Below are 56,039 nucleotides of genomic sequence, written 5' to 3'. Positions count from 1 at the left end.
CTGGATCGGGCGATCAAGAACCACCCCAACCTGAAGGAGACTTCCAATGTCTGACGACACAAAAAAACACGGCATCAGCCGCCGGGGCCTTTTGGGCGCCACGGGCGGCGCCGCCCTCTTGGGCGGTTCGGGCGCAGCGCGCATGGCGATGCTTGGCGGCGCGGCCGGTGTGGCCACTGCCGCCTCGACTGGCAAAGCCTCGGCTGCGGTCCCCGGTATCAACCTGGAGCCGGGAGAGCTCGATGAATATTATGGCTTCTGGTCCTCGGGCCAGACCGGCGAGTTGCGCATCCTGGGCTTTCCGTCCATGCGCGAGTTGATGCGCGTCCCGGTCTTCAACCGCTGCTCGGCCACCGGCTGGGGGCAGACGAACGAGAGCCTTGCGATCTTTGAAGAGGGCATGCTGCCCGAAACCAAGGCGTTTCTGGCCGCTAATGGCAAGCGCGTGCATGACAATGGCGATTTGCACCACCCGCACATGTCCTTCACCGACGGCACCTATGACGGGCGCTACCTTTTCATGAACGACAAGGCCAACACGCGCGTCGCGCGGGTACGCTGCGACGTGATGAAGACCGACAAGATCACCGAGATCCCCAACGCCAAGGCGATCCACGGCCTGCGGCCGCAGAAATTCCCGCGCACGGGCTATGTCTTTGCCAATGGCGAGGACGAGACGCCGATGGTCAATGACGGCACCAACATGGACGACATCTCGAACTACGTGAACTTCTTCACCGCGCTTGACGGTGACACGATGGATATCGCGTGGCAGGTGATGGTGTCGGGCAACCTCGACAATACCGATTGCGACTATCAGGGCAAATACGCCTTCTCGACCTCCTATAACTCGGAAATGGGTATGACCCTGGCCGAGATGACCGAGGCCGAACGTGACCATGTCGTGATCTTCAACCTCAAGGAAATCGAGAAGGGCATCGAGAACGGCGACTATCAGGAGATGAACGGCGTCAAGGTGATCGACGGGCGCAAGGGCCAGAACAAGAAATACACCCGCTACGTGCCGATCCCCAGCAGCCCGCACGGCATCAACACCGCACCGGACATGAAGTATGTCGTGGTGAACGGCAAGCTGTCGCCAACCTGCTCGGTGCTGGACGTGCGCAAGATGGACGCCCTTTTCGATGAGGACGTCGATCCGCGCTCTTGCGTCGTGGCGGAGCCGGAGTTGGGTCTTGGGCCGCTTCACACTGCGTTCGACGGAAAGGGCTATGCCTACACCACGCTCTTCCTCGACAGCCAGATGGTCAAATGGCACATCGAAGAGGCCATCAAGCTCTATAACGGCGAGGATATCGATCCGATCGTCTCGAAGGTGGACGTACATTACCAGCCGGGCCACAACCACACCACCATGGGCGAGACGAAAGAGGCGGATGGCCGCTGGCTTTTGTCGCTCAACAAGTTCTCCAAGGACCGCTTCCTCAATGTCGGCCCGCTCAAGCCCGAGAACGAGCAGATCATCGACATCTCGACCGATGAGATGAAAGTGGTGCATGACGGCCCGACCTTCGCCGAGCCTCACGACGTGGTTCTGGTGCGGCGCGATATCGTCAACCCCGTCGACATCTGGGACCGCAACGACAAGATGTGGGCGAAGACGCGCGAGCAGGCCGAGGCCGATGGCGTCGATATCGACGACTACATGGACACGGTCATTCGCGACGGCAACAAGGTGCGCGTCTACATGTCGAGCCAGGCGCCGATGTTCTCGCTCGACAAGTTCGAGGTGGAAGAGGGCAACGAGGTGACGGTCATCATCACCAACCTCGATGATATCGACGATCTTAGCCACGGCTTCACGCTGAACAACCACGGCGTGGCGATGGAAATCTCTCCACAGCAGACATCGTCGGTCACGTTCACGGCGGCCAAGCCGGGCGTCTACTGGTACTATTGCCAGTGGTTCTGCCACGCGCTCCACATGGAGATGCGCGGCCGGATGATGGTCAAGCCGAAGGGCGCCTGAACCATGGCAACGCTCCGCCTTCTGCTGGCCGCCTGCCTTATGGCGATGCCGGTTCAGGCCGAAACCATCACGGTTCCGGCAGGCGGCGGGGCGTTGCAAACAGCCATCGCCGGGGCTGCCCCCGGCGATGTGCTGATCCTCGCGCCGGGCCGTCACGACGGCCCGGTAACCCTGGACGACACAATCACCCTCGACGGACAGGGCGAAGCCGAACTTGTGGGAAATGAAACCGGATCCGTCGTGACAGTGACCGGCAATGACATCACCGTGCGCGGGCTGACGATCACCGGATCGGGCAGCAGCCACACGACCATCGACAGCGGCGTGCAGCTGACCAAAACGGCGCGGCGCGGGCTGATCGAAAACAACACCATTGTCGGCAATCTCTTTGGCGTCGACGTCCACGGCGCAAACAATAGTATCGTGCGGGGCAACACCATCGTCGGCCGCTTGGACCGGCGCATGAATGATCGCGGCAACGGCGTCTATGTCTGGAATGCCACCGGCGCCGAGGTCATCGGCAACGACATTCGCTATGGCCGGGACGGCATCTTCGTCAACACCTCGCGGCGCAACGTCTTTCGTGGCAATCTTTTCCGCGATCTGCGGTTCGCGGTGCATTACATGTATGCCAATGACAGCGAAGTGTCGGACAACGTATCCATCGGCAACCATCTGGGCTATGCGCTGATGTTTTCCGACCGGGTGCAGGTGCTGGATAATCTGTCGCTGAATGACCGCGATCACGGCATCATGCTGAACTACGCCAACCAGTCCGACATTCAGGGCAATCTGGTGCAGGGCGGCGCCGAGAAATGCACGTTCATCTACAACGCCCACCGCAACCTGATCGCCGACAACCGCTTTGAGGGCTGCGATATCGGCATCCATTTTACAGCGGGCTCCGAACGTAACGCGCTGACCGGGAACGCCTTTGTTGGCAACCGCACGCAGGTGAAATATGTCGGCACCACTGATGTGGAATGGAGTTTCGAGGGCCGCGGCAATTACTGGTCCGATCATCCGGCCTTCGATCTGGATGGAGACGGGCGCGCCGACAGCGCGTTTCGCCCCAATGACCTGATGGATCATATCCTCTGGTCGCAGCCTTCGGCGGCCCTTCTGATGGGCGCGCCGGCGGTACAGCTGATACGCTGGTCGCAAAGCAGCTTTCCCGCCACCCTGCCCGGCGGTGTGCTGGACAGTCACCCGATGATGGCACCGGTCAAGATCGCCGTGCCCGATGACATGGCCGAACTGGCAAAGGAAAGCGCCGGACGCTGGCGCGATGGAAAGACGAATGACGAAGAGTTTGATCCTCTCGCAACTCACTAAGACCTACGCAGGCACTCCTGCGCTGCGCGATGTCGCGCTCGAGGTCGCCCCGGGCGAGCGTGTTGCACTGCTGGGCCATAATGGTGCCGGCAAATCCACGATGATGAAGATCATCCTGGGCCTGATCCCCTATGACAGCGGCCGGGTCGAGGTTCTGGGCGCCGCGCCCGGATCGACGGGCGCGCGCGCGCAGGTCGCCTATCTGCCCGAAAACGTGGCCTTCCACCCTGCGCTGAGCGGGCTGGAGCAGATCCGCCATTTCCTGCGCCTGCGCGGCCTGCCTGCGAGTGGCGCGATCGACCTTCTTGCCCGTGTCGGGCTGGCGGATGCGGCCAAGCGGCGCATCGGCACCTATTCCAAGGGGATGCGACAGCGGATCGGCCTCGCGCAGGCGCTGATCGGTCAGCCCCGCCTTCTGGTGCTGGACGAGCCGACTAGCGGCCTCGATCCCGTTTCGCGCCGCGATTTCTACACGCTGCTGGATGGGCTGGCCGCAGAAGGCGCCGCGATCCTTTTGTCCAGCCACGCGCTGACCGAGGTCGAGGCGCGCACCGATCGCCTCATCATCCTGTCGCAAGGCCGCGTCGTCACCCAAGGCACCCTGCCCGACCTGCGCCGCGCCGCGAACCTCTCCGTGACGCTGCACGTCATTCCGCAGGCCGGCGCCGAGGGCAAGCTGGCGGCGGCCCTGCCGCAAGGGCGCATGAACGGCACGGGCCTGCATCTGGATGTGGCGCAGAATGACAAGCTGCCAGTTCTGTCGCAGATCACCGCCCTCAAGGATCTGGTGGCCGATATCGAGATCACCCCGCCCAGCCTTGAGGATATCTACAGCCATTACAGCCGGAGGGACGGGCAATGACACGTATCCTTTCCACCGCCGCAACCGAATTCCGCATCGCGCTGCGCAACCGCTGGGTGGCAATCGCGGTGCTGATGATGGTGGTCTTCTCGCTCGTCCTCTCGGCTGCCGGATCGGCGCCCACGGGCGCGCTGGGGACCGACCGCCTCTCGGTGACAGTGGCCAGTCTCACCTCGCTCAGCGTCTATCTCGTGCCGCTGGTCGCGCTGCTCATGTCCTTCGACGCCATTGCCGGCGAGGTCGAGCGCGGCACGCTGCCCCTTTTGCTGACCTATCCCGGCAACCGCGCCGAGCTGCTCGTAGGCAAACTGGCCGCGCATCTGGCGGTGCTCACGCTAGCCATCATCGCGGGCTATGGCAGCGCCGCAATCGCCGCCTGGCTGGTCGATCCGGAGGCGGTGCAGGGCCTGCCTGCACTCCTGCGACTGGTCTGGAGTTCCACCCTTCTGGGCGCCACGTTCCTCTGCCTTGGCTATGCGCTGTCGGCCCTCTCGCGGCGCCCCTCGGGTGCGGCGGGTCTGGCGATCGGGCTGTGGCTGGGCATGATCGTGCTCTATGATCTTGGCCTTCTTGCCGCCATCGTCGCCGATAGCGGCGGATGGTTCACCACCGACCTCTTCCCGTGGCTTCTGGTCGCCAACCCGGCCGATGCATTCCGCCTCTTCAATCTTGCGGCTTCGGATGCCACGGCAGCGGCAGCAGGCATCGGTGGCGCGGCCAATGCGATCCCACCGCTCTATGCGCTGCTCTCGATCCTTTTCTGGCCCCTGCTGGCACTTGCCGCCTCGGTGCTGGCCTTTCGCAAGGTGACACCATGAGGGTTCTGTTTGCAATTCTGTGCGTCCTTGCGCTGACCGCCTGCCGCGAAGAGGCCAAAGCGCCCGATCCGGTCCGCATGACGCAAGATGCCGTCGGCCATTTCTGCCAGATGAACCTGCTGGAACATCCCGGCCCGAAGGCGCAGGTCCATCTGGAGGGGCTGCCCGGTATGCCGCTCTTTTTCAGCCAGGTGCGCGATGCCATCGCGTATCAGCGCATGCCCGAGCAGAGCCACGCGATCACCGCGATATACGTGCAGGACGTGGGTAGCGTGCCCAGCTGGGACGCGCCGGGGCAAGATCACTGGATCGCAGCCGAGAACGCCTATTACGTGCTCGGCTCGGATCGCGTGGGCGGCATGGGCGCGCCCGAGACGGTGTCATTTGCCGATGAAGAGGCCGCCAAGGCGTTCGTGACCGCGCATGGTGGCCAGATTCTGCGCCTCGCCCAGATCCCCGATGAAGCCGTCTTGGCGCCCGTTGCTGACGGGCCCCAGAGCACTGCGCATGACGATGCCGATTTTTCGAACAGGCTTCGCAAACTTTCAAATGAGAGGAAGAACTGAGATGTCCCGATTGACCCGCCGCCGCTTCCTGACCATCAGCGCGGGTGCCGCCGCGACCTCTGCTGGCGTCTTTGCCGGATCACGCCGGGCCGCGGCTCAGCCTGATATCACCCAATGGCGCGGCACGGCACTGGGTGCGCGCACCACGCTGACGCTGGCTCATGCCGATGCTGGCCGTATTGCGGATGATGTGACACGTGAATTGGCGCGACTGGAGGATATCTTCAGCCTTTACAAGCCGGACTCAGCCCTGTCGCGCCTCAACGCGGATGGTCACCTTGCCGCGCCGCCCTTCGAATTGCTGGAATGCCTGTCGCTTTGCGACCGAGTCCACACCCTGACCGGCGGGCTGTTCGATCCGACGATCCAGCCGCTCTGGTCTGCCTGGGCGCGGCATTATACCAACGATACAAGCGGGCCGGACGTGGCGCAGGCGCAGGCGTTGACCGGCTGGCAAAATGTCAGCTTTGGCAGCGACACCGTGCGGCTGGATCGCACCGGTATGGCACTGACGCTGAACGGAATCGCGCAGGGTTATATCGCGGATCGCATCGCGGCGATGCTGCGTGCCGAAGGACTGACGAACGTCATGGTCGACACTGGCGAATTGGCCGCCATCGGCGGCCATCCCGCAGGCGGCGATTGGCCCGTGACGCTGAAGTCGAGCGGGCAGGCCCATCTGCGCGACATGGCGTTGGCCACATCCGCGCCGCGCGGCACCTGCTTCGACGCCGCGGGGACAGCAGGCCATATCCTCAGCCCGGTCACCGGGCAGCCAGCGGATACTCCATGGCGGCAGATCTCAATCTCTGGCCCCAGTGCGGCGATGGCTGATGGTCTGACCACTGCTGCCTGCCTGATGGATCGCGCTGCGATCCGGAGCGCCGTGAACGCATTGAAACTGCGGCTGGTGCATCTGTCCTGAGATATCCGGCAGGCCCTCGGGGCCTCGCGCTCTGCTCCAGCATGCCATCGGGCAAATGCGCCTGACAATCGAAGCGGTAATATTTTCTTTCGCCCAGCGTGATGGCAACGTTGCTGGTGTCCTGCTCGCCCACCGGCTTATGCATGAGGACCATGGCGATGCCGGGTCGCTTGCTGTCCCGCGCCGCCGTCGGCTCGTCCGCCAGAATGATGCGGGGGCGGTTGGCTAGTGTGCAGACGGGTGCCGCAGCCGCGGTTTTTCAGGCCAGGCGCAGCACCAGCGCTCGGTTGCCCTTGGCCGTGAGAAAAGGCATCAGGGTGGCGAAATGAAGAGTGAAACCGATTTTGTGCAGTCGCAGCTTGCAAAAATCTCGGTCAGCCAACGAACGGCCAAAAAAAGGTTCGCATCAAGGGTTCTCTTGGCGACAGACAGTCCGAGATGCCATGTGAAATCCGCACGGAAACTCACTGATTTCTATTCTATCGAATTCGCCAAATCCTGTGACACCTATGTCTAAACTTTATTGAAATTATGGGCGCTTGGGGCAGGCTCCTGTGGGCTGCCCCTCCCCGCATCACCATCCGCACTCTTCTGCCCACCCCATCATCGGCGGGTCATTCGCACGCTCAGCCCTGCAAACCTTGTGCGACACGGGGCCGCAACTGTGCTTAGCCAGCTGCGTATCGGGCGGTTTTACCGTGTGGATTGCGGCGATTCCGCAGGGAAGCCCTGTCGGTTTTGCTTGAGAATACGGGAAAATTTCACCACACATGGTCGGAGCCTCAAAGGCAAGCAAGTCAGGAGTGTCCGTGTCCCTCTTTCTCGTCGTCGCTTTGCCGTTTATCGGGGCGCTGCTGCCCGGATTGATGAACTCCGCCGGACGACAAGCCTGCGCAGGCGTGACACTGATGGTGACGCTGACAGCTATTATCGGCCTCTTGACGAACGCTCCGGCGGTCTTCGGCGGCGAAGTGGTAACGGCAGGGTTCGACTGGTTACCGGCGATCGGGCTGAACCTGACGCTGATGCTGGATCCACTTGGCTTTTTCTTTGCCTGTCTCATCCTCGGGATCGGCCTGCTGATCATTGCCTATGCACGCTTCTACCTGTCGCGCGACGACAATATGGGCGAATTCTTTACTTATTTGCTGCTATTTCAAGGTGCCATGGTTGGCATTGTCCTGAGCGACAACATCCTGCTTTTGCTGATTTTCTGGGAGCTTACATCGCTGTCCTCCTTCCTGCTGATCGGCTATTGGAAGCATTTGCCCGAAGGCCGGCAAGGCGCGCGCATGGCGCTGGCGGTGACCGGGATGGGCGGCCTTGCGATGATCGCGGGCATGCTGATCCTTGGGCAGATCGTCGGCAGCTATGATCTGAGCGTGATCCTTCAGCAGCGCGATCTGATCCAGGCATCACCGCTTTATGTGCCGGCGCTGATCCTGATCCTGCTAGGGTGCTTCACCAAGTCGGCGCAGTTCCCGTTCCACTTCTGGCTGCCGCACGCGATGGCCGCGCCGACGCCGGTCAGCGCTTATCTGCACTCGGCCACTATGGTTAAGGCGGGCATCTTCCTTATGGCGCGCATGTGGCCGGTCCTGTCGGGAACGCCGGAATGGTTCATGATCGTGACCACGGCGGGCCTGATAACGATGGTGCTGGGCGCCGTCATCGCCCTTTTCAAGCACGACCTAAAGGCGCTTCTGGCCTTTTCGACCGTCAGCCATCTGGGCCTCATCACCATGCTGCTGGGGACAGGCACCGCGTTTGGCGCCATGGCGGCGGTGTTTCACATCCTCAATCACGCGACGTTCAAGGCCGCGCTTTTCATGTCGGCGGGCATCATCGACCACGAGGCGCATACCCGCGATATCCGCCGCCTTGGCGGGTTGCGGCACCTCATGCCCATCACCTTCGTGATCGCAACGCTTGCGGCGCTGTCGATGGCGGGGATCCCGCTGTTGAACGGGTTCCTCAGCAAAGAGATGATGCTGGAGGAGGCCTATCACACCACCCTCTTCGGCGTGCCGTGGCTGGTGCCAGCGCTGGCCGTGGTCGGCTCGCTCTTCTCGGCGGCCTATTGCTTTCGCCTGATCGGGCACACGTTCCTTGGCCCCAAGCGCGACGATTACCCGGCCAAGCCGCATGACCCCGGCGCGGGAATGTGGCTGCCCCCGGCGCTCTTGATGATCCCCGTGGTCGCTATCGGTGTCGCGCCCTTCCTGGCCGAGCCTTTCGTCAAGCTGGTGACCTCCGCCGTGCTGGGCGAGGCTGCCGAAGTGCCGAAAGCTTATTTCAAGATCTGGCACGGGCTTGTTCCGGCTCTTTACATGTCCATCGCCGCGGTTGTCGGCGGCCTGATCATGCTGGCGATCTTCACCCCCGCACTGCGTCTGTGGGACGCGGCCCCCCGCCCCGAGGCCAAGGCGATCTTTGACGGGTTGATCCGATGGGCCGTCCTTGGCGCGCGGACCATCATCCATCCGCTGCATGACGGCGCGTTCTCGCGCTATGCAGCCATCATGGCGACCACGATCATCGCCGCCGGGGTGCATGCCTGGGCGACCGGCACCATCGGGCCAGCCGCCTACCAGATGAGCCCGCTCGACACGATCACCGTTGCCGGGTGGATGATGCTGGTCGCCGCGACGCTGGGCCTGGTGTTCCTGCACCGCAATCGCCTGCTGTCGCTGATCCTGATCGGCATCGTCGGGCTGATGGTTTCCATCGCTTTCGTGCATTTCAGCGCGCCGGACCTTGCGCTCACGCAATTCACCGTCGAGGTGGTGACGATCATCCTCTTGCTGCTGGCGCTCAACTTCCTGCCCAACCGCACACCCGTCGAATCGACCGTGCTACGCCGCACCCGCGACGCAGCGATCGCCATTGCGGGCGGCCTCGCCGCGACGGCGCTGTCCTGGCACTACCTGCTGCGTGATCCGGTTGCGGCATCGATCTCGGAGTTTCACCTGGCCAATTCCTACAAGGGCGGCGGCGGCACGAACGTGGTCAACGTGATCCTTGTCGATTTCCGTGGCTTTGACACGTTCGGCGAGATCATCGTTTTGGGCATCGCCGCGTTGGTGATCTACGCGCTGACCGAGGCGCTGCTGTCCGGCCCGGCCCGCGCCAAGCTGCTGAATCGCAAGCCGGACCAGCCGCGCGCAGGCGATATTCACCCGCTGATGATGGTGATTCTGACGCGCGTGACCATGCCCGTGGTGCTGATGGTCGGCTTCTACATCTTCCTGCGCGGCCATAACGAACCGGGCGGCGGTTTCATCGCCGGCCTGATCGTGTCTATCGCGGTGGTGATGCAGTATATGGCCAGCGGCTTTGGCTGGGCCTCGGCGCGGTTGCGATATCCCTATCACGGCGTCATCGGCACCGGCGTGCTGGTCGCAGGCCTCACGGGTATCGGCAGCTGGTTCTTCGGCAAGCCATTCCTGACCTCGGATTTCACCTATGTGCGCATCCCGCCCTTCGAGAAATTCGAGCTGGCCACCGCCGCGCTCTTTGACCTAGGCGTGTTCCTTGCCGTGGTCGGCGCCGTGATGCTGTCGCTCGAAAGTTTCTCGCGACTCGCCCGCCGGGCGCATACCGAAGATAGCGAACACGCTATGGATATCGACCCGTCGCGCGACGCAGACGCAACAGCGAAGGAGGTGTAGGATGGAACTGCTCGTCGCCTCCGCCATCGGTATGCTGACTGGCGCCGGTCTTTACCTGGTGCTGCGCCTGCGCACCTTTCCGGTGATCATGGGCATCTCCCTGCTGACTTATGCGGTCAACGTGTTTCTCTTCGCGTCGGGCCGCCTGACGGTGGGCGCGCCGCCCATCCTGACGGATGCGACGCGCTATACCGATCCGCTTCCGCAGGCGTTGGTGCTGACGGCGATCGTGATCTCCTTCGGGATGACGGCGGTCGTCGTGGTCATGGCGCTAGGGTCCTATCTGGGGGCGAATGACGATCAGGTGAACGATCCCGAGCCGGAACCCCAGCCCGAATCGAAGGAGGGCGCGGCATGAGCCACTGGATCGTCCTGCCCATCATCCTGCCTGCGCTGCTCGCGCCCTTCATCGTGCTGGCGGCGCGCTATCACATCGGCATCCAGAGGGTGCTCTCGACCGCCGGGGCGCTGGCGCTGATTGGCCTCGCGGCGGGGCAAGCGTGGGTCGCCTCGGACGGCACCGTCACGCTCTACCAACTGGGTGATTGGGCCGCTCCTTTCGGGATCGTGCTGGTCGCGGACCGGCTGTCGACCTTCATGGTGCTGCTGACGACACTTCTGGGCTTTTTCGTCCTGCTCTACGCCATCGGCTCGAAATGGGACGAGCGGGGGCGACATTTCCATGCACTTTTCCAGTTCCAGATGATGGGTATCGTCGGGGCCTTCCTGACGGGCGACCTCTTTAACCTCTTCGTCTTTTTCGAGGTTCTGCTGATCGCCTCCTATGGCCTGATGATTCACTCGGGCGGCGCCGTGCGGCTGCGCGCGGGCGTGCAGTACGTGCTCTACAACCTACTTGGCTCGACCCTCTTTCTCTTTGCCCTCGGCGCAATTTATGCCGAGACGGGTACACTCAACATGGCCGATCTCGCCGGACGCGTGCAGATGATCGATCTGGGCAACAGCGTGGGGATCCGCGTGGCCGCGGTGCTCCTGATCCTCGTCTTTGCGGTCAAGGCGGCGGTCGTGCCGCTGCATTTCTGGCTGCCCTCCAGCTATGCCGAAGCGCCCGGCCCGGTGGCCGCGCTTTTTGCCATTATGACCAAAGTCGGCGCCTACGCCATCATCCGCGTTTATACGCTGATCTTTCCGCCCGACCTTGAGGTGACGGCGGGCCTGCAGGGCCTCTGGCTGCTGCCTGCCGCGCTGATCTCTATCGCCATCGGCATGATCGGCATCCTGGCCGCGCGGCATCTGGATCGCCTGGTGACCTATTCCGTCATCGGCTCGATGGGGATGGTCATGGTGTCCATTGCGCTCTTCACCCCCGAAGGTATCGCCGCCGCGCTCTATTACATCGTGCACTCGACGCTGGCCGCCGCGGCGCTCTTCCTGATCACCGACATGGTGCGCAGCGGTCGCGCGGATCTCGCGCTCAAGGCCGCGCCGCCGGTGCCCGGCGCGCCGCTGATCGCCGGGATGTTCTTTGTCGCGGCCATCGCGATGGTCGGCCTGCCGCCGCTTTCGGGATTTATCGGCAAGCTTCTGGTGCTGGACGCGGCAAGCGTGTCGCCCCTGATGGTCTGGATTTGGGCGATCATCCTCGGCACCAGCCTGATCGGCCTCGTCGGCTTTTCCCGCGCGGGCAGCACCGTCTTTTGGAAGGCCAGCGCCTCGACCCTGCCCGAGGATGCCGAAGTGCCGCCCGCGCCCAGTATTTTGGCCTATGTTTCGGTCGGCGGGCTGCTGACTCTGCTGATCGCGCTGACCGTTTTTGCCGGACCCGCCTATGACTACACCGCGTCCATCGCCGCGCAGCTTTTCGAGGCGAACGATTACATCACCGAGGTCATGGAGACCCCCGGCAAACTGAGCGGCGGAGCGGAGGGACATTGACATGAACCGCGCATTTTACTGGCTTTTTCCTCACCCCCTTCTGACCGTTCTGCTGACGATCGTCTGGTTGCTGCTGCAAAAGACCGTCTCGCCCGGCATGATCGTCTTCGGCGTGATCCTGGGCGTACTGATCCCTTGGATCACTTCGGCCTGGTGGCCAGAAACCCCACAAAGCTTCCGGCCAGGCCGTATGGCGATCTATGTCATCATCGTGCTCTGGGACATCATGGTCGCCAACGTCCAGGTCGCCTGGATCGTTCTGACCAAGCCCAACTCCAAGTTGCGCCCCGCATGGGTCGTCGTGCCCTTGGAACTGCGCCAGCCCGAGGCGATCACGATCCTTGCAGGGACCATTACACTGACCCCCGGCACCGTGTCGGCGGACCTGTCGGACGAAGGCCACAGCCTGCTGGTCCATGCGCTTCATACCGACGATCCGGATGCGGTGCGGGACGACATCAAGCATCGGTACGAGCGCCGCCTGAAGGAGATTTTCACATGACACAGGCGACCGACATCATGAACCTGGCGGTGTGGATCGCCTTTGGCGCCGTCGCCTCGGCGCAAATCATGGCGATGATACGGCTGATGATCGGGCCGGGTGTCGGCGACCGGATCCTTGCGCTGGATACGATGGTGGTCAACTCCATCGGCCTCATGGTGCTGCTTGGCATCGCGCAGGGCACAGCCATCTATTTCGAAGTGACGCTGATCATCGCGATGCTGGGATTTGTCAGCACCGTTGCCTACGCGCGTTTTGTCCTGCGGGGGGATATCATCGAATGACCTGGGATATCGTGGCCACCTACGCTGTTGCGGCCTGCCTCATTGTCGGGGCCGCCTTTTCCCTGATCGGCTCGATTGGACTGCTCAAGTTCAACGACGCAATGACGCGACTGCACGCTCCGACCAAGGTCGGCACGGTCGGCATCGGCGCGTTGCTGCTGGCAGCGATGATCCATTCCTACCTGATCGGCGAGGGCGTGCTGCACGAAATCCTGATCATGGCGTTCCTGTTTGTTACGGCGCCGATCTCGGCCAACTTCATGGCCAAGGTCAATCTGCACCGCCGCGAGTGCGACACGCCGCCCGCGCCACACACGGATGAAACTTGGTCTACCCTGAATGTGCCCGAGGCTGACCGCGAACTTGCCGAGCAGGCCGAGGACTGAGCGCACAAAGCGCGCCCATCGTTTTTGCAGGCAGAGCTTTATCGGTGCGCTTAGCCGGTCTCGCCGCCAAAGGCCACGTGACGGCCGCGCCCGCGATGCTTGGCCTGATAGAGCGCGCTATCCGCTTGCTTCATCATCAGGGAGATATTGGCGCGACCATAGTGGCAAGACAGGACCGATCCTGCGCTGGCCGAAATATGGTAGGTCTGCCCGGCATAGGCAATCGGCTGCTGCAGACGCGCGATCACACGGGTCGCGATGTCGTGCACCTTGGCCGGGTCGGTCAGCCGCTTAAGCGCCAGCACGAACTCATCGCCGCCCACCCGCGCGACGGTATCATCACTGCGCGTTTCCTCGACCATGATACGCGCGACCTCGCACAGGACGTGGTCCCCGGCGGGATGACCGCCGGTGTCGTTCACCGCTTTGAAGAAATCCAGATCCATGTGGATCAGCGCGAAATCCTGTTCAAGGTCGACCAGCCGACCCAGGACATAGTCCAGCGCCCGGCGGTTGCGCAGGCCGGTAAGCGTATCGGTATAGGCCTGCTCCTCTGCGGCTATCATCGCGCCCTGTAGCCGAAGGTTCAGCGTACGCGACGCCTCCATCGCGGCATTCTTGGCCTCGACGAGGTAGAGCATCTCGACCGCGAGGTCCGTCGGAGCGAAATCACTGCCCGTCAGGCCGAAATCGCGCACCGCCGCCACGACGGAAATCCCAAAGGACAGATTGACCATGGCGCCCCCCTCGGGTCCGACGCTCGCCGGTAGGGGGACAAGGACGCCTTTGAGATCCGTGCGCGGTCCGCCCCGGACCCTCAGATGCATCTTGCTACCTGCGGCCCCAAGCAGCGCCGCCATTGAGCCGTCACCGCGCGGGCGCTTGATCTCGAAAAGCTCTGCAAATCGCACGCCGATCAGGGGCCGCGTCTCGAACAGTTTGAACAGGGTCGGTCCGGCATGGACGACATGGCCCGTCGCGTCCAGCATCACATGCATGGGGCATAGCACATCCATCATGGCCGCGTGCGAGGTCGCCGCGGTGACTGCTGCGGCAGCGACCTGCCCGGCGGCGCATTCGCCTGCCTGTCCTTCGGTTATCGTCACGCTATCCTCGCCCCCAGATCAAAGCTTCGGCCGCGGGCATGCTCTGCCGCCAGAAGCCGAACTTCGATGACTTCGCAGCCGTCGCGCAGTCCCTTGTGCTCGAGCAGGGCAAGAGCGCCGTAATCATCGGCCAGAGCGCGCAACAATCCGACGATAACATAGCCAAAGCCCGGCCGACCACTGTGGCAGTCGATGGCGTAGACATCCTGCCCGTATTCGCGCAGCTCCAGTTCGGGCAGATCCAGATCCGGCACCGCCAGCTTCGCCCGCGCCGGCAGATCGTCCAGTGAGTGCAGAAATTCGGTGAAGGTCGGGCCGCCAAAGCGCAGAAGGCGGCGCAAAGCCTCAAGCTTGGGATGCGAGACGAGATAGGTCCCCACATCCTCCAGGATCTCGGGCAAGGGCCTGTCCAGCTGCGCGGCCAGCGCGACCAGAACGCGCTGCGTCACGTCCGCCTCATAGCTCAGCATCGATTCGAATTCGGTGAATTCCAACCCGGCCGAACGCATCACGGCACCCCAGACATCCCGTCCGTAGGTGTCGCGCACGAATCGTTCGATGGCCCGATTGATAAGCCCGTGCATGTCAGTCTCCGCTGCATCCACCCTCGGTTATGCATCCGGTGTGTTAACAAAATGCCAACGCGGACCGGATTTCAGGGCGAGAGGCGCATTCCATCCACCTCAAGCACGTTGCGCGCCGCTGGCGCCATGGCAAAGCGGCCTTCAAGAATGTCCGTTATGATGCGGGGCGATGCCGTGGCAAAGGTCCCGGATTTCAGATCACGCGGAAAGCCGCCCCGCTCGAGCGCGTCGCCGCGCAGGGTGTAGGACGTGATGTGAACATGCGTGTCCGACGTCATGAAGAAACCGATCACGTGATCCACGCCGTCAACCGGCTCGAACGTGCCCCGCACCACCACGCAGCCGGGATGATCGCCCGGCGCGCGCCGGTTGCAGGCAGTCTCGATCATACGCCGCTCTTCGGGCGGCAGTGTATCGAGCGCGCCCTGCGGCAGGCGGACCCCTTCAGGGCGCAAAGGCACGCGGCCCGAGATGGAAATTTCGGCGTCGCCCGCCTCGGCATAGGCCCATTTCGTCTCGCTCCTGCGGGCCTTCTCGATCAGGTCGAGCGTCGCAGGCGCGTCTTGCGAGCGTGTCTCCAACATGGCCAGCCCACGCTGCCCTGCCCGCCCCCAGTCATGGGCCAGTTCCCACAGGGGCAAGGTGTCAGGCGGCGTGCCTTCTGCGGCGCGGGCCAGTTGGCTGGCAGTCGCCAGACGCTCGGCATTCAAGAGGGGCGTCATCCAGACGGCGGCGACGACCAGCGTAAAAACAGCCATGCTGCGATTGACGTGCCGCTGCCGGGTGCGCCAGCCGCGGCGGCGCAGGACGGCGCCCGCATAGGCCAGCGCATATATCGAGGCGACACCGGCAGCCACGAGGGCGGCGATGCGGTTGGGCGTCAGCCCGTATTGATCGACCCGCAGCCAGACCGCCCAGAGCGCCAGAAGCGCCGGAACCACCAGCAAAACGCTCAGCGCCTGCGCCGCGCCGCGCATCAGCGGCCCCTGCACCGACAGCGGGTCGTCGCGGTGAATCGCCGTGGTGATCAGGGTTACCCCCGCCCCTGTCACGCCCAGCAGGATCGCTGCCGCCGAGAGCTGCCCAAAAAGGCTGCTCAGCCCGCGTACTGGCAGAGCGAGGATAAAGACCGCCAGCACGACCAGCAGCGCGGGCAGCAAAACCCGCAGCAGCTGGATTATCAGGAAGGGCGAGACATAGTCTCGCAGCTCAAAGACGATGGCGAGGCTCAGGCCCAGCGCAACACCGCTGATTAGGTAAGGCACCGGATCAAGCTCGATCAGCCACTCGATCACGGTCAGCCCGACCAGTCCCAATAGCTGGTCCGAGAGCATCAGCACCGTCCATGTCACTCCGACGAACAAGAGGGCCGAGGCGATCCGCACCACGAGCTCCCACGCCGCATCGAAAAGCAGGCCGTAATGCCGCCACCCGCCATGCTGCTGCAGTTGCGCGATGGCGAAGGGCACGGAGATGAACAAAAGGTAGATATAAGCGGAAATCTCGTAACCGCCCTCCAGGAAATCGGCCGCGTTATCGTGCCGAAAGCTGGCCCAGAGCAAGAGCAACGATGCCGGCAGGGCCATGCCCAGCGCCGTTGCGGCGGCAATCCGCAGGCGCAGCGGCCCCATCAGCCCCAGCAGAACCCCCAGAAACCCCAGCCCAAAAGCGATCAGGAACAGCACGACCCGAGCGTTTTCAACCACGTCCGGCACGAGTTCGATCAGCCCATAGGTCGCAAGGCCGGCCGCCCCCCCGATGAAGGAGTAGATGATACGCGTCGTTGCGGTTTGGCTGGCGGTGATCATGCGTGGTGCGCTCCGGCTGTTCGCGCGCAGCGTAACGGCTTTGACCGGCAAGCTGAACGGGTGATTTGACCATGCCGATCCGATCGGCGCCATGGCGCAGACAGGCCCGCCTTCTCCGCTTGCAACGTGCCTCCACCACCGCTAGGCTACGCGCATCCGTTGGGGTGCTCCGCAATGCCGGGGCTGAGAGGCGATGATGCCGACCCATCGAACCTGATCCGGTCAATACCGGCGGAGGGAACGGAGCGAGCCACGCGCGGTAGACGTGCATCGGCTACTCATCTGCCCGCACTCCGCCGGTCCGGCCATGAATTGCACCGCTGTCTTGCGGGGGATCCGGCCTTGTGCAGCGCGCAGCCGTCCCTCGCAGAGAGCACAAGACCCGGAGCCACGATGAAGCCCCTCGCCCTCGCCGCCGCCCTTCTCGCCAGCACGCCCGCCCTCGCGCAGGACCAGATGACCCTGGTGCTGGACTGGTTCGTGAACCCCAATCACGGCCCTATCATCATTGCGCAGGAGCGGGGGTATTTCGCCGATGCCGGCCTCACGGTCGAGGTGGTGGCGCCTGCCGATGCCTCCTCCCCGCCCAAGATGGTAGCGGCTGGCCAGGCCGATCTGGGCCTGTCGTATCAGCCGCAACTGCATTTGCAGGTGGCCGAGGGCCTGCCATTGATCCGCGTCGGCACACTGATCGCCAGCCCGCTCAATTGCCTGCTGGTGCTGGAGGATGGCCCGATCAAGGAGATCGCCGACCTCAAGGGCGCCAAGATCGGCTATTCCGTCGCCGGTGTCGAAGAGGCGCTGCTGGAGGCCATCCTTGGCGCGAATGACATCGCCCTCAGTGATGTCGAGATGATCAACGTCAACTGGTCGCTCGGCCCCTCGGTCATGTCGGGCCAAGTCGATGCCGTCATCGGGGCGTACCGCAATTTCGAGCTGAACCAGATGGCGATCGAGGGCGTGCCCGGCAAATGCTTCTTCATCGAGGAGGAAGGCGTGCCGCCCTATGACGAACTGATCTATGTCGCCAACCCCGAGACGATGGACGCAGACATGATCTCGCGCTTCATGCGCGCGACCGAACTGGCGACGCAATACATCGTCAACCATCCCGACGAGAGCTGGGAAATCTTCAAATCCACCAGCGCCGAGCTGGATGACGAGCTGAACGCGCGGGCCTGGGCCGACACGCTGCCGCGCTTTGCCCTGCGCCCCGCTGCCGTCGATACCGCACGGTATACTGAATTCGAGCGGTTTCTCAGCGAGGCTGGCCTCATTCAGGGCACACGTCCCGTCTCTGAACTGGCAATCGACCCCGGCGCGCGCTGATGTACGGAGCGACCTTCACTGCATGGCGCGATGCGGCAGCCGAGCCGTGGCACGCCTATACGCGCCATGCCTTTGTCGAGGGGCTGGGCGACGGCAGCCTGTCGCGCGCGGCCTATCTGCGCTATCTAGTGCAGGACTATCTCTTCCTGATCCATTTCTCCCGTGCCTGGGCGCTGGCGGTCCATAAGGCCGGCACGGTGGAGGAAATGCGCTTTGCCGCGCGCACGCTCCATGCCCTGCTGAACGAAGAGATCGCGCTGCATGTCGCGACCTGCGCCGCCGAAGGGCTGGACGAGGCTACGCTTTTCGCCGCCGAGGAACTGCCGCAGAACATCGCCTATACACGCTACGTCCTCGATGCGGGCCATTCAGGCGATTTTCTTGACTTGCTGGCGGCGCTCGCCCCCTGCGTTCTGGGCTATGGCGAGATTGGCCTCCGCCTTGCTGACCTGCGCGGCGATACGCCCTATGGCGACTGGATCGAAACTTATGCCGGGCCGGGCAACCAACAGGTCTGCCACGAGGTCGGCGCGCTTCTGGACGCGGCAGTGACCCACCGCCTCGGCAACAGCGCCGAGCACAGCCCGCGTTGGCAACAGCTATCGCAGCGCTTCGCCACGGCCACCCGGCTGGAAATCGGCTTTTGGGACATGGCGTATTCAGAATGACCTATCCGGGCGTCTCTCTGGAAGGTTCCGTCTCGGTCGCGGGCGCGCCCCTTGTCCCGCGCATTTCGCTGCGGGTGGCGCCCGGCGGATGGACCTGCCTGCTTGGCCCCTCGGGCATCGGCAAATCGACTCTCCTGCGCGTGATCGCGGGCATCGCGGACGAGGCCGAGCTGTCAGGCACGCTGACCACCAGCGATGGCACCCCGCTCACGAGTCGCGTCGCGCTGATGTCGCAAAGCGATCTGCTTTTGCCCTGGCTCAGCGTCACCGAGAACATCATGCTGGGCGCACGCCTGCGCGGTGAGGCGTCACAGCCGGAGCGCGCCGCCGCACTGATCGAGCAGGTGGGCCTGAGCCAGCATGCGCAGAAACGGCCCGCGCAGCTTTCGGGCGGGCAACGCCAGCGCGCCGCCCTCGCCAGGACCTTGATGGAGGACCGCCCGGTGATCCTGCTGGACGAGCCGTTCTCGGCTCTCGACGCGCGCACCCGCGCCCAGATGCAGGATCTGACCGCGCAGTTGCTAGGCGATCACACGGTGCTGATGGTCACCCATGACCCGGCCGAGGCCGCACGGCTGGGCACCACGATCCTCGTGCTGGGCGATGATGGCCTCAGCTCCTGGCCCGCACCGCCGGGCACCCCGCCGCGGCCTGTCGACGACGCGAAAACCCTCGAAACCCAAGGCGCGCTTCTGGCTGCATTGCGAGGCGCGCCATGAGCCGCCTCATCAGCGTCACCGCCTCTGCGTTGGTCGCCATTGCCGTCTGGCAGGGACTGATCATCGCCACGGGTGTGCCCCGCTTCATCCTGCCCGGCCCTGCGCTGGTCGCGGAAACGCTATGGGACAGCCGTGCGCTGATCGCGCATCACACGGTGATCACGGCCATCGAAGTGCTGGCGGGTCTCGCGCTCGGCGCGCTCTTCGGCGGGCTGACGGCCATCGGCCTTGCCGCCTCGCCCATCGCGCGCAGCCTCGTGCGCCCCATGCTGATCTTCAGCCAGGCGGTGCCTGTCTTTGCGCTCGCGCCCATTCTCACCCTTTGGTTCGGCTATGGTATCGGCTCCAAGGTGGTGATGACGCTGTTGGTCATCTACTTCCCGGTCACCTCCGCCTTCTTCGATGCACTGATGCGCACGCCGCAGGACTGGATCGATATGGCCCGCCTCATGGGCGCCAACCCCGCCCGGATCATGCGCCATATCCGCATCCCGGCGGCCCTTCCGGGCTTCGCCTCGGGCCTGCGCCTTGCGGCGGTCTACGCGCCCATCGGCGCGATCATCGGCGAATGGGTCGGCGCGTCAAAGGGTCTTGGCTACCTGATGCTATTGGCCAGCGGCCGCGCGAAGACGGACCTGATGTTCGCGGCGCTCATCGTGCTCGCCGTCTTCACGGTGCTCCTTCACGCCGCCGTCGACCGCGCCTGCCGCGCCACGCTGGACAAGAACGCCTGACCGCACAGCGTTGCGATCGCTGGTCAGCGGCAGGCACTGTCCTAAAGCGTTTCGTGAAAAACCTGAATCACTGATTTTCGCGAAACGCCTTCCACGCTTCAATGTGGCGCGCGTTTCGCCTTTATCTGATGTCTCAGGTTAAAGGCGAAACGCTTTAGAAATCCGTGGGCGCGCCACCCTCGGATTTGCGGCGGGCAACGAAATCCGCCAACTCGTCGCGGATCGCCGCGTCCATGGGCGGCGGCTCGAAGCTGGCCAGGATGTCGTGCACGATCTGATGCGCCCGCTGGGGTGTCCAGATGCCGCCCGCCGCCTCCCATGCCTCGAAATTGCGCCAATCGCTGAGGAAGGGTTGATAAAAGGCCGCCTCATAGCGGTCCTGCGTGTGCTGGGTGCCGAAGAAATGCCCTTGATTGCCCACCTCGGCAATGGCCTCGACCGCGATCTCGTCGGGGCCGGTCGCCGTCAGCATGGGATCCATGTAGCGCTGGATTTGCTGTAGGATCTCACAATCCATCACGAATTTCTCGGGGCTGGCGATCAGACCGCCCTCCAGCCAGCCAGCCGCGTGGTAGACCATGTGTGCGCCCGACTGGACCGCCGACCAGAGGCTGTTCGACGTCTCCCATGTCGCCTGCGCGTCGGGCACATTGGCGGCGCAGACACCGCTGGCGCGCATGGGCAGCTTGTAGAGGCGGCACATCTGCCCGGTCATTTGCGTCGCACGCATGTATTCCGGCGTGCCGAAGGCGGGCGCGCCGGATTTCATGTCGACATTGGAGGTGAATGTGCCGATGGCGCAGGGCGCGCCGGGACGTACCAACTGCGCCAGCACCACCGCCACCAGCGCCTCGGCCAGGGATTGCGCGACTGCGCCCGACATGGTCACCGGCGCCATCGCGCCCGCGAGAGTGAAGGGCGTCACCACGAGGCCCTGCCCCCGCCGCGCGAGGCGCATCCAGCCGTCCAGCATCGGCTCGTCATGCTTGAGCGGCGAGGTGGAGTTGATATTGGTATACATGCGCGGCGTCGCATCGAACTCGGCATCGCTCAGCCCTCCAGCGATGCGCACCATTTCCATCACGTCCTCCACGCGCTCCTTTCCCAAGGAGTAGGCATGCGCCACCTTGTCGGTCAGCGTCAGCTTGTCATAAAGCACGTCGAGATGCCGCACCGAGGCGTGAATGTCCTGCGGCTCGACCGGATAGCCTCCGACGAAATGGATGCAGTTGAAATACTGGCTGAGTTTCAAAAGGTTCGCGCACATCAGCCGCGTGCCAGTCACCTTGCGACCCAGCGTCATGTCCCAGTAGCTGGGCGGCGACGACACGTTGCCGAAATTGAGGTGCCGCCCGCCCATCGTGATCTGCCGCTCGGGGTTGCGCGGTGTGATGGTCCATTGTTCGGGCGCGAGAGCGATCTGCTCCATCACGAAGTCACGGCCCATGCGCAGGTTCGTGCCCGAAATCGTGCAGCCGGTCGAGGCGCGGAAGATCTCCAGCGCCTCGGCGTTCAGTATCTCGATCCCGATCTCCTCGAGGATGCGCATTGCCCCATTATGGATGGCGGCGACACCCTCATCACCCAGCGGCTCGGTCGGTCGGTCGATATTGATCGGGGGTGCCCATGGCATCTGCTCGATCGCGGCGGTGCCGCGCCGACCCGCATTGCCTGCCCGCCCGCCGCTGCGCTGTCGTCGCTTCGGTTCCTCGGTCATCGGGCGCCTCCCATTGCCTTCGTGCCGGGTTTACCGAACCACGGGCATGAGGGGAGCGATGTTCACTTTGCGGCAACCGGTGTCGTTTTTGCCACGCCGCGCCGCGCAATGCGCCGCGCGTGCAGCAGATAGACGGCAATCGCGACCACGACGATGGTCCCGCCCAGCAGCATCCGGGGTGTCAGCGCCTCGCCCAGCGCCAGCCAGACCCAGGCCGGCCCCAGCACCGTTTCCAGAAGTAGCAGCAAGCTGACATTCGAGGCCGCCGTATGGCGCGACGCGATGGACAGCGACAGGAACGAGACCGGCAGGATGATGCAACCGGTGATGGCGATGGCCCAGATATTGCCGTCCGTCATCTGCGCGGGGCCGGTGGCCGTGACGCCCGCCGCCCCGGCGCAAAGCGCGCCCAGACCGATCAGCAGCGGGATGGGCAGCGCGGGCCGTGCGCGCAGCACCACGAAATTCAGCGCCAGCATCATCGCCACGCCAAGCCCCGCGAAGGCGCCGAAAAGGACGGCGCCCGGCGCTCCTGACATATCCTCTCCGCCCAGCACGGCGATGCTGATGCCGAAGGCCACGATCGCGATTGTGATCCATGTCGCGCGCGCCGTTCGCTCCCCCAGCAGGACCCATGCCAGGAGGGCCGCCCAGATCGGGGTGGTTGCCACGCCAAAAAGGATGATCGCCACCGGCGCGGCCCCGATCCCCAGCGCGAAGAGCGCCGAGTTGACGAACTGGCAGGCGACGATGGCAAGGCCCGCACCGCTGGCCAGCAGGGCCAGATCGGCCATGCGCCCGCGGCTGCTGAGCAGCCACAGAAGGATCAGCGACGTGCCCATGAAGATCCCGCGCCAGCCCATCATCTGGGGGCCCGACATCTCGGACAGGCGCAGGAACATCGCGTCGGGCGTCAGAACCAGCGCACCAAACACAGCCAGCGCAAGGCCGAAGGACGGATGGCGTCTCACCTGTCTAGCCAGGCGGGGATGTGGCCGATATCGGGCAACACCGCATCCGACAGAGGCGTCAGCTCATTCCGGTTCGCGATGCCGGTCAGCACGCCGAGCGTCCACATGCCCGCCGCGCGGCCCGCCCTCAGATCATGGGTGCTATCGCCCACCATGACGCAGCGCGCGGGATCGAGACCGGATTGCAGCGCAAAGGCCAGAAGCGGGCCGGCCTCGGGCTTGGCGCCGTGGCCGGAATCGTATCCGGCGACGAAATCGAAATGATCCAGAACGCCCGCCGTGCCCAGATGAGTGCGCGCGCCGTGATCCGTATCATTGGTGACCAGGCCCACCTTCAACCCGCGTGCCGCCAGATCCGTCAGGAACGGCACCAGCGGAACGGCAGGTTGCAACGGCGCCTCGCCCGAGCTGAGCCGCATATGCTCTTCGATCTGGTCCGCATCCACGCCCCTCAAAACGGCGGCCAGCGTTTCGGCCCCCTCGCGGTTGGTCGCGCCGATCAGCGGGCTGGTCGGCAGGAACCGGCAGGCCCCCAGATCGAACTGGACGGCATCGGCCAAAGCCTGGGCATCGCCGTCATGAGCCTCGGCCAGATGCACCAGCAAATTGCGCGTCCAGTCGGCCCAGGTGGTGTGAAAATCAAAGAGCGTTCCGTCCTTGTCAAAGACGATGCCTTCGATGAGCAGGGCGCGGCTCATGTCCAATGCTCCACCTGCCCGCCGGGCAGAAGGGTGCGCGCCTGCATTGGTGCCTCGGTAGGCAGTCCCGCGTCGCGGCAGAAGTCGATGACCCACTCGTCATTCATGGTTAAGAAATCCAGCACCGCTCCGAGGAAGACCGGATCAGAGGCCCCCTGGCGCAGATCATCCTCACTCGCGCCCGTTGCACCCATGAAAACAGGCATCAACTCGTCATTTGCGATCAGCCAGCCAAGGCATTTGAGCGCAATCGTTTCGGCGGAATCTCGCGTATACTTCATAATGATGAAAATCCCGGAAAGGTTTTCTTAACTTCTGGCACGGATAGTCGGGCGTGAGAATAGGGCAAGTCAGAAAGGCGGACGCCCATGTCAGGCAAAATTTTGATCGTGGACGCCGTGGCGACCAACCGGATCGTGCTGAAAGTGAAACTTTCGGCGGCGCATTTCGAGGTGCATCAGGCGTCGACCGGCAGCGCGGCGGTCGCGTTGGCGCGCGAGCTGCGCCCGGACCTCATCATTCTGGGTGCTGCGCTTTGCGACATGAGCTGCGCGGACCTCATCGGCGCGCTGCGGACTCGGCACGATCTGGCCGCCGTTCCTATCGTTGCGCTCCTCTCCGAGGATACCGGCTCTGCCCGCATTGGCGCGCTTGAGGCGGGGGCCGATGATGTGATCACCCAGCCTATCGACGAGCGGATCATGCTGGCCCGGCTGCGCGGCCTGCTGCGCCAGCATCACGCGCTGCAGGATATGCGGCTGAATGCCGGGCCTGACTGCGCCGCCGGGTTCGGCGAGGCGCAGGGCGGCCTTTTGCGCCCAGGGCGTATCACCATCATCGGTGTGCAGATGGCCGAGGCGATGGCCTTGCGCACCCGCCTGCGCAGCGCCTGTCGCCACCAGATCACCGCCCTTCCTGCCGGCGGACCCGTCACCGCAACACCGGGCGCGCCCGCGGCGGATGTCTTCGTGCTGATGATCCCTGATGCCGCCCAGGCGACCGGCCTCGAGATGATGGCCGAGCTGCGCGCCTCGCCCGAGGCGCGGCATGGGCGCATCATCTGCCTGCTCGACACCGAAGGGCGCGGGCAGGCGGCCAGTCTTCTGGACATGGGCGCAAGCGACGTGATCGTAGGGCCGACCGATCTGGGCGAGCTGACGCTCCGCCTTGGCCGCCAGATTCAGCGCAAGCAGGCGGTCGACCACCTGCGCGCGCGGCTACATGACGGGCTGCGCGCGGCCATGATCGACCCGCTGACCGGCCTCTACAATCGCCGCTTTGCAATGCCTTTCCTCAAGGGCCTGGCCATGGCGCAGGAGGATGGCGGCTCGGGCTTTGCGGTGATGCTGGCCGATCTGGACCATTTCAAGCAGATCAATGACCGTCTGGGCCATGCGGCGGGCGACCGCGTGCTGTGCCATGTCGCCGACCTTCTGGGCAGCAGCGTGCGCGAGGTCGATCTGGTGGCTCGCATCGGAGGCGAGGAGTTTCTGATCGTCATGCCCGGCGCCGATGGCACTGAGGCACGCCGCGCCGCAGATCGGCTCTGCCGCCGCATCGGCGAGGCCGGGATCACACTGCGAGGACAGCCCCAAACGGCGCATGTCACCGTCAGCATCGGCGTCGCTATGGGCCGCGCGCAGAAAGATGAAAAGGCCGCGGGCGAGCATGTAGAGGCGCTGCTGGAGGAAGCCGACCGCGCGCTCTATCGGGCCAAGGCCCGCGGGCGCAACACGGTCACCATCAGCGCGCGGCCCGCCGCCTGATCTGCCGCGCGCCGCGCTGCTGCGCGGCAAATCGGCGCGACGGCGCGCGAACACGTCCTTGCCTCTTTCAATTCCGGCCAACTTGACGCAGATTGCGCCGATTGACAGGTTCGAGGACGACATGACTGACGACAGCATACAGACGGACGAGCGCGCGCTCTGGCCCGCTTTGCGCAAGGGCTTCCGTTGTAAGTGCCCCAATTGCGGCTCGGGCCCGCTGCTGAAAAGCTATCTCAAGGTGCGCGATACCTGCCCCGTCTGCCGCGAAGATCTGTCCCAGCACCGCGCCGATGACGGCCCCGCGTATCTCACGATCCTGATCGTCGGCCATATCATGGCGCCGGCGCTGCATATCGCATTCGTCCAGTTCCGCCCCGAGCCGCTGGTGCTCTTTACCATCTTCGCTATCGGCTGCGTGGGCCTGTCGCTGTATCTGCTGCCGCGCCTCAAGGGCGCGGTAGTTGCGTTCCAATGGGCGCGGCAGATGCACGGCTTTGGCTCACGCGCCTGAGGCCCAGGTACGGAGGGCATCTATGACCCAGCCGCCAGTGCCTGTTCGCGATGCCGCGGCCGTCATTCTTCTGCGCAAGGATGGCCCAGCCCCCAGCGTTCTGATGGGGCAGCGCGGCGCGGCGGCAGCGTTCATGCCGTCGAAATTCGTCTTTCCGGGCGGCGCCGTGGACCCGGCGGATGCGAAGGTGCCTTTGGTCACACCGCTGCCCGCGCTCTGTTCGGACCGGCTGGATGAGGCCTGCGCGCCGGGCCGCTCCGTGGCCCTCGCCGCCGCCGCCATACGCGAGCTCTGGGAGGAGGCGGGCCTGATCGTCGGGCGCCCTGGCGCTTGGCCCGGCGCAATCCCAGCGGATTGGGCCAGCTTTGCCGCGCGCGGCCATGTGCCCGATGCGGGCGCGCTGCAATTCGTCTTTCGCGCGATCACGCCGCCGGGCCGGCCGCGCCGCTTCGATGCGCGGTTCTTCCTGATCGACGCGGCGCATATAAGCGGCGATCTGGATGATTTCAGCGCCGCGACGGATGAGTTGAGCCACCTGCAATGGGTGCCCCTGCCCGAGGCGCGCCGGTTCGATCTGCCCTTCATCACCGAGGTCGTCCTGGCCGAGGTGGCGGCCCGTGCGCATGATCCCGCGCCGCCCGTCTCGGTGCCGTTCTTTCGCAATGATGACGAGCAGAGCCTTTTTCTGCGCCTCAGCGGAAGAAGCCCACTGCAAGCACCGAACAGGTGACAAGTGCCACGCCGACGCCATCGCGCGGCGTGATCCGCTCGCCAAAGAACACGCGCGCGGCGATCAGCGAAAAGATCACCTCGACCTGCCCAACCGCGAAAACATAGGCGGCATTCTGCAGCGTGAAGGCGGTGAACCAGCAAAGGCTGCCGCCCAGCCCGGTCAGGCCCATCCAGACGGCGGTGCGACGCGCGGCGATGACGCGCCCGATCTCTCCCGCATCGCGCCAGCGCAACCAGAGCGCCATGCCCAGCGCCTGCGAGATCGTGACTGCGGCCAGCGTGATCAGCGCGCGCATCAGCGCATCGCTTGACGCCACTTGCAGCGTCGCGCCGCGATAGCCCACGGCTGACACCGCAAAGAGCGCCCCCGCGATCAACCCCAGCGCCGCCGCCCGGTTGAAGATGCGCCAGCGATCCGCCCCCGCGCCGCCCGACAGGATCACCACGCCGACAAGGCCGATGAGGATGGCCGCCATGCCCGGTAGACTGACGCGGTCGCCCAGCACGACAAGCCCGATCAGCGCAGTTTGTACCGTTTCAGTTTTCTTGAAGGTGATCCCGACGGCAAAGTTGCGCGCGGCAAAGAGCGCGACCATGCACCATGTGGCGAGGATCTGCGCCAGCCCGCCTGACAGCGCGTAGGTCCAGAAAAGCGGCGTGAGGCGCGGCAGCGCTGCGTCCGTCTGCCAGAGATACGCCGCCGCCAGCACCAGCACGAAAGGCATCGAATAGGCGAAGCGCGCGAAGGTCGCGCCGCCCACGGACAGCGGTCCCATGCTCAGATGTTTTTGCAGCACAAAGCGCAGCGTCTGGAACGCGGCGGCGGATATGGCGAGAAGAACCCATGCAGACATGGCCCCTCATGCCTTCAAATCAGGCCCGGAGCCAGAGCAGATATAGGTGACATGGGCAACACCCGGAAGGCCGGATCAGCCGTGCATGTCCACGCGACCCCAGGAGATGCGCGACCAGATCCGCTCGTAGAGAAAATAGAGGCTCAGGCCGATTGCGGTGTTGATCACCGCCATCGCGCCGCCCGCGCCCGCCGATCCGGTCATGAGGTAGCCCACGAGGCTCATCATGAAGAGACCGTTGATATTCCAGATGATCGCCTTGACCAAGGTGCGGCGGGGCCGTTCCATAGATCCTCCAAATGATTTCAATGTCTTGATGACACCCGGATATCCCAGTCGCCGCCCCGCGCCCATTCTGTTTGTAGTTAACATTCCAAGACATTAGTGATAATTATCACCAATGATGGTCAAAACAGACAAGCGCGCACGCGCCACCCTCTTTCGCTCGCGTCTGGGCGAGGCTATGGCGATGCGCCGTCTCAGCCAGAGCGCGCTGGCCCGTGCCATCGGCGTGGATCGCTCGACCGTTTCGCAACTTCTGGCGGGGGCGGGCGCGCGTCTGCCCAATGCGCAGGTCGTGGGTGAATGCGCCCGTGTTTTGGGAATTTCGGCCGATTGGCTGCTGGGCCTGACCGACCGCCCCGAAACGGCGGCGGATATCCTTGCCACTTCGCTGTCGCTAACCGAGGCGCCCCGCGCGCTAGTCGATGCGCAGATCTTCGAGTGGCACAAGGAGGCAGCAGGCTACAAGATTCGCCATGTGCCCGCCGCCCTGCCCGACATGCTGAAAACGCGCGCGATGCTGGAATGGGAATACGAGCCGCATCTGGGGCGCAGCACCGATCAGGTGATCGGCGCGTCCGAAGACAGGCTGAACTGGATGCGCGGGACGCAATCGGATTATGAGGTGACCCTGCCGCTGCATGAGATGCAGAGCTTTGCGCGCGGCGAGGGATATTATCGGGGCCTGCCCCTGCCCGTCCGGCGCGCCCAGATCGCCCGCCTGATCGACGTGACCGAGGCGCTTTATCCCCGCCTGCGTCTGTCGCTCTTCGATGCGCGGCGCGTCTATTCCGCGCCGGTCACGGTTTTCGGCCCGCTTCTGGCGGTGATCTATATCGGGCGCAATTATTTGGCCTTTCGCGATACCGAGCGGGTTCAGGCGCTGACCGGGCATTTCGATCACCTGCTGCGCGAGGCCACCGTGTCGGACCGCGAGATGCCGGACTTCCTGCGCGACCTTGCGGGCGAGATCGCCGACTAGCGCCGCGCAGGGTGGTCAGAACGGCATCGGATGGGCGCGGTGGGCCGCGTCGATCTCCTCCATCACCTCATCGCTGAGGGTCAGATCGCCCGCGCCCAGCGCAATGTCCAGCTGCTCCATCGTGGTCGCGCCAAAGATGCAGGAAGTCATGAAGGGCCGCGTCAGCGTCCAGGCCAGAGCCATCTGCGACGGGTCCAGCCCGTGCCGCTTGGCGATACCCAGATAAGCATCGACCGCTTCGAAGACGCGCGGCGTGATACGCCCACCCAGATCCTCGGTAATCGACTTGCGCGAGCCCTTGGGCACCGCACCGCCCTGATACTTGCCCGACAAGAGGCCCGCCGCCAGCGGTGTGAAAGCCAGAAGGCCCACATCCTCATGCACGCTCAGCTCGGCCAGATCGGTGTCATAGAGGCGGCAGAGCAGCGAGTATTCGTTCTGGATGCTGGCAACGCGGGGCCAGCCATTGGCCTCGGACAGCGCCAGGAATTGCGCTGTGCCCCAGGCGCTTTCATTCGAGAGGCCGAAATGGCCGATGGTGCCGCGTGCCACCTCGCGCTCGACCGCCTCCAGCGTGGCGTGCATGTCGTCCAGTACCTCGGCCGTGTTCTGGGTCGATGGGTCATAGGTCCAGTTCTGGCGGAACATGTAGCTGCCGCGATTGGGCCAGTGAAACTGATAGAGGTCGATATGGTCGGTCTGAAGGCGTTTCAGCGAGCCTTCGACCGCCTCGGGGATGCTCTGGGCCGAAATGGGCGCGCCGCCGCGCACATGCATGAGGCCGGTGCCCGACACCTTGCTGGCAAGGATCACGTCGCTGCGCCGCCCGGTCTTGGCCAGCCAAGTGCCGATGATCTCTTCGGTATCGCCCTGCGTTTCGGCGATCTTGGGGTTGGTCGGATACATCTCGGCGGTGTCGATGAAATTGACCCCGCGCTCCAGCGAGCGGTCTATCTGGGCGTGACCCTCGGCTTCGGTGTTCTGGCTGCCCCATGTCATCGAGCCGAGGCACAGCTCGCTCACCATCAGGCCGGTGCGGCCAAGCGGATTCATCTTCATCACGCATAGTCCCTTATTATTTCGCGCGCAGGGTAACGTCTGGGCGCGCGGCGTCACGCGCAAAATGCCGGTTGAGAACATTTAGCGAACAAAATATTATTATCTCATGTCCATACTTCCGAATCTCGACGCCAAAAAAGGCCACGCGGCCCTGCCCGTTCTAGGCGATATCGCCCTGCCGCTGGCCCGCCTGCACGAAGCGTGCGGGCCGGCGCGGCACATGCTGGCCATGCTGATCGCCGCTGCCACGCAGGGGCCGGTGCTGTGGATTGCGCCCCCCTGGCAGGCGGGCGCACTGAACCCCGATGGCATGGCCGCCTTTACCGGCCCCGAGCGGTTCATCTGGGTCGCACCCGAGCGGCCCGCCGATACCCTCTGGACCCTGGAAGAAGCGCTGCGCAGCGGCGCGGCTCCGCTGGTGGTGGCCGATCTGCCCGGCCCGCCGGGCCTGACACCGGTGCGGCGCCTACACCTGGCCGCCGAAGCGGGCGCTGCAATGAAGATGGGCGCCCCTCTGGGCTTGATCCTGACCCCCGGCGCAGGCGGCGCGCCCGGCATCGAGACGCGCTGGCACATGGCTCCCGCGCATCGCCCCGGCGCGCCGGGGTGGAGTTTGACCCGCACCCGCGCGCGCACCGCGCCGCCCGCCTCATGGCATCTGTCGGGCGCGCCGGGGCGCTGGCGCATGGACGCGGCCGAGGCCTGACACGCAAGCGCCACCGCCTGCCGCTCGCGCCGGAGCCTCCGGCCGGGATATTTGCAGCAAGAAGAACGGGGCGGGCTTGGCTTTCCATGCGGGGCTGTGCAATCTCACCGGCAGCCGGTGGCACATCCAAGCGGGAAAGCAGCACCATGCGCATGATCATCTCTTTCGCGGCGCTGTTCCTGTCGGTCGTCCTGATGCAGCTATCGTCGGGGGGCGTCGGCCCGCTCGATGCGCTCAGCGGCCTTGCCCTCAGCTTCAGCACGGCTGAAATCGGCCTTCTTGGCTCGGCGCATTTCCTGGGGTTCTTCATCGGCTGCTGGTGGGCGCCGCGCCTGATGGGCAGCGTCGGACACAGCCGCGCCTTCGCCGCCTTTACCGCCGCCGGGGCGATGTCGCTGATCGCCCATATGATGGTGATCGACGCCTATGCCTGGGCGCTGATGCGGGTCGCGATGGGGCTTTGCGTTGCGGGCTGCTACACGGTGCTGGAAGCATGGCTGCAGGCCAAGGTCACGAATGAGACGCGCGGGCGGGCGATGGGCGTCTACCGCGTCGCGGACATGGGCGCGTCGCTCTTTGCGCAGATGCTGATCTCGGTGCTCGAGCCCGCGTCCTACATCTCCTACAACATCCTCGCGCTGATCTGCTGTGCGGCCCTTCTGCCCATTACACTGACCAAGGCCGAGCAGCCCGCGACGCCCAGCGCGCCGCGCCTGCGGCCCATGCTGGCCATCGCCTGCTCGCCCCTCGCGGCGGCGGGCGTGGTCACCGCAGCGCTCAGCAGCGCGACCTTTCGCATGGTCGGCCCGCTTTACGGCCAGCAGGTGGGATTGGCGGTCGAGCAGATCGCATGGTTTCTGGCCGCCTTCGTTCTGGGCGGCGCGCTGGCGCAGGTTCCGGTGGGATGGCTGGCGGACAAGTATGACAGGCGCCACGTGCTGATAGGTTTGTCCATCGCCGCCGTGATCTGCTGCATCGTGACCGCGTGGCTGGGCGCTCTCTCGGCCAATGGGGTGATGCTGACGGCGTTCTTCTTTGGTCTGACGTCCTTTCCGATCTATTCGGTATCGGTGGCCCATGCCAATGACTTCGCCACCTCGGACCAGCGGGTCGAGCTGTCGGCGGCGCTGATGTTCTTCTACGCGCTCGGCGCGATTGCGGCGCCGCTGGTCGCGTCCAAGCTGATCGCGGGCTTTGGCCCCTCGGCCATGTTCATCATGATCGCGGTGGCACATGGGGTGCTGATCGTCTTTGGCCTGACGCGGATGCGCGTGCGGCCAACCAAGGCCGCGCGCACCCGCTATGTGTGGAGTCCGCGCACCTCGTTCATCGTGGGCCGCCTGACGCAGCGCTTTCGCGACAAGGGCTGAAGGGCCGGGGCCAAGGCCGCCGATCCTCTGGCAAAGCAAGACTGCCTGCGCTAAAGCGGGCCCCAAGACACCAAGAGGGGCGCGGCATGGCACGGCATCTGATCACATCGGCAATTCCCTATATCAACGGGATCAAGCATCTGGGCAATCTTGTGGGCAGCCAGCTGCCTGCGGACCTTTATGCACGCTACCTGCGCGGGCGCGGCCACGAGGTGATGTTCCTCTGCGCGACGGATGAGCATGGCACCCCCGCCGAGCTGGCCGCCAAGAAGGCCGGCAAGCCCGTGGCGCAATATTGCGCCGAGATGCACGGCGTCCAGGCCGAGATCGCCAAGGGCTTTCGTCTCAGCTTTGATCATTTCGGGCGTTCGTCCAGCAAGCAGAACCATGCGCTGACCCAGCATTTCGCGGGCCGCCTCGCCGATCAGGGCCTGATCCGTGAAGTGACGGAAAGTCAGGTCTACTCCAAGGCCGATGGCCGCTTCCTGCCCGACCGCTATATCGAGGGCACCTGCCCCAACTGCGGCTATGACAAGGCACGCGGCGACCAGTGCGAGAATTGCACCAAGCAGCTGGACCCGACCGACCTCATCGACCCGCGCAGCGCCATTTCCGGCTCGACCGATCTGGAGGTGCGCGAGACCAAGCACCTCTATCTCATGCAGTCCGGCATGCGCGATCAGCTGAATGCCTGGATCGACGAGCAGACCGACTGGCCTATCCTGACCACCTCGATCGCTCGCAAATGGCTGAATGATGGCGACGGCCTGCAGGACCGGGGTATCACCCGCGATCTGGATTGGGGCATCCCGGTCAAGCGCGGCGACAAGGATTGGCCCGGCATGGAGGGCAAGGTCTTCTACGTGTGGTTCGATGCGCCAATCGAATATATCGCCTGCGCCGGTGAATGGGCCGAGGCGCATGGCCTGAATGATGACGCGTGGGAGCGGTGGTGGCGCACCGACAAAGGCGCCGACGACGTGCGCTATACGCAGTTCATGGGCAAGGATAACGTGCCCTTCCACACGCTCAGCTTTCCCGCTACCATTCTGGGCAGCGGCGAGCCGTGGAAGCTGGTCGATTACATCAAGTCGTTCAACTACCTCAATTACGATGGCGGGCAGTTCAGCACGTCCCAAGGTCGCGGCGTCTTCATGGATCAGGCGCTGGACATCCTGCCGCCGGATTACTGGCGCTGGTGGCTGCTGAGCCATGCGCCCGAGTCGAGCGATGCCGAATTCACATGGGAGAATTTCCAGGCTTCCGTGAACAAGGATCTGGCCGACGTCCTGGGCAATTTCGTCAGCCGCGTGACCAAGTTCTGCCGCTCGAAATTCGGCGAGGCGGTGCCCGAGGCAGGCGCGTTCGGCCCCGAGGAAGAGGCACTGATCGAGAACATCACCACCCGCGTGCGCGCCTATGAGCAGCATATGGAGGCGATGGAAGTCCGCAAATCCGCCGCCGAGCTGCGCGGGATCTGGGTGGCCGGCAACGAGTATCTGCAATCGGTCGCGCCCTGGACCACGTTCAAGACCGATCCCGACAAGGCGGCCGCACAGATCCGCCTCGCGCTGAACCTCGTGCGCCTCTACGGCGTGCTGAGCGCGCCGTTCGTGCCCGATGCCGCCGCCGACATGCTGAAGGCGATGCGGACCGAGGATGACAGCTGGCCTGATGATGTGCGCGCAGCGCTGGGTGTGCTAGAGCCGGGGCACGCCTTTGCAGTGCCGGACGTGGCGTTTGCCAAGATTACGGATGAGCAGCGTGAGGAATGGCATGCGCGGTTTTCGGGCGTGAGGGAGTAGCGGACGCGGCGAGGCGATAGGGCTATGCCAACTTGATATAGGCAGGCTGTCGATGAACCTTGGAAGGCAATTTCGCGCCCGAGTGTGATCTTGGACGGCCCGTGTCCGCTATGGCGGACACAGCGGGAATTCGCTGCGGCTGCGCCAAGGGCCGCTTTCCGAAAGGTATCGCGAGGCAAAAAAGGACTGGTTTCATCGCTGTGTACCAATCCATCCAAGCAGGACTTTCTCGGCGATCTAGGCTTCGGACCATTTCGATTGTGCCGCGAATCCGCTGAACCCGGCGTCTTGCAACGCAGCGAACAATTTGTCGGACACGAAAAAATAGCTGCCCGGGAAAAAGCGGTTGTCGATCCACGCGTTCAGACCTTCGATCACCGACTTGTGCAGCATCAGACGCTCCTGGACGCGCGGTCCGGTGTAACTCAAGTAATGGGTGAGAGGACTCGACCCGCCTGAAACGGGTTCGACCCCTGTGGAGGCCTCGTCGATCGCATCGCGGACCCGATGCACGCACCACGCATGGTAGGTGGTAAGAGCTGTGTCGTCCTTGCCTACGATCTCGATTGGGAAGAACTGCCACCCGTCCGCCGTGCTGCGGTGCGCCTCGATAAGGTCCTTCATGGCTTCGCTTACGAGCGGAGCATTTGCATATCCCGTGCTTCCGCCCGAAAAACAATGATCATAATCAGGCAATTTTCTGCCTTTCACCAGTCTCAGGGCGTGGGGCAAAAACTCTGGGTTCCTTGGACGTTCCTGCGCGCCAAAGGCGTGACTTGGAACATCCTTGTCCTTGTCGACGAGGAACGCCGTGCGATCTGCCTTCAGTTTGGCCTTGCCAGCAGCGATGCGCGCTTTATCTCTATCTGTCGCGGGTTCCAGCCTGAATTTGTTCCAATGCGGGCCCGAGTAGTCAACATCAAGGAATACTGCCATCGGTCACCCCATTGGATCAGCGTTATTCACATGATCGGTCGCACTATTTTCAGCGACCTCTTGGTCATGTCATCGAACGTGACATTGTTTGGAAAAAACATACCCAATATCCGGTTGATTGCAACCTGGGACAATCAGGGGCGTTCGAAGACGCTTGATCCGTGTTGGTGGTGGGTCGCATTTCTCATTTGCAGCTCCGTCCGCAAGGTCTTTGGATTTTCTCGTGCTGTATATTTGGAGATAAACCACGCTCTATTCCGTCACATAGTTAAGCACTTGTTGAATAGCGGACATATCCGCCTAACGCAGCATCGGTCGCTATGGGCTTATTTTGTTGAAAAACTCGTGCTTGATCGAAGCGTAAGTTGCTGATTCAATTCTTCTGGCCAGCGGGAGAATTGAGCAATGTTGGGACCGAGACAGGAAGCGCAGGCAGCACTTTTCTATGAGTTCTCGCTGGAAGATCACGTTCCGCAAGACCATCTTCTTCGCTCCATTGATCGGTTCGTCGACCTGAGCAGCATTCGTGCCCATCTGACCGAATTTCACAGCCATACCGGCCGTCCGTCGGTCGATCCCGAGCTGCTGATCCGGATGCTGTTGGTGGGCTATTGCTTTGGCATCCGGTCCGAGCGGCGGCTTTGTGAAGAGGTCCACCTGAACCTGGCGTATCGCTGGTTTTGCCGCCTCGATCTGAACGACCGTGTGCCGGATCACTCGACATTTTCCAAGAACCGACATGGGCGTTTCCGCGAGAGCCAACTTCTACGACACCTGTTTGAGACAACGGTTGCGCGCTGCATCGCGGAAGGTCTGGTCAGTGGCCAACGCATGGCCATCGATGCCAGCCTGATCGAGGCCGATGCGAACAAGCAGAACTCCACGCCGAAGGACGACTGGGACGTGGCGCGGATCAACCCGGCTGACGCGCCCCGTGCCGTGCGCGAGTATCTCGACACGCTGGATGAGGCCGCATTTGGCGCGGCCAGCGAGGTGCAGCCCAAGTTCACCTCGCATTCCGACCCGGCCAGCCAGTGGACCGCAGCCCGCAAGGGGCCGGCATTCTTCAGTTATTCCGACAATTACCTAATCGACACCGACCACGGCGTGATCGTCGATGTCGAAGCCACGCGATCGATCCGGCAGGCAGAGGTTGGATCGACCAAGACGATGTTGAAGAGGGTGAAGGACCGCTTCGAGCTGCATCCAGAACGCCTGATTGCGGATACGGCCTATGGCACCGGGCCGATGCTGGGCTGGCTGGTCGACCGCAAGATCGCCCCGCACATACCGGTGTTCGACAAGTCCGGGCACAGCGACGGCACTTGGACGCGGGCGGACTTCGAGTGGGACGCCGAGAACGACCAATACACCTGCCCCGAGGGCCATGAGCTCAAGCAGTTCCGACGCAACTACTCAGACCCGAGCCGGGGGCCGACCGGCAAAGGAACGGCCCGCTACCGCGCATTGAAGGTCGTCTGCCAGGCGTGCCCATCCAAAGCCAAATGCTGCCCCAACGCCGAGGCGCGCAAGATCACCCGCGAAGAGCATGAAGACGCCCGCCAGGTCGCCCGCGACATCGCCAAGACCCGCCAATACGACATCTCGATGAAGCTCCGGAAAAAGGTCGAGATGCTCTTCGCGCACCTCAAACGGATCCTCGGCCTGGGCCGACTGCGATTACGTGGCCCATGCGGTGCAAATGACGAATTCCTCCTCGCCGCCACCGCCCAAAACCTCCGGAAACTGGCCAAGGTCTTTCCCGCACCGCAGCAAACGCGAAAAGCCTGATAGAAAAGGCGCTCGCGCCGCATTTGGAACAGCCATTTCTGCGCTCGCAAACGTTAGTTTTTCCACAGAATCGGCTCAAAGGGGCCCTTCGCCGCAGGCTCCACCATCAAACGCAAAAGGGCGGACCAATCGGCCCGCCCTTCCCAATTCTGGCTAACGATAGAAGCGCTTACGCCTCTTCGTCCAGCTTCTCGATCTCTTTCTCCAGTTCGGCTTTCGAGACCTCTTTCTCGGTCACCTTGGCCTGCTCGGCGACATAATCGATGACCTTGTCCTCGAAGATCGGCGCGCGCATCTGCTGCTGCATCTGCTGGTTCTGCTGGATGAACTCAAAGAACTGACGCTCTTGCCCCGGATACTGGCGGGCCTGCTCCATGATGGCCTGCGTCATTTCCTGATCGGTCACCTGGATCTCTGCGCGCTGGCCCAGCTCGGCGAGCAGAAGGCCCAGACGCACGCGACGCTCGGCCAGCTTGTTGTGCTCGTCCGTGGTCTCGATCTCGGGGTGATCGTGACCCTTCACGTCCGGGTTGTCGTCATGCCACAGTTGATGCGCGATCTGCTTGGCTTCCTGCTCGACCATCGAGGGGGGCAGATCAAAGCTGACCATCTTGTCCAACTCGTCCAGCATGGCGCGCTTCATGACGGCGCGAGCGGCGCTGCCATACTCGGCCTCGAGGCGCTCGCGGATCTGGCCTTTCAGCGCGTCCAGATCTTCCGAGCCGAATTTCTTGGCCAACTCGTCGTCGATCTCGGCATCCTTGGGGGCCTTCACGGCCTTGATGGTGCAACTGAAAACGGCCTCTTTGCCGGCCAGATGCTCGGCCTGATAGTCCTCGGGGAAGTTGACGGTGACGTCCTTTTCCTCATCGGCCTTCACGCCGACCAGCTGCTCTTCGAAGCCGGGGATGAAGCTATTGCTGCCCAGCACCAGAGGGTAATCCTCGGCCGAGCCACCCTCGAACGCCTCGCCGTCGACCTTGCCGACGAAATCCATCGTGATCTGGTCGCCGTCCTTGGCCTTGGAGCCTTTCTTGCGGTCCTCGAAATCCTGCGCGTTCGACGCGAGGTTCTGCAACGCCTCGTCAACGGCTGCATCGTCGGGAACGACCTTCAGACGCTCCAGCTTGATCTTGGAAAGGTCGAGATCGGGGATCTCGGGCAGCGCCTCGTAGGACATTTCGACCTCGACGTCGTCGCCCTCTTTCCAATCCTCGTTGGTCATCTTCATCGCAGGCTCGGCGGCGGGGCGCACACCGGCTTCGGCGAAATGCGCCTTCATGGCGTCATCGACGGCCTCTTGCATGGCTTCGCCCATCACGCGCTGGCCAAAGTTCTTCTTGAGCAGCGCGAGGGGCACCTTGCCCTTGCGAAAGCCCTTCATCTCGACGTCCGGCTGCGCTTCTTTCAGCTTGTCCATGACCTTGGCGTCCAGCTCCTGAGCGGTGAGGAGCATCGTATAGGCGCGCTTGAGGCCTTCGTTCTGGGTCTCGGTGACCTGCATTGTTCGTCCTTATCCATTGCATTCGGGCCGCGGAGGCGTCCGCGGCGGTCAAAATCAAGCGCTTTCTAGGGGCGCACCGCATTGCGCGCAAGGGGAGTCTTGGAATGTGTCAGCCCCGGCGAAGCGCCGCACGCGCAGCCTCCACGCCCGTCAGCGCCAGTCCGGCGATCAGGCCCCAGAAGGCGGCGCCCACACCCATGAGCGTCAGGCCCGAGGCGGTGACGACGAACGTGACCGCCGCCGGCGCCGCATAGGTGCCCGTCGCAAGCGCCCCGCCCAGCGCGCCGATAAAAGGTCCGAGCAGCGCCACGCCCGCGACCACCGCAATCAGCTCGGGCGGGAAGCTGGCGAACAGAAGAACAAGCGGCATCGCGACCAGCGTGATCGCGGCGTAGCCCGCCGCATAGACCGGCCCCGTGAGCCAGCGTCTGGCCGGATCAGGATGCGCGTCGGGACCGGTGCAGATCGACGCGGTGATGGCGGCAAGATTCGTGCTATGCGCGCCGAAGGGCGCCGAGACGAGCGAGGCCAGCCCCGTTACCGTGAGGATCGAGCGCCCCGGCACCGGGTAGCCCGCCGCGCGCAGCACGGCAAAGCCGGGCAGGTTCTGCGAGGCCATCGTCACCAGATAAAGCGGAATCGCGACGCCCAGCACCGCGCCCGCATCCCATTCGGGCCGGATGAGCTGCATCGGCGGCAACCCGCCCTGCCAGACAGGATCCGCCAGCCCAAGCGCGATTGCCAGCGGCACACCCGCCGCCAGCACGGCCAGCACCGCCCAGATCGGCGAGAAGGCCCGCACCACGAAGAAAAGTGCAAGCAGCGGCAGCACCAGCGCCTCTGCCCCCGGTATCACCAGCGCCGCCTGCGCGACAAAGCTGAACAGAACACCCGCCAGCATGGCCGAGGCGACCTCGCCCGGAATGCGAGCCACCGCCTTCTCCAGCGCCGGGACAAGGCCCGTCGCGATCAGCATGAGCGCCGCGATCACGAAAGCCCCGACCGCCACATCCATCGATGTCGAGCTGACCGCCGCCAGCACCGCCGCGCCCGGCGTCGACCACGCCGTGACGATCGGCAGGCGGTGCCGGATGCTGAGAATCGCCGTGGTTGCCATCATTGACAGGCAGAGCACAGTGATCCACGTCGCCTTCTGGCCTTCGGTGGCGCCCAACGCATCCGCTGCCGACAGGATGATCGCGACTGAGCCGCCAAAGCCCACGAGGACTGCCACGAGGGCCGAAACAATGACGGACATGCGCATGATATGGTCTTTCGGGCAGCGAGGCAGGCCCAAAAACGGGCCGGGGCGACGTTGCACAGTCTCTCCTTCGGGCGCAATACATCGCGACTCGAAACTCGGGCGGGATTCTTGCGGCGAATGCGGTACGTTGGAATTCCGCGCCCACGGGCCGTACAGCGAGACGCAAGACCGACATGACCCTCTCCCGCAAGCTCCTCTTCCTGGTTCTTCTCGCTGCAATCGCGCTCGCAGCTGTCTTTTTCATCCCAGCTTTTCCGTCGCACGAAAAGCGCACCGCGAACCTGATCGCGCGTTTCATGAAGCGGCACGACATTCCGGGCGCCGTTGTAGCTTATGGCAGCGCAGGCAAGGCGCCCACGCTGCGCGCCTTCGGATTGGCCGACCCTGAAACCGGGCGCGAGATGACCGTCTCGGACCGTTTCAAGCTGGCGAGTCTATCCAAGCCCATCACCTCGGCGGCGATGCTTGCGCTGATCCGGAAGGACGATGAAATAGCGCTCGCAACGACGCTGGCGTCACTCTTTCCGCAAGTCGCACGCAGCGTCGATCCACGCATGGCCGACGTGACGATAGAGCATCTGTTGCATCACAGCGGCGGTTGGGACCGTGCAGCCTCATTCGACGCCTTTTTCCTGACCGGCGCCGAACTTCGCGCCCGCTTAGATCTGGACGCGCCGTCCACGCAGGGCTGCGCACCCTATGCCGATGCCATGCTGGCCCTGCCCCTCGACGCTGATCCGGGCGCCGCCTACGCCTATTCAAATATCGGCTATTGCTGGCTTGGGCGGATAATCGAGAAGCGCACAGGAATGTCCTACGAGGCCGCGGCGCGGCAACTTCTTTCAGGGCGACTGGACGGACTCACGATGGAAAATGGCGATGTGACTGTGGCCCATGCTGTCGCGCAGCAGGAAGGCGAATTCGCGGCCCTACGCCCCGAAATCATCGCCGCGGCCGGCGGCTGGATCGGAAGCGCCGAAGACTACCTCGCCTTCGCAGCGGGCCCGCTCGACGAGGATGTGTTTCTGTCCCCCGGTTTCGCGGAAGGAACGCAGTATTACGGTCTGGGCTGGCGGATCTGGAATATTGACGAAGGCACCGTGTTGACCCATTACGGCAGCATGCCCGGCACCTTCTCGCTGGTCGCGCGAAGCGCGAACGGTTCTACTCTCGTCGCGCTCTTCAACGGACGCCCGGAAAATGACCTCGGCGGCTTTCAAGAGCTATTCAACGGATTGATGTCCCGGGGTCTGCTCGGCGAATGATACAGCCCACGGCCCCAAGGAGCCCCCGGAGCGCGCGCATCGCCGTCACATCTAAGAAGAGCTGGTGCGGTCGAGAAGACTCGAACTTCCACGGGTTTTACCCCACAGCGACCTCAACGCTGCGCGTCTACCATTCCGCCACGACCGCACTGTCATGGTGTGCCACGGCGTTTAGCGACTCTGGATCGCTTTGTGAAGAGCAAATTCTGTTGACGGCAAATCTGTCTGGATCGCGCGTAACGCGCGCTTTTCCTGCGCGCGAGGGCGGTGTATCACCCGGCCCATGGTGGAATGGAAGATATCGCCCGGCCTGACCGGTTATGATGAGGCCCTGGCCGAGATGGAGGCGCGTGTCGCGGGGATCGCCGACGGCACCGCGCCCGAGCTTGTCTGGCTGCTGGAGCATCCGCCCCTCTATACCTCCGGCACTTCCGCGCGCCCCGAGGACCTGATCGATCCCACGCGATTCCCCGTCTTCGAGGCACGGCGCGGTGGGCAGTATACCTATCACGGTCCGGGTCAGCGGGTGGTCTATGTCATGCTGAATGTGGGCGCGCGAGGGCGCGACGTCCGCGCCTTTGTCCGCCAGCTCGAGGCGTGGGTGATCGTGGTATTGGACGAGTTCAACGTTACCGGCGAGCTGCGCGAGGGCCGCGTCGGTGTCTGGGTCACCCGGCAGGACAAACCGCTGGGACCGGATGGGACTCCGCCCGAAGAGAAGATTGCCGCGATTGGCGTGCGCCTGCGCAAGTGGATCAGCTTTCACGGCATCTCGATCAATGTCGAGCCGGACCTCGAGCATTTCAGCGGCATCGTGCCCTGTGGCATCGCCCAGCACGGCGTCACCAGCCTCGTGGATCTGGGCCTGCCCGTCACGATGGAAGATGTCGACGTCGCCCTGCGGCGCCGCTTTGACGATATTTTCGAGGGCTGATCGGGCGTCTAACGCCTCCGCCGGCAAGGCATCCATTGGAAAATGAAACGGCCCGCAACCTTTGGGGGGTTGCGAGCCTTAACGCTTGGTCGTGCAGGCCGCCGTTCAGAAGGGACGGGACCGGCGGCTGCGCGAGCGGGCAGCGTTATTCGGCTTTGGCGGTCGGGTGCATGGCGTCCTTGACCATCAGGTCATCGCCGCCTTTGCAGTGCTCGACGATCGATGCGGCATAGGCTTCGTCATCGCCCATCGCTTCGTCGCGCATGCCCTCGCGACCGGCATCATCGTTCTGAGTGCCGTCATCGTTTGCCTGCTCGGTGGCGACGCCGGCTTCCGTGGAGTCTTCGCCCATTGCCGCATCGCGCGCGCCTTCGCGGCCCATTTCCGAACGTGCAGAAAGCTGATCGTCCGCGCTCATGGCGTTGTACTCACCACACGTCATGTCGTGGTCACCGTGGCTTGCGGCGAATGCACCGGTCGACATTGCGGTGGTCAGGGCGAGTGCGGCGGCGGCGGTGCTCAGTTTACGAAAGTTTGTCATTACAATCTCCTATGTTCTTTTCAGACAACGCTTCCCTGCGTCATGCCGGGGTCTTGCGTCGCTTGAGTGCACAACACGGCGCATCGCGATCAGGTTCCGGCCAGCCCGATATTTTTTCGCGGCATTGGGGGCCAACGCCGGGCAAACGGGGCGCGAAACACTAAGGGGGTGCGACAATTTTATTTGCCAAACGGGCCACTACAGCGTTGCCGGGCGCGGCCCGGCGGATTAAAACAGCCTTCAGCATACCGCGTGCGCACGGCAGTAAAGGTGCGTCCGGATTCATACCAGCAGGAGGCACCCAATGGCAGATGCAGCCATTCATGGCCAAGACCACCACGACGAACGAGGGTTCTTCACCCGGTGGTTCATGTCCACGAACCACAAGGATATCGGTATCCTTTACCTGATCACGTCGGCGATTGTCGGCCTGCTCTCGGTTCTTTTCACCGTCTATATGCGTCTCGAGCTCATGGAGCCCGGCGTTCAGTACATGTGCCTCGAAGGCGCGCGATTCATCGCCGATTCTGCTGCGACATGCACGCCGGACGGACATCTGTGGAACGTGATGATCACCTATCACGGCGTCCTGATGATGTTCTTCGTGGTGATTCCCGCCCTGTTCGGCGGCTTCGGCAACTACCTGATGCCGTTGCAGATCGGGGCGCCCGACATGGCGTTCCCGCGGATGAACAACCTCAGCTACTGGATGTATGTGGCCGGAACCGCGCTGGGTGTTGCATCGCTGCTGACGCCGGGCGGCTTGGGCGGAGAGCTGGGCGCTGGTGTCGGCTGGGTTCTCTATCCACCGCTCTCGACCAACTCGCCGGGCATCTCGATGGACCTCGCGATCTTTGCCGTCCACGTGTCGGGCGCCAGCTCGATCCTGGGCGCGATCAACATGATCACGACATTCCTCAACATGCGTGCGCCGGGCATGACCCTCTTCAAGGTGCCGCTTTTTGCCTGGTCCATCTTCGTTACCGCGTGGCTGATCCTGCTGTCGCTACCCGTCCTGGCGGGCGCCATCACCATGTTGCTGACGGACCGCAACTTCGGGACGACTTTCTTTGACCCCGCAGGTGGCGGCGATCCGGTGCTTTATCAGCATATCCTGTGGTTCTTCGGGCACCCGGAAGTTTACATCATCATCCTGCCCGGTTTCGGCATCATCAGCCACGTCATCGCAACGTTCAGCCGCAAGCCGATCTTTGGCTATCTGCCGATGGTATGGGCCTTGATCGCCATTGGCGCGCTGGGCTTCGTCGTCTGGGCGCACCACATGTACACCGTAGGCATGTCGCTGACGCAGCAGTCCTACTTCATGCTGGCCACCATGGTGATCGCGGTGCCGACAGGCGTGAAGGTGTTTAGCTGGATCGCGACAATGTGGGGCGGCTCGATCGAGTTCAAGACGCCGATGCTTTGGGCGTTCGGCTTCCTCTTCCTCTTCACCGTGGGCGGCGTGACGGGCATCGTGCTCAGCCAGGCCGGGATCGACCGCGCGTATCACGACACTTATTATGTCGTCGCGCATTTCCACTACGTGATGAGCCTTGGTGCCGTCTTCGCCATCTTTGCGGGGATCTACTTCTACTTCCCCAAGATGACGGGCCGCATGTATCCAGAATGGGCCGGTCAGCTGCACTTCTACGCGATGTTCATCGGTGCGAACCTCACGTTCTTCCCGCAGCACTTCCTGGGCCGTCAGGGCATGCCCCGTCGCTATATCGACTATCCCGAGGCATTCGCGACCTGGAATTACTGGTCCTCGATCGGTGCATTCCTCAGCTTCGCCAGCTTCGTGTTCTTCTTCGTCGTGATTCTTTATGCGCTGTTCAAGGGCAAGAAGGCCACCGAGAAGAACCCGTGGAACGAGTATGCCGACACGCTGGAATGGACCCTGCCCAGCCCGCCGCCCGAGCATACGTTCGAGCAGCTTCCTCAGCGGGAAGACTGGGACAAGGGCCACGCGCACTAGGCGTCGCCGGACTGCAAAACTCAAAAGGCCCCGGAGAGATTCGGGGCCTTTCTCGTTTGCCCGGCTGAGCGGGGCAAAAGGTAAACAGGAATTGACGCTCGCAGAGAAACCTGAACAATACGCGCTGATTGCACGGCGGCGGCCCGCAGAACAGGATGGCGATTTGGAAGCTCTCAAGCACCCTCAGCAAGACAAGCGGCTTGAGCTTTTGCAGAGCTACGAAATTCTGGACACGGACCGAGAGGCCGATTTCGACGACATCGCGCAGCTTGCCTCGCAGATTTGCGGCACCGCCATTTCGGTAGTCAACCTGATCGACGCGGACCGGCAATGGTTCAAGGCCGAGGTGGGCCTTGGCGTGCGTGAGGCGCCCCTTGCCACCTCGATTTGCAGCCATGTCATCCTTGAGGAGGATTTCGTCGAGATCCCAGACACGCTGCACGATCCGCGCATGGTCGACAATCCGCTCTGTACGGGCACTCCGGGCCTGCGATTCTACGCGGGTGCCCTGCTGAAATCCGACGATGGGCTGCCGCTTGGAACGCTCTGCGTTCTGGATTACCAGCCGCGCGAATTAACCCCGCTGCAGCGCGATACCTTGCGCGTTCTGGCCCGGCAAGTGATGGCGCAGCTCGACATGCGGCGCGCGCTGAACGGCAACAAGCTGCTGCGGCAGGAGGTCGATCACCGCGTCAAGAATTCGCTGCAATCGCTCTCCTCGCTTGTCTCGATCCAGGAGCGGCGCGCGGTTGGCACCGAGGCACGCCGCGCACTTCGCACCGTGCGGTCTCGGATCGAGGCGGTCTCGCAACTGCATCGGCAGCTCTACCTGAACGACAACGGCTCGATCGTGGATCTGCAGGCCTACCTGACCGAGCTGGTCGGGTATCTCGGCGCGATGGCACCGGTTGGCGTGACCCTGAACCTGGAGGCCAGTGCATCTCAGGCGCCTGCGGGTCAGGCCGTGGCCGTTGGAACGCTGGTCAACGAGTTTGTCGCCAACTCCTTCAAGCACGCCTTCCCGGACGGCAGGCGAGGCACCGTCACCGTGCGCGCCGAGCCAGGCAAGGCGGCGGGCACAATGCGCATCTCCTGCAGTGATACGGGTGTCGGCCTTCCGCCCGAGACCAAGACGGAGGAAGGCGGCCTTGGCACGCTGATCGCGCAGGTCATCACCGCCGAGCTGAATACGGATCTGGAGGTGGTATCGTCGCCCGAGGGCCTGAGGCTCGCGCTGGAATTCGTGATCGATACTGCCCAAACATAGCGGGCCATATCGGGCGGACACCGGCCGAAATTCTGGCAAATTGTCCGGTTAAAACCCGCTTTACGACTCATTGTCATATTCCCCTGCACCAACGCTGCCGGATGTGGGGGATCAGATGCCAACCTATACAATCGTCGACAAGGATAGCGTTACACTCGGCCCCGGCGAAATCCGGGCGGGCGGCCAAATTCAGGTCTCTGACGGGGATGTATTCATCCTGTCGTCCTCGGCTGCGGACAAAATCGACTTCCAGACCACCGGCAGCAACGTGGATTTCGAGCTGCGCATCGACAGTAGCAATGCGAATGACTTCGACATCAAGATCGGCGCAAGCCTGACCCCGACCTTCAGCATTGCGGACAATGTCGACCTGTCGAGCATCAAGATCGACGCGAAATCCGCCGACGGCCTTGTCGTCGACGCAGGGGACGGCGTCTCTATCGAAAAGATTGACGGCGCCGCGAATGGCCCGAACACCGTCACACTGGGCGATGATTTCACGATCCTCAGCGGCCTGAAATTGGGCGAGGCCGACGATATCCTGATCGTGGGGGACCGGGCCAGTTTGCAGGATGTCGAGACCGGAAAAGGCGATGACACAGTCCGCCTCGGCGATGATGCCTCGGCGGACAAGATCAAGACCGAAGACGGCAATGACCGGATCTTCATCGCCAATGATGGGGCAATCAAGGAACTGGACGGCGGCAATGGCGGCGATACGCTCTTTACCGCCAGCACACCCGATAAAACCAGCAATATCGAGACCACGAATATCGTCTGTTTTGCCCAAGGCACGTTGATCGACACGGCGGACGGGCCCTGCCCTGTCGAGACGCTGGCAGTCGGCGACCTGGTTCGGACGACCGATCACGGGCTTCAACCGTTGCGCTGGCTCGGCCTGCAGGTGCTTGAGGCCGAGTACCTGAAGCGCAATCCGCATCAGTCGCCCGTCTGCATCGACGCGGGCGCGATGGGCCCGGGGCTACCGGACCGCTCCTTGCGGGTGTCGCCCCAGCATCGTATCTGCATCGCCTCACCCATTGCCGAGCGGATTTTCGGCCAGCCCGAGATTCTCCTGCCTGCCAAGAAGCTGACGGCGCTCGGCGGCATCCGGCAGCTGGGCGAGTCGGGGGAAGTGCATTATTACCACCTGCTTTTTGACGTACATGAAGTGATCTTTGCCGAAGGCTTGCCCTGCGAAAGCCTGCTGCTTGGGGAACAAGCCATGCTGGCCCTGGGCCCGCAGGCAATGGATCAGATCCGCACGCTGCAGGCGCGGCCCGGCATGCGCATCAGCTCGGACGTTCTGGCGCGGCCCTGCCCCACCCGCGGAAACCGGTGGCGTCAGTTGATCAAGCGGCACATCAAGAACCGCAAGCCGCTGATCCGCCCGCCAGACTTGCCCGCAGACCGCGCGCTTGCCGGATGACGCGGCCTCAATACCCGCCGGGCTTCTGCCCGAAGAAGACCTTGGTCAGCTCCTCGGTCACGTCCCAGGTTACACGGCTGCCATCCCGAAGGAACAGGCTGTCGCCCGCGCGCAGCGCGCGCTTCTCGCCGGTGCCGTGATCCGTCAGGACGCAGCGCCCGGAGAGGACCGTCATCAACTCGTCGCCCTGCTCGGTGCATTGAAAGGCGCCGGGCGTGCAGCGCCAGATGCCGAAGCGCGTGACATGCCCCGACCCGCCTGCGTCCAGCCGCCCGAAGGTGCGCGGCGCGCCCCGCAGGATCACGTAATCGCTGGCGGCGGCGGTCATCGGCCACTCCTCAAGCGGGCCGACATCGCAGCCGGGCGCATAGCCGATCATCCGGCGCGCCCTGCCACCGGCCCGCGCCCGTGGCTGCGGTCATATCCGTTTGGCTCCGGCGCGGCCCAGCCCTCCAGCGCGCCGGGCGCGGGCGCAAAGGTCTCGACCAGCAAGGGGTAGCAGGCTGCGCGGTCGCTGGAATGCTGGGCCGAGCAATCGCCCCCCGGACAGGCCGAGAGCGCGCCGATCAGGTCGATTTCGGCGAAGAACTCCAGATAATCGCCAGGGCGCACGGGGCTGGCCTTCATGAAGTACTGCCCCGTGTCGTGGGTGAATCCGGTGCACATGAAGACGTTGAGCACGTCATGCACGTGGCGCTCGGCCTCGGCCAGGCTCAACCCCACCTCATCCGCCAGGGCGCGGGTGAGGTTGGAATGGCAGCAATGGTGATACTGCCCGCCCGCCAGCAGATTATGCGTGTAGGGATCGCAGCGCGTACCGATCACGTCATGCACGGACCCGCCGAACCGGTCGATACCATACCATTCCAGCGTATCGCTGAGGATAGTCGCCATGGGGCGCAGAGAGGGCAGGCTGGACCACATGCGCTCGCCCCGCGTGATATGAGTGCCATGCAGCGCGCGCGTCTTGCCGGAATAGAACCGCTCGGTCAGATCGGCCGCGTTCCAGAGGTTCAGATCGCCCACCTGCGGCCCGTCCACCGACGTGATGCGAAAGAACTGCCCGGCCCCGACGCGGAACGCCTTGGCCTCGCGCGGGGGGACCAGAACCTCGCCAGTCTTGACTGCACCTGCGCGGGCAGCCTCGTATAGCGCCATGTCAGGCACCGGCAGCGTCTCGTTCGGGTAGCAGATTACGGGGGCGACGTCGCGGCGCGCATCGGCATCTTGTGGCTCTATCATCTTGATCCTCTTGCGCGTTCAGGGCCCGGGCGTGTTCGCCAGGCAGATTTTGGGCGGTTTGCCCGTTTCCGTATAGGTCTCATGGCCGCATTGCAGACAGCGAAAATAGCGCTGGCCGCCCCGGTCGCGTGTCCGGTCCTCGCGCCAGCGGCAATTGCGCGTGCGTGCGTTCGAAAAGATCACGAGCAGGACGAACGCGACCACCAGTCCGATTACGACAAACACCTGCCTTCGCCCTCCTGACCACTCAGCCCGGCTAGGGGTAGCGCGGCACGGCGCCGCACTCAAGCCGGGGCATCATCATGGATACCGGCGAATTGACGCTGAAAGGCGCGAAACAGCCCCTTTATCCGCGCCCTGCCCCTCTCTATAAGGGCCAGATATCAGCGGCCCAGAGTCGCCCTTTTGCGTTTGCACCCAAAGACAGGACACCGCCTCTCATGTCCATACTGAGCAGAATTCCGGGAATGTTCACCTCGGACATGGCCATCGACCTCGGCACGGCGAATACGCTGGTCTACGTCAAGGGCCGCGGGATCATCCTGTCCGAGCCTTCCGTCGTGGCCTATCACGTCAAGGACGGCGTGCGGAAGGTGCTGGCCGTGGGCGAGGATGCCAAGCTGATGCTGGGCCGCACGCCCGGCAGCATCGAGGCGATCCGCCCCATGCGCGAGGGCGTCATTGCCGATTTCGACACAGCCGAGGCGATGATCAAGCATTTCATCCGCAAGGTGCACAAGCGCACGACCTTCTCCAAGCCCAAGATCATCGTCTGCGTGCCCCACGGCGCGACCCCGGTCGAGAAACGCGCGATCCGCCAATCGGTGCTGAGCGCCGGCGCGCGCCGCGCGGGCCTGATCGCCGAACCCATCGCGGCGGCCATCGGCGCGGGCATGCCCATCACCGATCCCACCGGCAACATGGTCGTGGATATCGGCGGCGGCACGACCGAGGTGGCGGTCCTGTCACTGGGCGACATCGTCTATGCCCGCTCGGTGCGCGTCGGCGGTGACCGGATGGATGAGGCGATCATCAACTACCTGCGCCGTCAGCAAAACCTGCTGATCGGCGATGCCACGGCCGAGCGGATCAAAACCTCGATCGGCACCGCTCGCATGCCCGATGACGGGCGCGGCGAGACGATGCGTATCCGGGGCCGTGACCTGCTGAACGGCGTGCCAAAAGAGACCGAGATCAGTCAGGCACAAGTCGCCGAGGCGCTGTCGGAGCCGGTGCAGCAGATCTGCGAGGCCGTGATGACCGCGCTCGAAGCCACGCCGCCGGATCTGGCGGCGGATATCGTCGACCGGGGCGTCATGCTGACCGGGGGCGGCGCGCTGCTGGGCGATCTGGATCTGGCGCTGCGCGAGCAGACCGGCCTTGCCGTCAGCATCGCGGATGAGAGCCTGAATTGCGTGGCGCTCGGCACCGGAAAGGCGCTGGAATTCGAAAAACAGCTGCGTCACGCGATAGACTACGACAGCTGATGCGTCCGCGCCGCGCGGCCGCCCGCAAGATTGCGAGGCGGCGCGGCGCGCTATAGCCTAGGGGCCGGGGCGCGGCCCCTCTCACCTCAGGGATCCCTTTTTGGCCAAGGATCGCAAACACTCCGACGATTACGCCGGCCCGCTCAAGCGGCTGCTGCTTGGTGTTCTGATCGTGTGCCTGCTGGCTCTCTTCCTGTTGTGGCGGATCGACAGCCCGCGGGTCGAGCGGTTTCGCGCGGCGGTCATCGACAAGGTCGTACCCAATCTGGATTGGGCGATGGCGCCGGTCACTGGCACCGTGAACCTTCTTCGCGATTTCCAGAGTTATCAGCGCATCTACAGCCAGAATCAGGAGCTGCGCCGCGAGTTGCAGCAGATGCAGGCGTGGAAAGAGGCGGCGCTGCAGCTGGAGCAGGAAAATGCCCGCCTTCTGGACCTCAACAACGTGCGGCTGGACCCGCGCCTGACCTATGTCACTGGCGTCGTCACCGCCGATAGCGGCTCACCCTTTCGGCAATCCGTGCTGCTCAATGTGGGTGCGCGCGATGGGATCGTCGATGGCTGGGCCGCGATGGATGGCCTCGGCCTTGTCGGGCGGATTTCCGGCGTGGGCGAGAATTCGTCGCGCGTGATCCTGCTGACCGATACATCCAGCCGCATCCCCGTAACAGTACAGCCATCGGGCCAGCGCGCGTTGATCCTGGGCGATAACACCGTCGCACCGCCTATTGATTTCCTGGAGGATGCGGCCAGCGTGCGCCCCGGTGACCGGGTGATCTCCTCGGGCGATGGCGGCGTGTTTCCCGCCGGCCTGCTGGTGGGCCGCGTCGCGCAGGATCCGGGAGGGCGCCTGCGCCTGCGCCTTGCCGCCGACTACGAACGGTTGGAATTTTTGCGGGTGCTGCGCAATCACGGCGGCACACGGATCGACGATACCGGCGATCTGATTGCGCCCGATGTGCCACCGACAGCGCCGGACGCCTTGCCGGGCGCCCCGATCGTGGGCGCACCTTTGGCCGGTCCCGATGGCTGAGAATGCGCGCGCACATATCTGGGCCATGCGCGCCCTTTTCGCCGCGCTTTGCGCGTTGGTCATCTTCTGGCGCGTGCTGCCGCTCAGCACCGTGCCCGCCGGATGGGCCGGGCCTGACATCATCACCGCGCTGGCCTTTGCCTGGGTGCTGCGCCGCCCGCAATTCGTGCCACCGCTATTGATTGCGCTGATCGTCCTGCTGACCGACCTGATGTTTCAGCGCCCCCCCGGCCTTTGGGCCGCGCTGGTTGTGCTGGGTTGCGAGACTCTGAAGGCGCGCGCGCCCGGACTGCGGGATATGGGGTTTGGCCCTGAATGGCTGATGGTCGGGATCACGGCGCTGGGGATCACGCTGCTCTATCGGCTGAGCCTTGCCATTTTGCTGGTTCCGCAGGCACCATTGGGTCTCAGCCTGATGCAAATGGCAATGACGGTGCTATGTTATCCCTTGGTGGTCATGGTCTCGTCATTCCTTCTTGGGGTGCGCAAGGCAAGGCCCAGCGAAGGCGGAAGGGGGCGCATATGAAACGTCAGACGCGCGACACGGCAGTCAGTCAGCGGCGCATCACGCGCCGGGGCCTGATTCTGGGCGCGGGACAGGCCGGGTTCCTGGGCCTTCTGGCGTGGCGGATGCGGCATCTGCAGGTCGATCAGGCCGATCAGTTCCGCCTGCTGGCCGAGGAAAACCGCATCAAGATCCGCCTGATTCCGCCCGCGCGCGGCCAGATATTCGACCGCAACGGTATCGTCGTCGCGGAAAACGTGCCCAGCTACCGCATCATGTTGGAGCGCGAGGAGGCGGGCGATGTCGAGGATACGATCGCGCGGCTGGGCCGCCTGATCCATCTCGACCCCGAAGAGCTGGAGCGCGCCCGCGAGGAGATGCGCCGCTCGCGCGTGCATCCCGTCACCATCGCCGACCGCATCAGCTGGGAAGAGCTGAGCCGCGTTGCAGTCAACGCCCCCGCCCTTCCCGGTGTGCGGCCCGAAGTGGGCCTGTCGCGCCGCTATCCGATGGAGCAGGAATATGCCCATGTGCTGGGCTATGTCGGCCCGGTCAGCGATTATGATCTTGGCAAGATCGAGGCGCCGGACCAGCTCTTGCTGATCCCGCGTTTCCAGATCGGCAAGGTCGGCCTCGAGGCAATGCAGGAGGATCTCTTGCGCGGCAAGGCCGGGACCAAGCGGATCGAGCAGAACGCCGCAGGCCGCGTCATGCGCGAGCTTGATCGCCGCGAGGGCGAGCCGGGCAAAGATGTGCAGATCACCACCGACAGCAATCTGCAAAGCTACATCCATGCGCGGCTGGAGGGCGAAAGCGCCGCCGCCGTGGTCATGGATTGCGAGAGCGGCGATATCCTTGCTACCGTCTCGACCCCCGGCTTTGACAGCAACCTCTTCGTGCGCGGCATTTCGGTGAGCGATTACAACGCGCTGCTGGAGAACAAATATCGCCCGCTGCCCAACAAGGCGGTGCAGGGTATCTATCCGCCCGGCTCGACGTTCAAAATGGTCACGGCCCTCGCCGCGCTGGAGGATGGCAACGCCACCGCCGAGGATACCGTCTATTGCCCCGGCCATCTGGAGGTCAGCGGACGCCGGTTCCACTGCTGGAAGCGCGCGGGCCATGGCAACATGGACTTGGGTGGGGCCCTGCGCGAAAGCTGCGACGTTTATTTCTACGAAATGGCCCTGCGCACCGGGATCGAGAAAATCAGCGCGATGGCGCGCCGCCTCGGACTCGGCATGGCGCATGATCTGCCCATGACCAGCGTGGCCGAGGGGCTGATTCCCACCAAGGAGTGGAAGCGCTCGTCGCGCGGGGCCGAATGGGTGATCGGCGACAGCGTCAACTCGTCCATCGGGCAGGGTTTTGTGCTGACTTCGCCGCTGCAACTGGCGGTGATGACCGCGCGGCTGGCCACCGGGCGCGCCGTTACGCCGCGCTTGATCAAATCCGTGGACGGGGTGGAAACGCCGACCGGTCATGGCGATGACATGGGCATCAACGAGAACAACCTGCGCAACGTGCGGCGCGCCATGTATGACGTATCCAACAACAGGCGCGGCACCGCCTATCGCAGCCGCATCGTGGCCGAGGGGATGCGGATGGCGGGCAAGACCGGCACCAGCCAGGTCCGCAACATCACCGCCGCCGAGCGCGCGCAGGGCGTGCGCCGCAACGAGGATCTGCCGTGGGAGCGGCGTGACCACGCGCTCTTCGTCGACTTCGCGCCCTTCGACAATCCCAAGGTCGCAGTCTGCGTCGTGGTCGAGCATGGCGGCGGCGGTTCGGCCGTCGCGGCACCGATCGCGCGGGACATCACGCTTCAGGCGCTCTACAAGGGCGATCCGCCGCTGGAGGCCTACCCCGCCGCCGATCGGGGCCGCATTGAAACGCAGCAGGAACAGCTGCGCAACGCGCGCCCGCATCATGGCCCCAAGCCGAGCAACCGCGCATGAGCTATCTTGAATACTCGGTCAAAAGCGTTCCGACGGGTCTGCGCAAGATCCTCTACGTCAACTGGCCGCTGGCCGTGCTGCTGGCGGCGGTGGCCTGCGTCGGCTTTTTGATGCTCTATTCCGTTGCAGGCGGCGCGCGGACCCCCTGGATGGATCCGCAGGTGAAGCGGTTCGGCCTTGGCTTTGCCGCCATGCTGACGGTCGCCATGGTGCCGATCTGGTTCTGGCGCAACATAGCGGGGCTGGCCTACGCGGTGTCGCTGGCGCTTCTGGTAGCGGTCGAGTTCTTCGGCACGATCGGCATGGGCGCGCAGCGCTGGATCGACCTTGGATTCATGCGGCTGCAACCCTCGGAGCTGATGAAGATCACGCTGGTGATGCTGCTGGCGGCCTATTATGATTGGTTGCCCCTGAACAAGACATCGCGGCCCCTCTGGGTGATCCTGCCCGTCGTGCTCATTCTGATCCCCGTTTATCTGGTTCTGAAACAGCCTGATCTTGGCACGTCGATCCTGCTAATCACGGCGGGCGGCGGCATGATGTTTCTGGCGGGCGTACACTGGGCCTATTTTGCCGGTGTCATCGCCGCTGGAATCGGCCTTGTCACAGCCGTTTTCAAAAGCCGGGGTACCGATTGGCAGCTCTTGGCCGATTACCAGTTTCGCCGCATCGACACGTTCCTCGATCCCAGCCAGGATCCATTGGGCGCGGGCTACCACATCACCCAATCAAAGATCGCGCTCGGCTCGGGCGGCTGGACGGGGCGCGGCTTCATGCAAGGCACGCAGTCGCGTCTGAATTTCCTGCCCGAGAAGCATACCGACTTCATCTTTACGACGCTGGCCGAGGAATTCGGCTTCGTTGGGGCGATCTCGCTACTGGGCCTTTATGCGCTGATCATCGTCTTTTGCATCAGCACGGCGGTAACGAACCGGGACCGGTTCTCGTCCCTGCTGACGCTGGGCATTGCGGCGACGTTCTTCCTCTTCTTCGCGGTCAACATGTCGATGGTAATGGGCCTTGCGCCGGTGGTAGGTGTGCCCCTGCCGCTGGTCAGCTATGGCGGATCTGCGATGTTGATCCTCATGATCGGCTTCGGCATGGTCCAAAGTGCGCATGTCCACAAGCCAAGGTAGCACCACATGACCATCCAGATCCTTTTTGCCGCGCGGGAAGAACGCTGGCCGCAATACGAGGCACCGCTGCGCAAGGCGCTGGCGGATGCAGGTCTCAGCGATTTCAACCTGTCGCGTGATATCGCGCCCGAGCGGGTGGATTACATCGTGGTCGCCCCGAACGGGCCGGTGCAGGATTTCACGCCCTACACCCGCTGCAAGGCGGCGCTGAACCTTTGGGCCGGGGTCGAGAACATCATCGGCAACCCGACGCTGCACATGCCATTGGCGCGCATGGTCGATCACGGTCTCACACGCGGGATGGTCGAGTGGGTGACGGGCCATGTGCTGCGCCATCACCTGGGGATGGATACGCATATCCTCGGGCAGGACGGCGAATGGCGCCAGGATATCCCTCCGCTGGCCGAGCAGCGCGGCGTCACCATTCTGGGCCTGGGCGAGCTTGGCGCCGCTTGCGCCGATGCGCTGGCCTACCTGGGTTTTGACGTCACCGGGTGGAGCCGTTCGCCCAAGAAAATCGACGGCATCCGATGCCTCAATGGCGAGGGCGGCCTGCGCAAGGCGCTCAGCACCGCCGAGATCCTTGTGCTGCTTTTGCCAAAAACGCCCGAGACGGAGAACCTGCTGAACGAGCAGCGCCTTGCGCTGTTGCCGCGCGGGGCGGTCATCATCAATCCGGGGCGCGGACCACTGATCGACGATCAGGCTCTGCTGGAGGCGCTGGATGCGGGGCGTCTCTCTCATGCCACGCTGGACGTCTTTCGGGTGGAGCCGCTGCCGCCCGAGCATCCTTACTGGGCGCATCCCTCGGTGACGGTGACACCGCATATCGCCTCCGAAACGCGAGACGAGACGGCCAGCCAGGTCATCGCCGAGAATATCCGGCGCGGCGAGGCGGGCGAGCCGTTCTTGCATCTGGTGGACCCGAAACTGGGCTACTAATGCGTTTCGCGAAAAACCTGACTCACTGATTTTCGCGAAACGCGTGCCACGCTTCAATGTGGCGCGCGTTTCACCTTTATCTGATGTCGCAGGTTAAAGGCGAAACGCTCTGGCCCGCTATTTCAACCGGGGCGGGCGCGATGGGTCGGATCCCGGCGCAGCCCGTTCCAGCGGCGCTGAGGCACGGGGCAGATCAAAGCGCAGGCCGACCTTTTCCAGCCGCACCGCCAGCGCGCTTTCGGCTGTGGCGAACCCCACATCCAGCGCGCCCGCCTCGATCCCCGAAAATGTCAGCGCCTCGGAAACCGCCCGTGTCAGCGTCCCCTCGGCGCCCGGTGCGGCGCCGATGAACATCAGCACATGGCCCGTCGCCCCGCCCGAATAGCGCGCGCCGGCAAGGCAGGCATGGCTGGCCAGCCCCTCGGCGCGGGCCAGCTTGGCATCCAGCGCGCTCAGCAGGGCTTGCGGCACACCTTCCGGTGCGGTGACGGCTTCGGGGCGGGTCTGCGCCTCGGCGCCGCCGCCCTGCCCCAGCGTCTCGGCCAGCCAGCCCAGCGCCTCGGGCGGCAGGAGGATGGACGAGGGCCCGGCATCGAGGTTCAGACCCAGCCCCGCCCCGGCATCTGCCAGCATCCCGGCCAGCGTGCGCCCGGGCAGCATCGCATAGGGCGCGGCCCCCCCGGCAAAGCCCGAGAGTCGCTCCTCGGTATCGAAGGCCAGCGCATAACCGGTGCCCTCCAGATCGAAGGTCTGCGGCGTGACGTGATCACCCTCGGGCTCGCCCGTCAGCAGGACGAACAGCTGCGTGTCGGCGAGGCAATGGTAGAAGACAAGGCGCGGCGCGCCATCGTCGCCCGCCGCCTCCATCGCGGCATGGGCACGGTCCAATGCTGTCTCAATCATCTTGCATCACCTCCTTCACACGGGCGCGCAGGGCGGGCAGAACCTCGGCCTCGAACCACGGATTTTTCCTGAGCCATCCCGTATTGCGCCATGACGGGTGAGGCAACGCGAATGTCCCGGGCGCGCGAGCGCGCCAATCGGCAACCGTCTGCGTCACGCTTCCGCGTGTGTCCAGATGATAGCGCTGCGCATGGGCGCCGACCACCACCCGCAGCCGGATCGGCGCCAGTGCCTCCATCACCGTGTCGTGCCACGTCTCGCGGCAAATGGGCGGCGGCGGCAGGT

General features: G+C 64.0%; 55 protein-coding genes, 1 tRNA gene and 1 riboswitch (2 of these 57 running past the window's edge). Of the genes, 36 read left to right on the top strand and 20 right to left on the bottom strand.

Going from position 1 to position 56,039, the window contains the following annotated elements; translation table 11 throughout:
* The 13 genes from ACEWPM_RS09520 to ACEWPM_RS09460 form a co-directional block, all read left to right on the top strand.
* A protein-coding gene (locus tag ACEWPM_RS09520; protein ID WP_393961436.1) for a 4Fe-4S binding protein crosses the window boundary here: on the top strand, positions 1-54 show its 3' portion. 2,157 nt of this gene lie to the left of the window's left edge; the window shows 54 of its 2,211 coding nt (coding positions 2,158-2,211); its start codon lies off the left edge, out of view; the stop codon is at positions 52-54.
* Positions 47-1,990: a TAT-dependent nitrous-oxide reductase gene (gene nosZ, locus ACEWPM_RS09515; RefSeq protein WP_393961435.1), complete on the top strand. Its 1,944-nt coding sequence runs from the start codon at positions 47-49 to the stop codon at positions 1,988-1,990. Before ACEWPM_RS09520 ends, nosZ begins: the two co-directional genes overlap by 8 nt.
* 3 nt (positions 1,991-1,993) lie before the next feature.
* Entirely contained in the window at positions 1,994-3,325 is a 1,332-nt protein-coding gene (locus ACEWPM_RS09510; protein ID WP_393961434.1) for a nitrous oxide reductase family maturation protein NosD, read from the top strand.
* Positions 3,291-4,187, top strand: coding sequence for an ABC transporter ATP-binding protein (locus ACEWPM_RS09505; protein WP_393961433.1), 897 nt, complete (start codon positions 3,291-3,293; stop codon positions 4,185-4,187). The genes ACEWPM_RS09510 and ACEWPM_RS09505 overlap by 35 nt, the downstream gene beginning before the upstream one ends.
* Entirely contained in the window at positions 4,184-5,005 is an 822-nt protein-coding gene (locus ACEWPM_RS09500; RefSeq protein ID WP_393961432.1) for an ABC transporter permease, read from the top strand. The genes ACEWPM_RS09505 and ACEWPM_RS09500 overlap by 4 nt, the downstream gene beginning before the upstream one ends.
* Positions 5,002-5,571 carry a nitrous oxide reductase accessory protein NosL gene (locus ACEWPM_RS09495; RefSeq protein WP_393961431.1) on the top strand — a complete coding sequence of 190 codons (570 nt, stop codon included), beginning with the start codon at positions 5,002-5,004 and terminating at the stop codon, positions 5,569-5,571. The genes ACEWPM_RS09500 and ACEWPM_RS09495 overlap by 4 nt, the downstream gene beginning before the upstream one ends.
* A gap of 1 nt (position 5,572) precedes the next feature.
* Entirely contained in the window at positions 5,573-6,496 is a 924-nt protein-coding gene (locus tag ACEWPM_RS09490) for an FAD:protein FMN transferase (protein ID WP_393961430.1), read from the top strand.
* Positions 6,497-7,305: 809 nt separating this feature from the next.
* Complete coding sequence (locus ACEWPM_RS09485; protein ID WP_393961429.1) at positions 7,306-10,167, top strand: monovalent cation/H+ antiporter subunit A; 2,862 nt, start codon at positions 7,306-7,308, stop codon at positions 10,165-10,167.
* Position 10,168: 1 nt separating this feature from the next.
* Complete coding sequence (locus ACEWPM_RS09480; protein WP_393961428.1) at positions 10,169-10,525, top strand: Na+/H+ antiporter subunit C; 357 nt, start codon at positions 10,169-10,171, stop codon at positions 10,523-10,525.
* On the top strand, positions 10,522-12,063 hold the full coding sequence (locus tag ACEWPM_RS09475; RefSeq protein WP_393961427.1) for a monovalent cation/H+ antiporter subunit D: 1,542 nt from the start codon (positions 10,522-10,524) through the stop codon (positions 12,061-12,063). Before ACEWPM_RS09480 ends, ACEWPM_RS09475 begins: the two co-directional genes overlap by 4 nt.
* A gap of 1 nt (position 12,064) precedes the next feature.
* Positions 12,065-12,565, top strand: a complete 501-nt coding sequence (locus ACEWPM_RS09470; protein ID WP_393961426.1) for a Na+/H+ antiporter subunit E — start codon at positions 12,065-12,067, stop codon at positions 12,563-12,565.
* Positions 12,562-12,849, top strand: a complete 288-nt coding sequence (locus tag ACEWPM_RS09465; RefSeq protein WP_393961425.1) for a K+/H+ antiporter subunit F — start codon at positions 12,562-12,564, stop codon at positions 12,847-12,849. The genes ACEWPM_RS09470 and ACEWPM_RS09465 overlap by 4 nt, the downstream gene beginning before the upstream one ends.
* A complete protein-coding gene (locus ACEWPM_RS09460; RefSeq protein ID WP_393961423.1) occupies positions 12,846-13,235 on the top strand; it encodes a Na+/H+ antiporter subunit G in 390 nt (129 codons plus the stop codon). Before ACEWPM_RS09465 ends, ACEWPM_RS09460 begins: the two co-directional genes overlap by 4 nt.
* A gap of 50 nt (positions 13,236-13,285) precedes the next feature.
* Here the strand turns inward: ACEWPM_RS09460 and ACEWPM_RS09455 are convergent, their stop codons facing one another.
* The 3 genes from ACEWPM_RS09455 to ACEWPM_RS09445 form a co-directional block, all read right to left on the bottom strand.
* The gene (locus ACEWPM_RS09455; protein ID WP_476454007.1) at positions 13,286-14,254 is read right to left on the bottom strand and encodes a diguanylate cyclase domain-containing protein; all 969 of its coding nucleotides are present in this window, start codon (positions 14,252-14,254) and stop codon (positions 13,286-13,288) included.
* An 83-nt stretch (positions 14,255-14,337) separates the two neighbouring features.
* Positions 14,338-14,925 carry a heme NO-binding domain-containing protein gene (locus ACEWPM_RS09450; protein WP_393961421.1) on the bottom strand — a complete coding sequence of 196 codons (588 nt, stop codon included), beginning with the start codon at positions 14,923-14,925 and terminating at the stop codon, positions 14,338-14,340.
* Between the two features lie 71 nt (positions 14,926-14,996).
* Positions 14,997-16,733: a hypothetical protein gene (locus ACEWPM_RS09445; RefSeq protein ID WP_393961420.1), complete on the bottom strand. Its 1,737-nt coding sequence runs from the start codon at positions 16,731-16,733 to the stop codon at positions 14,997-14,999.
* Positions 16,734-16,883: 150 nt separating this feature from the next.
* Positions 16,884-16,990, top strand: a riboswitch (TPP riboswitch).
* Between the two features lie 136 nt (positions 16,991-17,126).
* Here ACEWPM_RS09445 and ACEWPM_RS09440 point away from each other — a divergent pair.
* From ACEWPM_RS09440 to ACEWPM_RS09425, 4 genes are read left to right on the top strand one after another with little or no spacing between them, the layout of a single operon-like run.
* Positions 17,127-18,062 carry an ABC transporter substrate-binding protein gene (locus ACEWPM_RS09440; RefSeq protein WP_393961419.1) on the top strand — a complete coding sequence of 312 codons (936 nt, stop codon included), beginning with the start codon at positions 17,127-17,129 and terminating at the stop codon, positions 18,060-18,062.
* Positions 18,059-18,730, top strand: coding sequence for a TenA family protein (locus tag ACEWPM_RS09435; RefSeq protein WP_393961458.1), 672 nt, complete (start codon positions 18,059-18,061; stop codon positions 18,728-18,730). The genes ACEWPM_RS09440 and ACEWPM_RS09435 overlap by 4 nt, the downstream gene beginning before the upstream one ends.
* Positions 18,727-19,449 carry an ABC transporter ATP-binding protein gene (locus ACEWPM_RS09430; protein WP_393961418.1) on the top strand — a complete coding sequence of 241 codons (723 nt, stop codon included), beginning with the start codon at positions 18,727-18,729 and terminating at the stop codon, positions 19,447-19,449. Before ACEWPM_RS09435 ends, ACEWPM_RS09430 begins: the two co-directional genes overlap by 4 nt.
* On the top strand, positions 19,446-20,183 hold the full coding sequence (locus ACEWPM_RS09425; protein WP_393961417.1) for an ABC transporter permease: 738 nt from the start codon (positions 19,446-19,448) through the stop codon (positions 20,181-20,183). The genes ACEWPM_RS09430 and ACEWPM_RS09425 overlap by 4 nt, the downstream gene beginning before the upstream one ends.
* Before the next feature lie 154 nt (positions 20,184-20,337).
* On the opposite strand, the gene ACEWPM_RS09420 is transcribed toward ACEWPM_RS09425, so the two are convergent.
* The 4 genes from ACEWPM_RS09420 to ACEWPM_RS09405 form a co-directional block, all read right to left on the bottom strand.
* Positions 20,338-21,900, bottom strand: coding sequence for a trimethylamine methyltransferase family protein (locus ACEWPM_RS09420; protein WP_393961416.1), 1,563 nt, complete (start codon positions 21,898-21,900; stop codon positions 20,338-20,340).
* Positions 21,901-21,962: 62 nt separating this feature from the next.
* Entirely contained in the window at positions 21,963-22,871 is a 909-nt protein-coding gene (locus ACEWPM_RS09415) for a DMT family transporter (protein ID WP_393961415.1), read from the bottom strand.
* Entirely contained in the window at positions 22,868-23,569 is a 702-nt protein-coding gene (locus ACEWPM_RS09410) for an HAD family hydrolase (RefSeq protein WP_393961414.1), read from the bottom strand. Before ACEWPM_RS09410 ends, ACEWPM_RS09415 begins: the two co-directional genes overlap by 4 nt.
* Positions 23,566-23,850: a DUF3572 domain-containing protein gene (locus ACEWPM_RS09405; protein ID WP_393961413.1), complete on the bottom strand. Its 285-nt coding sequence runs from the start codon at positions 23,848-23,850 to the stop codon at positions 23,566-23,568. Before ACEWPM_RS09405 ends, ACEWPM_RS09410 begins: the two co-directional genes overlap by 4 nt.
* 87 nt (positions 23,851-23,937) lie before the next feature.
* Here ACEWPM_RS09405 and ACEWPM_RS09400 point away from each other — a divergent pair, with 87 nt between their 5' ends.
* The 3 genes from ACEWPM_RS09400 (at position 23,938) to ACEWPM_RS09390 (ending at position 26,576) form a co-directional block, all read left to right on the top strand.
* Complete coding sequence (locus ACEWPM_RS09400; protein WP_393961412.1) at positions 23,938-25,335, top strand: diguanylate cyclase; 1,398 nt, start codon at positions 23,938-23,940, stop codon at positions 25,333-25,335.
* A 121-nt stretch (positions 25,336-25,456) separates the two neighbouring features.
* The gene (locus tag ACEWPM_RS09395; RefSeq protein WP_393961411.1) at positions 25,457-25,846 is read left to right on the top strand and encodes a DUF983 domain-containing protein; all 390 of its coding nucleotides are present in this window, start codon (positions 25,457-25,459) and stop codon (positions 25,844-25,846) included.
* 22 nt (positions 25,847-25,868) lie between these two features.
* Entirely contained in the window at positions 25,869-26,576 is a 708-nt protein-coding gene (locus ACEWPM_RS09390; protein ID WP_393961410.1) for an NUDIX hydrolase, read from the top strand.
* On the opposite strand, the gene ACEWPM_RS09385 is transcribed toward ACEWPM_RS09390, so the two are convergent.
* Both ACEWPM_RS09385 and ACEWPM_RS09380 read right to left on the bottom strand, forming a co-directional pair.
* Positions 26,539-27,432 carry an EamA family transporter gene (locus ACEWPM_RS09385; protein WP_393961409.1) on the bottom strand — a complete coding sequence of 298 codons (894 nt, stop codon included), beginning with the start codon at positions 27,430-27,432 and terminating at the stop codon, positions 26,539-26,541. The two genes, ACEWPM_RS09390 and ACEWPM_RS09385, sit on opposite strands and share 38 nt — an antisense overlap.
* A 75-nt stretch (positions 27,433-27,507) precedes the next feature.
* Complete coding sequence (locus tag ACEWPM_RS09380; protein ID WP_393961408.1) at positions 27,508-27,720, bottom strand: DUF2061 domain-containing protein; 213 nt, start codon at positions 27,718-27,720, stop codon at positions 27,508-27,510.
* Positions 27,721-27,832: 112 nt separating this feature from the next.
* On the opposite strand from ACEWPM_RS09380, the gene ACEWPM_RS09375 reads away from it, so the two are divergent.
* Complete coding sequence (locus tag ACEWPM_RS09375) at positions 27,833-28,696, top strand: helix-turn-helix domain-containing protein (protein WP_393961407.1); 864 nt, start codon at positions 27,833-27,835, stop codon at positions 28,694-28,696.
* A 15-nt stretch (positions 28,697-28,711) separates the two neighbouring features.
* Here the strand turns inward: ACEWPM_RS09375 and ACEWPM_RS09370 are convergent, their stop codons facing one another.
* Positions 28,712-29,755: an aldo/keto reductase gene (locus tag ACEWPM_RS09370; RefSeq protein ID WP_393961406.1), complete on the bottom strand. Its 1,044-nt coding sequence runs from the start codon at positions 29,753-29,755 to the stop codon at positions 28,712-28,714.
* 106 nt (positions 29,756-29,861) lie between these two features.
* Between ACEWPM_RS09370 and ACEWPM_RS09365 the strand changes: the two genes are divergently transcribed.
* The 3 genes from ACEWPM_RS09365 to metG all read left to right on the top strand — a co-directional run bounded on the left by ACEWPM_RS09365 (position 29,862) and on the right by metG (position 33,636).
* Positions 29,862-30,461: an ImuA family protein gene (locus ACEWPM_RS09365; RefSeq protein WP_393961405.1), complete on the top strand. Its 600-nt coding sequence runs from the start codon at positions 29,862-29,864 to the stop codon at positions 30,459-30,461.
* Positions 30,462-30,607: 146 nt separating this feature from the next.
* The gene (locus ACEWPM_RS09360; protein WP_393961404.1) at positions 30,608-31,831 is read left to right on the top strand and encodes an MFS transporter; all 1,224 of its coding nucleotides are present in this window, start codon (positions 30,608-30,610) and stop codon (positions 31,829-31,831) included.
* Between the two features lie 86 nt (positions 31,832-31,917).
* On the top strand, positions 31,918-33,636 hold the full coding sequence (gene metG, locus ACEWPM_RS09355; RefSeq protein WP_393961403.1) for a methionine--tRNA ligase: 1,719 nt from the start codon (positions 31,918-31,920) through the stop codon (positions 33,634-33,636).
* A 237-nt stretch (positions 33,637-33,873) separates the two neighbouring features.
* Here metG and ACEWPM_RS09350 read toward each other — a convergent pair whose 3' ends face one another.
* A complete protein-coding gene (locus ACEWPM_RS09350; protein ID WP_393961402.1) occupies positions 33,874-34,572 on the bottom strand; it encodes an imm11 family protein in 699 nt (232 codons plus the stop codon).
* 405 nt (positions 34,573-34,977) lie between these two features.
* Between ACEWPM_RS09350 and ACEWPM_RS09345 the strand changes: the two genes are divergently transcribed.
* Positions 34,978-36,363, top strand: coding sequence for an IS1182 family transposase (locus ACEWPM_RS09345; RefSeq protein WP_393961401.1), 1,386 nt, complete (start codon positions 34,978-34,980; stop codon positions 36,361-36,363).
* A 169-nt stretch (positions 36,364-36,532) separates the two neighbouring features.
* On the opposite strand, the gene tig is transcribed toward ACEWPM_RS09345, so the two are convergent.
* Both tig and ACEWPM_RS09335 read right to left on the bottom strand, forming a co-directional pair.
* Entirely contained in the window at positions 36,533-37,867 is a 1,335-nt protein-coding gene (tig, locus tag ACEWPM_RS09340; RefSeq protein WP_393961400.1) for a trigger factor, read from the bottom strand.
* 109 nt (positions 37,868-37,976) lie between these two features.
* Complete coding sequence (locus ACEWPM_RS09335) at positions 37,977-39,131, bottom strand: benzoate/H(+) symporter BenE family transporter (protein WP_393961399.1); 1,155 nt, start codon at positions 39,129-39,131, stop codon at positions 37,977-37,979.
* A gap of 173 nt (positions 39,132-39,304) precedes the next feature.
* On the opposite strand from ACEWPM_RS09335, the gene ACEWPM_RS09330 reads away from it, so the two are divergent.
* Entirely contained in the window at positions 39,305-40,396 is a 1,092-nt protein-coding gene (locus ACEWPM_RS09330; RefSeq protein WP_393961398.1) for a serine hydrolase domain-containing protein, read from the top strand.
* Positions 40,397-40,458: 62 nt separating this feature from the next.
* Here the strand turns inward: ACEWPM_RS09330 and ACEWPM_RS09325 are convergent.
* Positions 40,459-40,544, bottom strand: a tRNA-Leu gene (locus tag ACEWPM_RS09325).
* A gap of 135 nt (positions 40,545-40,679) precedes the next feature.
* Between ACEWPM_RS09325 and lipB the strand changes: the two genes are divergently transcribed.
* Positions 40,680-41,330, top strand: a complete 651-nt coding sequence (lipB, locus tag ACEWPM_RS09320) for a lipoyl(octanoyl) transferase LipB (protein WP_393961397.1) — start codon at positions 40,680-40,682, stop codon at positions 41,328-41,330.
* A 145-nt stretch (positions 41,331-41,475) separates the two neighbouring features.
* On the opposite strand, the gene ACEWPM_RS09315 is transcribed toward lipB, so the two are convergent.
* The gene (locus tag ACEWPM_RS09315; RefSeq protein WP_393961396.1) at positions 41,476-41,871 is read right to left on the bottom strand and encodes a hypothetical protein; all 396 of its coding nucleotides are present in this window, start codon (positions 41,869-41,871) and stop codon (positions 41,476-41,478) included.
* A gap of 304 nt (positions 41,872-42,175) precedes the next feature.
* Here ACEWPM_RS09315 and ctaD point away from each other — a divergent pair, with 304 nt between their 5' ends.
* From ctaD to ACEWPM_RS09300, 3 genes are all read left to right on the top strand, one after another.
* Positions 42,176-43,852, top strand: coding sequence for a cytochrome c oxidase subunit I (gene ctaD / locus ACEWPM_RS09310; protein ID WP_393961395.1), 1,677 nt, complete (start codon positions 42,176-42,178; stop codon positions 43,850-43,852).
* Positions 43,853-44,015: 163 nt separating this feature from the next.
* The gene (locus ACEWPM_RS09305) at positions 44,016-45,119 is read left to right on the top strand and encodes a sensor histidine kinase (RefSeq protein ID WP_393961394.1); all 1,104 of its coding nucleotides are present in this window, start codon (positions 44,016-44,018) and stop codon (positions 45,117-45,119) included.
* Positions 45,120-45,234: 115 nt separating this feature from the next.
* Entirely contained in the window at positions 45,235-46,548 is a 1,314-nt protein-coding gene (locus tag ACEWPM_RS09300; protein WP_393961393.1) for a Hint domain-containing protein, read from the top strand.
* Between the two features lie 7 nt (positions 46,549-46,555).
* On the opposite strand, the gene ACEWPM_RS09295 is transcribed toward ACEWPM_RS09300, so the two are convergent.
* The 3 genes from ACEWPM_RS09295 to ACEWPM_RS09285 are packed head-to-tail and all read right to left on the bottom strand — an operon-like array spanning position 46,556 to position 48,015.
* On the bottom strand, positions 46,556-46,927 hold the full coding sequence (locus ACEWPM_RS09295; protein WP_393961392.1) for a cupin domain-containing protein: 372 nt from the start codon (positions 46,925-46,927) through the stop codon (positions 46,556-46,558).
* Positions 46,924-47,790, bottom strand: coding sequence for an urea carboxylase-associated family protein (locus ACEWPM_RS09290; protein ID WP_393961391.1), 867 nt, complete (start codon positions 47,788-47,790; stop codon positions 46,924-46,926). The genes ACEWPM_RS09295 and ACEWPM_RS09290 overlap by 4 nt, the downstream gene beginning before the upstream one ends.
* A gap of 18 nt (positions 47,791-47,808) precedes the next feature.
* Positions 47,809-48,015, bottom strand: coding sequence for a hypothetical protein (locus ACEWPM_RS09285; RefSeq protein WP_393961390.1), 207 nt, complete (start codon positions 48,013-48,015; stop codon positions 47,809-47,811).
* A 215-nt stretch (positions 48,016-48,230) separates the two neighbouring features.
* Here ACEWPM_RS09285 and ACEWPM_RS09280 point away from each other — a divergent pair, with 215 nt between their 5' ends.
* From ACEWPM_RS09280 to ACEWPM_RS09255, 6 genes are all read left to right on the top strand, one after another.
* Complete coding sequence (locus ACEWPM_RS09280) at positions 48,231-49,277, top strand: rod shape-determining protein (RefSeq protein ID WP_393933566.1); 1,047 nt, start codon at positions 48,231-48,233, stop codon at positions 49,275-49,277.
* 100 nt (positions 49,278-49,377) lie between these two features.
* The gene (mreC, locus tag ACEWPM_RS09275; protein ID WP_393961389.1) at positions 49,378-50,310 is read left to right on the top strand and encodes a rod shape-determining protein MreC; all 933 of its coding nucleotides are present in this window, start codon (positions 49,378-49,380) and stop codon (positions 50,308-50,310) included.
* Positions 50,303-50,836: a rod shape-determining protein MreD gene (locus ACEWPM_RS09270; RefSeq protein ID WP_393961388.1), complete on the top strand. Its 534-nt coding sequence runs from the start codon at positions 50,303-50,305 to the stop codon at positions 50,834-50,836. The genes mreC and ACEWPM_RS09270 overlap by 8 nt, the downstream gene beginning before the upstream one ends.
* On the top strand, positions 50,833-52,773 hold the full coding sequence (mrdA, locus tag ACEWPM_RS09265) for a penicillin-binding protein 2 (protein WP_393961387.1): 1,941 nt from the start codon (positions 50,833-50,835) through the stop codon (positions 52,771-52,773). The genes ACEWPM_RS09270 and mrdA overlap by 4 nt, the downstream gene beginning before the upstream one ends.
* Entirely contained in the window at positions 52,770-53,909 is a 1,140-nt protein-coding gene (gene rodA / locus ACEWPM_RS09260; RefSeq protein ID WP_393961386.1) for a rod shape-determining protein RodA, read from the top strand. Before mrdA ends, rodA begins: the two co-directional genes overlap by 4 nt.
* A gap of 6 nt (positions 53,910-53,915) precedes the next feature.
* Positions 53,916-54,851 carry a 2-hydroxyacid dehydrogenase gene (locus ACEWPM_RS09255; protein WP_393961385.1) on the top strand — a complete coding sequence of 312 codons (936 nt, stop codon included), beginning with the start codon at positions 53,916-53,918 and terminating at the stop codon, positions 54,849-54,851.
* A gap of 117 nt (positions 54,852-54,968) precedes the next feature.
* Here ACEWPM_RS09255 and ACEWPM_RS09250 read toward each other — a convergent pair whose 3' ends face one another.
* Together ACEWPM_RS09250 and ACEWPM_RS09245 are read right to left on the bottom strand one after the other, a co-directional pair.
* Positions 54,969-55,754 (bottom strand): SseB family protein, encoded by a 786-nt coding sequence (locus tag ACEWPM_RS09250; RefSeq protein WP_393961384.1) that lies wholly within the window; start codon positions 55,752-55,754, stop codon positions 54,969-54,971.
* Positions 55,747-56,039 carry the 3' end of a uracil-DNA glycosylase family protein gene (locus tag ACEWPM_RS09245; protein ID WP_393961383.1) on the bottom strand. The gene runs 298 nt beyond the window's last position, so 293 of the gene's 591 nt are visible here — the last part of the coding sequence; its start codon lies off the right edge, out of view; the stop codon is at positions 55,747-55,749. The genes ACEWPM_RS09250 and ACEWPM_RS09245 overlap by 8 nt, the downstream gene beginning before the upstream one ends.

It is taken from the genome of Roseovarius maritimus, from assembly GCF_043355895.2.
In the GTDB taxonomy this organism is placed as follows: Bacteria; Pseudomonadota; Alphaproteobacteria; order Rhodobacterales; family Rhodobacteraceae; genus Roseovarius; species Roseovarius maritimus.
Note: the sequence above shows the minus strand (reverse complement) of the source record. Positions and strands in the feature narration are given on the sequence as shown.

Coding starts and splice junctions, on each gene's coding strand:
- nosZ (WP_393961435.1), top strand. CDS start 47: ATGTCTGACGACACAAAAAAACACGGCATCAGCCGCCGGGGCCTTTTG.
- ACEWPM_RS09510 (WP_393961434.1), top strand. CDS start 1,994: ATGGCAACGCTCCGCCTTCTGCTGGCCGCCTGCCTTATGGCGATGCCG.
- ACEWPM_RS09505 (WP_393961433.1), top strand. CDS start 3,291: ATGACGAAGAGTTTGATCCTCTCGCAACTCACTAAGACCTACGCAGGC.
- ACEWPM_RS09500 (WP_393961432.1), top strand. CDS start 4,184: ATGACACGTATCCTTTCCACCGCCGCAACCGAATTCCGCATCGCGCTG.
- ACEWPM_RS09495 (WP_393961431.1), top strand. CDS start 5,002: ATGAGGGTTCTGTTTGCAATTCTGTGCGTCCTTGCGCTGACCGCCTGC.
- ACEWPM_RS09490 (WP_393961430.1), top strand. CDS start 5,573: ATGTCCCGATTGACCCGCCGCCGCTTCCTGACCATCAGCGCGGGTGCC.
- ACEWPM_RS09480 (WP_393961428.1), top strand. CDS start 10,169: ATGGAACTGCTCGTCGCCTCCGCCATCGGTATGCTGACTGGCGCCGGT.
- ACEWPM_RS09475 (WP_393961427.1), top strand. CDS start 10,522: ATGAGCCACTGGATCGTCCTGCCCATCATCCTGCCTGCGCTGCTCGCG.
- ACEWPM_RS09470 (WP_393961426.1), top strand. CDS start 12,065: ATGAACCGCGCATTTTACTGGCTTTTTCCTCACCCCCTTCTGACCGTT.
- ACEWPM_RS09465 (WP_393961425.1), top strand. CDS start 12,562: ATGACACAGGCGACCGACATCATGAACCTGGCGGTGTGGATCGCCTTT.
- ACEWPM_RS09460 (WP_393961423.1), top strand. CDS start 12,846: ATGACCTGGGATATCGTGGCCACCTACGCTGTTGCGGCCTGCCTCATT.
- ACEWPM_RS09455 (WP_476454007.1), bottom strand. CDS start 14,254: ATGATGGATGTGCTATGCCCCATGCATGTGATGCTGGACGCGACGGGC.
- ACEWPM_RS09450 (WP_393961421.1), bottom strand. CDS start 14,925: ATGCACGGGCTTATCAATCGGGCCATCGAACGATTCGTGCGCGACACC.
- ACEWPM_RS09445 (WP_393961420.1), bottom strand. CDS start 16,733: ATGATCACCGCCAGCCAAACCGCAACGACGCGTATCATCTACTCCTTC.
- ACEWPM_RS09440 (WP_393961419.1), top strand. CDS start 17,127: ATGAAGCCCCTCGCCCTCGCCGCCGCCCTTCTCGCCAGCACGCCCGCC.
- ACEWPM_RS09430 (WP_393961418.1), top strand. CDS start 18,727: ATGACCTATCCGGGCGTCTCTCTGGAAGGTTCCGTCTCGGTCGCGGGC.
- ACEWPM_RS09425 (WP_393961417.1), top strand. CDS start 19,446: ATGAGCCGCCTCATCAGCGTCACCGCCTCTGCGTTGGTCGCCATTGCC.
- ACEWPM_RS09420 (WP_393961416.1), bottom strand. CDS start 21,900: ATGACCGAGGAACCGAAGCGACGACAGCGCAGCGGCGGGCGGGCAGGC.
- ACEWPM_RS09410 (WP_393961414.1), bottom strand. CDS start 23,569: ATGAGCCGCGCCCTGCTCATCGAAGGCATCGTCTTTGACAAGGACGGA.
- ACEWPM_RS09405 (WP_393961413.1), bottom strand. CDS start 23,850: ATGAAGTATACGCGAGATTCCGCCGAAACGATTGCGCTCAAATGCCTT.
- ACEWPM_RS09400 (WP_393961412.1), top strand. CDS start 23,938: ATGTCAGGCAAAATTTTGATCGTGGACGCCGTGGCGACCAACCGGATC.
- ACEWPM_RS09395 (WP_393961411.1), top strand. CDS start 25,457: ATGACTGACGACAGCATACAGACGGACGAGCGCGCGCTCTGGCCCGCT.
- ACEWPM_RS09390 (WP_393961410.1), top strand. CDS start 25,869: ATGACCCAGCCGCCAGTGCCTGTTCGCGATGCCGCGGCCGTCATTCTT.
- ACEWPM_RS09385 (WP_393961409.1), bottom strand. CDS start 27,432: ATGTCTGCATGGGTTCTTCTCGCCATATCCGCCGCCGCGTTCCAGACG.
- ACEWPM_RS09380 (WP_393961408.1), bottom strand. CDS start 27,720: ATGGAACGGCCCCGCCGCACCTTGGTCAAGGCGATCATCTGGAATATC.
- ACEWPM_RS09375 (WP_393961407.1), top strand. CDS start 27,833: ATGATGGTCAAAACAGACAAGCGCGCACGCGCCACCCTCTTTCGCTCG.
- ACEWPM_RS09370 (WP_393961406.1), bottom strand. CDS start 29,755: ATGAAGATGAATCCGCTTGGCCGCACCGGCCTGATGGTGAGCGAGCTG.
- ACEWPM_RS09365 (WP_393961405.1), top strand. CDS start 29,862: ATGTCCATACTTCCGAATCTCGACGCCAAAAAAGGCCACGCGGCCCTG.
- ACEWPM_RS09360 (WP_393961404.1), top strand. CDS start 30,608: ATGCGCATGATCATCTCTTTCGCGGCGCTGTTCCTGTCGGTCGTCCTG.
- metG (WP_393961403.1), top strand. CDS start 31,918: ATGGCACGGCATCTGATCACATCGGCAATTCCCTATATCAACGGGATC.
- ACEWPM_RS09350 (WP_393961402.1), bottom strand. CDS start 34,572: ATGGCAGTATTCCTTGATGTTGACTACTCGGGCCCGCATTGGAACAAA.
- ACEWPM_RS09345 (WP_393961401.1), top strand. CDS start 34,978: ATGTTGGGACCGAGACAGGAAGCGCAGGCAGCACTTTTCTATGAGTTC.
- tig (WP_393961400.1), bottom strand. CDS start 37,867: ATGCAGGTCACCGAGACCCAGAACGAAGGCCTCAAGCGCGCCTATACG.
- ACEWPM_RS09335 (WP_393961399.1), bottom strand. CDS start 39,131: ATGCGCATGTCCGTCATTGTTTCGGCCCTCGTGGCAGTCCTCGTGGGC.
- ACEWPM_RS09330 (WP_393961398.1), top strand. CDS start 39,305: ATGACCCTCTCCCGCAAGCTCCTCTTCCTGGTTCTTCTCGCTGCAATC.
- lipB (WP_393961397.1), top strand. CDS start 40,680: ATGGTGGAATGGAAGATATCGCCCGGCCTGACCGGTTATGATGAGGCC.
- ACEWPM_RS09315 (WP_393961396.1), bottom strand. CDS start 41,871: ATGACAAACTTTCGTAAACTGAGCACCGCCGCCGCCGCACTCGCCCTG.
- ctaD (WP_393961395.1), top strand. CDS start 42,176: ATGGCAGATGCAGCCATTCATGGCCAAGACCACCACGACGAACGAGGG.
- ACEWPM_RS09300 (WP_393961393.1), top strand. CDS start 45,235: ATGCCAACCTATACAATCGTCGACAAGGATAGCGTTACACTCGGCCCC.
- ACEWPM_RS09295 (WP_393961392.1), bottom strand. CDS start 46,927: ATGATCGGCTATGCGCCCGGCTGCGATGTCGGCCCGCTTGAGGAGTGG.
- ACEWPM_RS09290 (WP_393961391.1), bottom strand. CDS start 47,790: ATGATAGAGCCACAAGATGCCGATGCGCGCCGCGACGTCGCCCCCGTA.
- ACEWPM_RS09280 (WP_393933566.1), top strand. CDS start 48,231: ATGTCCATACTGAGCAGAATTCCGGGAATGTTCACCTCGGACATGGCC.
- ACEWPM_RS09270 (WP_393961388.1), top strand. CDS start 50,303: ATGGCTGAGAATGCGCGCGCACATATCTGGGCCATGCGCGCCCTTTTC.
- mrdA (WP_393961387.1), top strand. CDS start 50,833: ATGAAACGTCAGACGCGCGACACGGCAGTCAGTCAGCGGCGCATCACG.
- rodA (WP_393961386.1), top strand. CDS start 52,770: ATGAGCTATCTTGAATACTCGGTCAAAAGCGTTCCGACGGGTCTGCGC.
- ACEWPM_RS09255 (WP_393961385.1), top strand. CDS start 53,916: ATGACCATCCAGATCCTTTTTGCCGCGCGGGAAGAACGCTGGCCGCAA.
- ACEWPM_RS09250 (WP_393961384.1), bottom strand. CDS start 55,754: ATGATTGAGACAGCATTGGACCGTGCCCATGCCGCGATGGAGGCGGCG.